Source organism: Microbacterium sp. KUDC0406, from assembly GCF_021582875.1.
Lineage (GTDB): Bacteria > Actinomycetota > Actinomycetes > Actinomycetales > Microbacteriaceae > Microbacterium.
Window position 1 is genome coordinate 3,462,314 of sequence record NZ_CP091138.1, and the last position, 56,885, is coordinate 3,519,198.

Genomic DNA, 56,885 nt, shown 5'->3' on the forward strand with positions numbered 1-56,885 from the left:
GAGCGCCGAGCAGTTCGAGCAGCAGCGACGACGCCATCACGCCGGCGGCGATGCCGGTGGTCGCGACGATCGCCTCCATCAGGCGTGCGAGGCCGGTGAGATAGTCGCCGGTGAGGATGTCCTGTACTCCGCCGAGCACGGTCACGCCGGCGAGCAGCACGATCACCGTCGAGACCACGACCAGGGTCGCCGAGGCGCTCGGATCGATGATCCGCACGACCACGGCGGCGACCGGGCCGATCACCCCGCCCAAGAACGTGCGGAACATCAGCGGGACGCCGCGCCTCTCCAAGGCATCGATGACCACATCGAGCAGCAGTGCGGCGAGGAAGGCGACCACGGCGACGAGTGCTCCGCCGCCGAGCAGCACGGCCGCGCCGCCGCCGACGACGGCCCACCCCAGCCGTCTCACGACTGCGGGGGTGAGCGGCTTCGCGACGCGGATGCGTGCGAGCTGTCGTGCGGCATCCTCGAGTTCGATCCTCCGAGCGACGATCCTGCCGTGCAGTGCGGCCGCGGCGGTCAGCCGGGTGTAGTCCAGCCGCCGTGACGGCAGGTTGTGCCGGCGCGAGATCGATTCGTCCGTGCTGGCATTGGTCCAGGTGAGGGCGACTGTGCCCGGGCTGACATCCGCGTCGATGTGGCGCAGTCCGTACGCCCGCGTGATCGCGAGCATCGCCTCGGTGGTCTCCTGCGCACCCGCACCGGAGCGCCACATCACCATGGCGAGGCGGATCGCGAGATCGAGGATCGCACGGATCCGCGCCGAGGTGTCGGGGGCACTGCGCGGTGTTCGCATCGGTCCCATTGTGGCCTCACCGCGGACTCGCGCGCGATGCCATCCCGAGCACCTGGGATACTGGTAGCACCGCGATGATGCGGTGGAGGGAGCATCCATGACCGAGTACGAGACGATCCTCGTGGACCAGCGAGGACGGGTGGGCTGGATCACCCTCAACAGGCCGCAGGCGTTGAACGCCCTGAACAGCAGAGTGGCCGAGGAGGTCGCCGCGGCGGCACTCGCCTTCGACGCGGATGCCGGGGTCGGGGCGATCGTCGTCACCGGATCCGAGAAGGCGTTCGCAGCCGGCGCCGACATCAAGGAGATGGCGGGCATGACCTCCGCCGACATGCTCGGCACCGATCACTTCGGCGCGTGGCGCGACTTCGCCGCCGTGCGCACCCCGTCATCGCCGCCGGTCGCGGGCTACGCCCTGGGCGGCGGCTGCGAGCTGGCGATGATGTGCGACATCATCCTCGCCGCCGACAGCGCGGTGTTCGGCCAGCCCGAGATCAACCTCGGCGTGATCCCCGGGATGGGCGGAACGCAGCGTCTGATCCGTGCGGTGGGCTACTACAAGGCCGCCGAGCTCGTGCTGTCCGGCCGCCTGGTGAAGGCCGAGGAGGCCGAGCGCATCGGCCTGGTCTCGCGCGTCGTGCCGGCATCCGACCTGCTCGACGAGGCGACGACTCTGGCCGACACGATCGCCTCGAAGTCGCTGCCGTCGGTGTACGCCGCGAAGGCGACGCTGGACGCCGCGATGGAGACGCCGCTCGCCGAGGGACTCGAGGTCGAGCGGCAGCAGTTCGCCGCGCTGTTCGACACCGCGGATCAGAAGGAGGGCATGGCCGCCTTCCGCGAGAAGCGCGACCCGGACTTCGTGCACCGATGAGCGGCATCGACGAGGTGGAGCCCGAAGCCCGCAGTACCCCGGACGACGCCGATCTGACGCTGTCCGAGGCGGACCGCCGGGAACTCGTGGCGTGGACGCTGGCGTGCGCCGAGCGGATGCTGCCGCTGTTCCTCGCGGAGCATCCGGAGGACGCGCGCCCGCGCGCCGCGCTGGACGCCGCGCATGCGTTCCTGCGCGGCGAGATGGACATCGACGACGTGCGCGGCTGGGCGTTCGCGTGCCATGCCGCGGCGCGCGAGGCGACGGATGCTGCGGCCGTGGCCGCTGCACGCGTGTGCGGGCAGGCGGCGGGCGTGGCGCACATGGCCGCGCACGCCCGGCAGGTGCCGCGGCACACCGCGAAGGCGTTCCCCGGTGACCGTGAGCGGCGTGACGAGGAGCTGGCCTGGCAGCGCGCGCAGATCCCGCCGCGCTTCGACCACTACGTCTACGACGGCGACTGAGCCCGCGCGCGAGGCATCCGGTCGGTGCGTGAGCCACCCGGTCGGTGCGTGAGCCACCCGGTGCAGCATGAGCCGCACGCTGCACGGCGGGGGTTGATGCAGAATCGGGTGGTTCGCGGCCTCCCGGCCTCGCGGCCCTCGTCGCGCCCGGTCGGGCGTGGGCCACCCGTCTGCGCGCGAGGCATCCGGTCGGTGCGTGAGCCACCCGGTGCAGCACGAACCGCACGCCGCACGCCGGGGGGATCATGCAGAAGCGGGTGGTCGGCGCGGGAGCGGTCGAGTCAGCCGCGCAGTTCGTCGAGCGCCTTCTGCAGTCGGCGCTCGCGGGTGGCCTCCTGCTTCGCCTCGGCGATCGAGCGCGCCATCTCCTTGCGGCGCGAGAACGACAGGTTCTCGAACTCGGCGCGGATGGCGGGGTCGGATGCCAGGGCGTCGGCGAGCTCCTGAGGGATCTCGACCGTGCGCTCCGCGGTGTCCGGCGCGATGACGACGTCGAACTCGTCGCCGAGTTCGACGCCCATGTCCGCGCGGACGGCCTTGCTGAACCCGATGAGGTTCCGGCCGCCCATCCGGGAGAGGCGCAGCCGCGCGGTGCGGTCGGCGATGGTCACCGCGACGGGGAACGCCTTCGCGCTGCTCAGCGCGGCGACCTGATCGTCGTCGAGCACGATCGCGCCGGCGGGCCCCATCGGCTGGAGCGTGGTGTGCAGTCTCAACTCGGACATGCCGCCAGCCTAGGTGCGCGCGCGGGTTAGGTGAAGTGCCTGCTGATGCCGTCGTTGCGCTCCGTGATCACGCGGATGAGGTGCCGGCGCATCACCAGGGCATCGACGACGCGACCGACGATCCAGAACGGGGAGCGGAACACGATCTCGTCGCGCATGAGGGTGCCGCCGTCGATTGCCGTGAACTCGTGCGTGTGCTGGAACTCGGCGAACGGGCCCCGCACCTGCCGGTCGCGGAACCGGTGCGGTCGGTTCACGTCGTAGACGAGCGAGGTCATCCGGAAGCGCACGCCGAAGTGCCGTGCACTCCAGGTGATCCGGTCGCCCTCGGCGAGCATCCCCGACGCGGGTCCGTCCGCGACGCGCTCGTCGTGGGCGCTCTGCGAACTGACGTGCAGCCCGACGTCAAGGGAGAGGTCGAAGACCTCGGCCGGCGCCGCGGGCACGACCCGTTCCAGTACGAACGAGGCCATCACGCCTCCGAGAGAAACGCCAGAGGGCGTGAGAAACACCTGCGTGCCACATTTCTCGCACCGCGACGCGTTTCTCGCAAGGCAGGAGGCGCCATCAGAGCGGGTCGGGCACCGGCCGCGGATCGGCGAAGTCGCCGGCGTTCTTGCGCAGCCGGGCCACGATCGAGACGAGGTCGGAGGCGTCCTGCGATGTCAGGCCGGGGTGCGAGAACACCTCGCTGTTCAGGGCGTCGGTCGCTCGGGCGACCAGTTCGCGACCGGCCTCCGTCAGCGAGAGCAGGGCGGCCCTGCCGTCGTGCGGATGCGGCTCGCGCAGCGCCAGCCCGTCGCGCACCAGCCGCTCGGCGGTGCTGGACAGGCTCGTCGGGTGCACCTGAAGGCGCGCGACGATGCTCGACAGAGGCATCGATCCGGTGCGGGTGAAGGCCAGCAGGCGCAGCACCTCGTACCGGGCGAACGTGAGCCGGAAGGGCTTGAGCGCGGCATCCACCCGGGCCAGCAGCAGCTGCTGCGCGCGCATGACTGAGGTGACGACGGCCATGCCGTCGGCGGCCTCCGTCCAGCCGTGCGCGAGCCATTGCCGCCTCGCCTCGGCGAGGGGGTCGATCGGCAGGGGGCGGTTCGCCATGCATCTACGGTACTGGGTGCTCACGATTGGAACTCGATTTCACGGCAGATGGAATTCGATTTCATTCCGTCGCCCGGTAGGATCGTGTCAGGCGTGAGGAGGTTCGATGAAGATCTACGTTCTGGTGAAGGAAGTCCCCGACACCTACGGTGACCGCAAGCTCGATCTGGAGACCGGGCTCGCCGACCGGGGCGGAGACATGGTGCTCGACGAGATCACCGAGCGTGCGCTCGAGGTCGCCCTCGCGTACGCCGACAAGAACGCCGGCACGGAGGTGGTCGCCCTGTCGATGTCACCCGAGTCCTCGACGGCCTCCGTGCGCCGCGCGCTGGCGATCGGTGCGGCATCCGCCGTGCACGTCGTCGACGAGGAGCTCCGAGGCGCCGACCTGACGCTGACCGCCGAGGCGCTCGCCGCCGCCGTCCGGCGCGGCGAGCCCGACCTGGTGATCACCGGGAATCTGTCCACAGACGGGTCCGGCGGAGTCATCCCCGCGATGCTCGCCGAGCACCTCGGGTTCGCGCAGGCGACCGCGCTCAGCGCCGTCGAGATCGGCGCCGACCAGGTCAGCGGCACGCGCGCAGCGGATGCCGGCAACCAGCAGGTCACCGCGTCGCTTCCTGCCGTGATCTCGATCACCGAGGCGCTGCCGGATGCCCGGTTCCCCAACTTCAAGGGGATCATGGCCGCGAAGAAGAAGCCTCTCGAGGTGCTGTCGCTCGCCGACCTCGGCGTCTCCGCCGATCCGGCCGCGGCGCCCCGCGCGATCATGACCACGGTGGCTGAGAAGCCCCGCGGGCAGCGGGCGTGAAGATCGTCGATGAGGGCGATGCCGGCACGCAGCTGGCGGAGTTCCTCGTGCAGAACAGGCTGGTGTGATCATGGCTTACCCCGCGAACCCGATCCTGGTGCTCGCCGACGTCGAACCGTCCGGCGATCTCGCCGGTAGCACCGCCGGCCTCGTCGGCGCCGCCGCGCAGATCGGCGCGCCGGTCGTGCTCGTCGTCGGAGGCACGCCTGCGGCGGCTGAGGCTGCGGCGACGATGGGCGCGCAGGCGGTGCTCACCGCCGAGGGCGACGCCGCCGCGCTGACCGTCCCGGTCGTCGACGCGCTGCAGGCCGCCTATGCACAGGTGCAGCCCGATGCCGTGCTGATCTCGAACTCGATCGCCGGGCGCGACGTCGCCGGCCGCCTCGCGGTGCGCGAGAGGCTCGCGCTCTCGGTCGACGCCGTCGGCGTCTCCCGAGACGATGAGGGCGTCGTCGCGCACCACTCCGTGTTCGGCGGATCGTTCCTCACCCAGTCCGCTCCGACGTTCGGCGCACCGGTCATCACGGTGCGGCTCGGCGCGGTGGATGCCCGTGCCGATGCCGCCTCGGCGACGGCGGAGGCGCTCGAGGTCACGCCGTCCGGCGCTGCGGCGGCTTCCGCCGGTGCCGTCGACGCCGTCGAGCAGACCTCGTCCCGCCCCGATCTGCGCGGGGCGGCGAAGGTCGTCTCGGGTGGACGCGGACTGGGATCGAAGGAGCAGTTCGCGCTCGTCGAGCAGCTCGCCGATGCGCTGGGTGCAGCGATCGGCGCCTCCCGTGCCGCCGTGGACGCGGGCTACATCCCCTATGCGCACCAGGTCGGTCAGACCGGTGTCTCGGTCTCACCGCAGCTCTACGTGGCCCTCGGCATCTCGGGCGCGATCCAGCACCGCGCCGGCATGCAGACCGCCAAGACCATCGTCGCCATCAACAAGGACGGCGAGGCGCCGATCTTCGACATCGCCGACTTCGGCGTCGTGGGCGACGTCTTCACCGTCGTCCCGCAGTTGATCGAGGCGCTCGAAGCGCGGAAGAAGTAGTCGCGATGGCCACGGTCCCTGAGCCTGTCGAAGGGCGGATGCTGCGCCGCGGGCTCCCGCGGGTCACGGGCGGCGAGCCCTGGCCTCCTGCCCCGACCGTCGAGGTCGCGGCCGTCTCCCTCGCCTCCTCGGTCGCCCCGCGAGCGACGGAGGAGCGAGACGAAACGCCCTCAGCCGCTGAGGTCGTCTCCACCGTGACAGCGGATGCATCGGCTCACGACGTCTCGTCTGCGCGTCCGGAGGGCACTCAGCTCAACGACCAGGGCGCGGGCGCAACTCTGCGCCGCGGGCTGCCGCGCGTCGCGGGCGGCGACCCCTGGCCCCCGGCTGTGGTGGCTGCGGTCGCGACGCCTCCGGTCGCCCCGCGAGCGACGGAGGAGCGAGACGAGACGCTGTCCGTCATTGCCGGGGCTGCAGCCACGGCGGCAGCCGCCGCATCGGTTCCCGACGTCTCGTCCGCACCCCCGGCGGGCGCTCCGCTCAACGACCAGCGGGCGGGCGCGACTCTGCGCCGCGGGCTGCCGCGCGTCGCGGGCGGCGATCCGTGGCCGCCGGAAGGCACGGTCGCAACGCCTGCGGTCGCCCCGCGAGCGACGGAGGAGCGAGACGAGACGCCGTCCGTCGTTGCCGGGGCTGCGGCGGGTGCATCGGCTCAGGACTTTTCGTCTGCGCGCCCGGGGGCGCTTCGCTCAACGACCAGGGAGCGGGCGCAGCTCCCGCAGCGGCAGCTTCCGCCGCGACGGCACCGTCTGCGGTGGCGCCGGCCGTCGAGGCTCCGATCGTCGACGATGCGCCCCTCGTGGCCTTCGCGCCCGCTGCATCCGCTGTCGACGTCTCCACGCCGCTGCCGTTCACGCGCACGGTGTGGGCGGGCGTCGCTCCGCGGCGCGCGCCCGAGCCGGCCGCCGAGGCATCCCGGCGCCCGACCTGGACCCAGGTCATCGCCGGTCTGTTCGGCGCCGCCGGCCTCGGGCTGGTGGCGATCGCCGGCATCTTCCTGGTGCGCGCGTTCCTCAGCCTGCCGTTCATGCAGGACTTCCTCGCGGCGTTCCCGGGGAGTACCACACCGAGGCCGCCCCCGGCATCCCCGGATGGGTCGGCTGGCAGCACTTCTTCAACATGTTCCTGATGCTGCTGATCATCCGCTCCGGTCTGCGGGTGCGTACGGAGAAGCGGCCAGAAGCCTTCTGGACTCCGCGCAACGATCCGAAGGGAAAGACCAGTCTGACGATCTGGTTCCATCAGGCGCTCGACGTGCTGTGGATGCTGAACGGTGTCGTCTTCGTCGTGCTGCTGTTCGTCAGCGGGCACTGGATGCGGATCGTGCCGACCAGCTGGGAGGTGTTCCCCAACGCGCTGTCGGCGCTGCTGCAGTACGTCTCGTTCGACTGGCCGTCCGAGAACGGCTGGATGAACTACAACAGTCTGCAGGTGCTGGCCTACTTCACCACGGTGTTCATCGCGGCACCGCTGGCTGCGATCACCGGATTCCGGATGTCGGGGTTCTGGCCGAAGAAGGCCGAGGGGCTCTCGAAGGCCTACAGGATCGAGTGGGCGCGCAAGCTGCACTTCCCGATCATGCTGTACTTCGTGGCCTTCATCGTCGTGCATGTCGCACTGGTGTTCCTCACCGGGTTCCAGGCCAACCTCAACCACATGTTCGCGTCGAGCGACAGCACGACCTCCTGGGCCGGCTTCTGGTTCTTCGTCCTGGCAGTCGTGGTCATGGCCGGTGGCTGGATCGCCGCCCGCCCGCTGGTGATCGCCCCGATCGCCCGCCTGTTCGGAACCGTCTCCGGGCGCTGACCCCTCGCACGGATGCCCGCCCTCGCATCGGCGCGGGCGGGCCAGCCGGGGTGCAGATCTGGGCGCCTACTCACTGCGCGCTCACGCTTTGATGCTCCCAGCGGATCAAAGCGTGAGCACGTTGGCCGGTGGTGCACTCACGCTTTGATGCTCCCAGCGGATCAAAGCGTGAGCGACGCGGGGATTGACGCGGTGAAGCGACATGTGCGATCGGGGCGGATGCAGCGAACGGGGCCCCTCCGCAGGAAGGACCCCGTTCGTGAAAACCGGAGATCAGCGCACGAAACGCACCTCGGTGAGCGTCTCACCGAGGAACGGCTCGGTGTGGCTGGCGCCGTCGAGCGCGAACCCGTTGCGCACGTAGAAACGGTGCGCACGGGGGTTGTCGTCGGCCACCCAGAGGTAGACCTCTTCGCCTTCGTCGACGGCGGCGTCGAACAGGCGCTGGCCGAGGCCGGTGCCGTGCCACTTGTCGAGCAGGTAGATGAAGTAGAGCTCGCGGTTGCGCGGGGCATCCTTGTCGCGGGCCGGACCCGATCCGACGAAGCCGACGATCTCGCCGTCGACGAGCGCGGCGCTCATGCGGAAGTCTTCGCCCTGACGGGCCCAGTTGACCCAGAGCTCGGCGAGGCGCTTGGGCGACACCTTCTCCAGTGCGGCCTTGCTGATGAGGTGATCGTAGGTCTCGTGCCAGGTCTGTGCGTGCACACGGCCGAGTGCTTCCGCATCCGCATCGCGGACCGGTCGGACGATGGTCTCGGGCTGGGCTTCGGCGCTCATGCCGCGACTCTACGCGCGGTCGCCGTAGAGGTGAAATCGACCAGGACACACGGATGATGCATGTCAGAGTTCTACAACCGCTTTGCGGGTCGCGTTGCCGATAGCTACTGTCGAACTTCGTGAACGTGATCTGGCGCACCCTCCTCGTCATCCTGCAGGCCCGGCGCCGGGTGCGTCGCGGTGCGAACCTCGAGCCGGCGGAGGTCGGCAGGATCCGGCTCACGACGCTCCCCACCGACCTCGACATCCTGCGGCACATGAACAACGGCCGGTACCTGTCGCTGTTCGATCTCGGTCGCTGGGACCTGCTGATCCGCACCGGGCTGTTCGATGAGATGAAGCGCCGCGGCTGGTACGCGGTCGTCTCCAGCGAGACCGTCACGTTCCGCAAGTCTCTCGAGCTGTGGCAGCGCTTCGACGTCGAGTCCCGTCTGATCGGCCACGACGACAAGGCCATCTTCCTCGAGCACCGTGCGGTGATCGACGGGGAGGTCTACGCGCGCGTGATCGTGCGGGCGCGGATGCTGCGCCGCAGCGGCGGCACCGTGCCCCACGATGAGCTGTTCGCCGCGGTCGGCCACCCCGAGGGCGTGCCGGGCGTCGACGAGTGGATCCATGACTGGGCCGGCGCGTCGGCGCTGCCGCCGACCAAGGCCCCTGCGCCGAGCATCTGGCACTGACCGTTTGCAGATCGCGTAAGTTTCTCTCTTCTTTCTCCGTCATCCGTGGCGGAATGCGCGCTGGCGATGACACCCGTCAGTAATCTGAGCACACCCCCGACACCGCCATCGGCGGCGGTTCCCCGATGCTGCGTGCTGCGCGCAGCCGGGGGTGACGGAAGGAACACTGTGGTTCAAGACCAGGTGACACAACAGCGTGTGGCACAGCTCGGAATCGTGCACGAAGCGGGCGGTGAGGCGCGCGTCGCCGCGACTCCCGCCACGGTGCGCATCCTGCAGGAGCTCGGCTATCGGATCGTCGTGGAGAAGGATGCCGGCGCCGCTGCCTCGTATCCCGATGGGGCCTACACCGAGGCCGGCGCGACGATCGTCGATCGCGAGACGGCGTGGGGGAGCGAGGTGGTGCTCGGCATCGACGCCCCCGAACCCGAGGAGATCGCGCTGCTCGCCGAGGGGTCGACCGTGATCGCCCTGCTGTCGCCGGCACTGCGCCGATCTCGTCGAGGCGCTCGCCCAGCGCGGCATCACGGCCGTCGCCCTCGACGCGGTGCCACGGATCTCGCGCGCCCAGTCCATGGACGTGCTGAGCTCGATGGCGAACATCGCGGGTTACCGCGCGGTGGTCGAGGCCGCCCACGAGTTCGGCCGCTTCTTCACCGGACAGGTCACCGCCGCGGGCAAGGTGCCCCCGGCCAAGGTGCTTGTCGCCGGCGCCGGTGTCGCCGGGCTCGCGGCGATCGGTGCGGCATCCAGCCTCGGCGCGATCGTGCGCGCGACCGACCCGCGTCCGGAGGTGGCCGACCAGGTCACCTCGATCGGCGGCACCTATCTGCCCGTCGACGTCGAGGTCGCGGCATCCACCGACGGCTACGCCAAGGCGACAAGCGCCGACTACGACCGCCGCGCCGCCGAGATCTACACCGAGCAGGCGGCGGACGTCGACATCATCGTCACCACCGCGCTCATCCCGGGCCGGGCGGCGCCTCGCCTGATCACCGCGTCGGATGTCGCGCTGATGAAGCCCGGCAGCGTGATCGTCGACATGGCGGCCGCCCAGGGCGGCAACGTCGAGGGCTCGGTCGCGGGGGAGCGGATCGTCACCGCGAACGGCGTGATCATCCTCGGCTACACCGACCTGGCCTCGCGCCTGGCCGCGCAGGCATCCCAGCTGTACGGCACGAACGTGGCCAACCTCGTCGCCCTGCTCACACCAGGCAAGGACGGCATGCTCGCGATCGACTTCGACGACGTCGTGCAGCGCTCGGTCACCGTCGTGCGCGACGGCGAGATCACCTGGCCGCCGCCCGCGGTGCAGGTCGCCGCCGGCTCCGGCGAAACCGGCGCCGGAGAAGGATGCCGCGCCTGCGGCCCCCGAGAAGAAGCCGATGACCACCGGCCGCAAAGCGCTGCTGATCGGCATCGGCATCGTCGCGCTGTTCCTCGTGAACCTGTTCGCGCCGCCGCCGCTGCCGCAGCACTTCACCGTGCTCATGCTCGCCGTCGTGATCGGGTTCTACGTGATCGGCAAGGTGCACCACGCGCTGCACACGCCGCTGATGTCGGTGACGAACGCCATCTCGGGCGTGATCGTCGTCGGCGCGATGCTGCAGGTCACTGCTCCCAACCCCGTCGTGCAGGTGCTCGCCGCGATCGCCATCCTGCTCGCCAGCATCAACATCTTCGGCGGCTTCGCGGTGACCCGCCGAATGCTCGCCATGTTCACCCTCGGCAAATCAGCAGAGGGAGCCGGCAAATGACCGTCGACGCCCTCGCCGGCGCGGCCTACATCGTCGCGGCGCTGCTGTTCATCCTGAGCCTCGCGGGGCTCAGCCGCCACGAGTCGGCCCGCGCCGGGGTGGTCTACGGCATCGCGGGCATGGCGATCGCCCTGCTCGCGACCCTCGCCCTGACGATCGCCGACGCGTGGGGAGGCTCCGGATCCACCCTCGGGCTGATCCTGCTCGTCGTCGCCGTCATCGTCGGCGGCGCGATCGGCCTGTGGCGCGCCCGCGTCGTGCAGATGACCGGGATGCCCGAGCTCATCGCCCTGCTGCACAGCTTCGTCGGTCTGGCCGCGGTGCTGGTCGGCTGGAACGGCTACCTCGCGCATGAGCCGATCGCGGCCGAACTGATCGGCATCCACAACGCCGAGGTGTTCATCGGCATCTTCATCGGCGGCGTGACCTTCACCGGATCGATCGTGGCCTACCTGAAGCTGTCTGCGAAGATGTCGTCCCGCCCGCTGATGCTGCCGGGCAAGAACGTGCTGAACATCGGCGCCCTGGCCGTCTTCCTGGCGCTGACCGTCTGGTTCGTCGCAGACCAGCAGCTCTGGCTGCTGTTCGCGGTGACCGCGCTGTCGTTCGCACTCGGCTGGCACCTGGTGGCCTCGATCGGGGGCGGCGACATGCCGGTGGTCGTGTCGATGCTGAACAGCTACTCCGGCTGGGCGGCGGCCGCGGCGGGCTTCCTGCTGAACAACGACCTGCTCATCGTCACCGGCGCGCTGGTCGGCTCCTCCGGTGCGTACCTGTCGTACATCATGTGCAAGGCGATGAACCGGTCGTTCCTGTCGGTGATCGCCGGAGGGTTCGGCATCGTGGCATCCAGCTCAGGTGACGAGGACTACGGCGAGCATCGCGAGATCACCGCCGACGCGGCCGCCGGCATGCTCTCCACCGCGCAGAGCGTCGTGATCACGCCCGGCTACGGCATGGCGGTCGCAAAGGCGCAGTACCCGGTGGCCGACCTGGTCGCGAAGCTGCGCGAGCGGGGCGTCGACGTACGGTTCGGCATCCACCCGGTCGCGGGGCGTCTGCCGGGGCACATGAACGTGCTGCTCGCCGAGGCGAAGGTTCCGTACGACATCGTGCTCGGCATGGACGAGATCAACGACGACCTCGCGAAGACATCGGTCGTCCTCGTGATCGGTGCGAACGACACCGTGAACCCCGCGGCCGCTGAGGACCCCGGCAGCCCGATCGCCGGCATGCCGGTGCTGCGGGTGTGGGAGGCCGAGAACGTGATCGTGTTCAAGCGCTCGATGGCCGCCGGCTACGCGGGCGTGCAGAACCCGCTGTTCTTCCGCGACAACGCGCAGATGCTCTTCGGTGACGCCAAGGAGCGGGTGGAGGACATCATCCGGGCGCTGTAGCCGGTGCGAGGATGGCCGGCACGGTAGCTTGTTCTCGTGCTGGCCATCCTCTCCTCCACCGGGCGCGTGCTCTGGTGGCATTGGCCTGCCCTGCTGGCGTGGTACCTGGGCGGCATCCTGGTGCACTACTGGGTGACCGTGCTGGCCGGTTTCGTCGGCGCGTACAACTCGACGATCGCCCTGCTCATCCTGCCGGTGGCGGTGCTGGCCCGGCTGGTCAGCATGGTCGGAATGCTTCTGGTGCTGCGCGACGGCCTGCGATCGCTGCAGGCGGTGGCCCCGCTGCCCGAGTCGGCGGCCGAACGACGTCGTACCTTCCTGACCGCACTGCTGGCGAGCATCCTGCCGTTCTTCGCGGTGTACTCGGCGCAGGGGATGCTGCGCGATGATGTGCAGTCGTATGCGAGCCTGGCGCTGGCGAGGAACACCGAGGAGATCCAGTCCACCTTGATGACCGACAGGGTGTTCGATCCGGGCGATAACGTGCTCGATTTGTCGTTCAGTGTGTGGACGGTGTCGATCATCGTCGTCGCCTTCGCAGCGCGCTGGGCGTGGGGCCGGTGGTCTGGACGCCTGCCGAAGATGCTCTCGCTGCTCGCGGTGTACTGCGAAGTGGTGTGGGTCTTCTTCTCACTGATCCTGCTCGGCGACTTCATGGACTCGGTGAACGGCTGGGTCGACACCCGCGTGGCGATGGCCTGGGTGGCCGACGCCAGGGAGACGATCTCGGGCTGGTTCGCCCCGTTCGTGTGGCTGGGCGACGGCATCGGCTGGCTGCTCTCACAGGTGGGTCCGGTGCTGCTCGCTCCGCTGGCGTGGCTGACTGTCGCCGGTGTCGTCTACGGGCAGGCGATCGTCGCCGAGAAGCTCAGCATCCAGCACAAGCTGGTCGCGGAGATGCGCGAGCGCGCGGCCCGGGTGCCGAACCCGGTGATGCGCCGGCTGCGCGACCTCGGCACCGAACTCGGCTCGCGCTTCCTGCCGATCTGGCGGGCGATCCTGCTGATGTGGCGCGCCGGGCCGGTGATCATCGCCTCATACGCGCTGCTGTACACCGTGGTCATCGTGGCGGAGTCCTGGCTGCGGTACGGCGAGAGCCGCCTGATCGGACCGCACGATCTCAACCTGTTCTGGTCGGTGTACTGGCCGGTGATCTATCTGCTGCCGCCACTGATCATCGAGCCGATCCGGATCTCGCTCATCGCAGGCGCCTACGACACGACGTTCGGGATGCTGCGCCGCGCTCAGGACGCACGTACCGACGTGGATGCGCCGACCACGTCGGAGGAGGCGGATGCTGCGGCGATCACCGCCGCCGCGGGTGCGCTGCCGACGGCATCGCTGCCTGCAGGCGCACGGGTGCCGGCTGCCGCGCCGCCCGCGTGAGAGATCACGGGTCGATACTGAACCGCACGAACTTCGACTTCGCATACAGAGGCTCGATCACGACCCAGTACGGGCCCTTCGCGTTCTCCGGCACGACGAAGGGCAGAACCAGCTGGTACGGCTCCGCCGTCTCGCCCTCCAGCGTGGGGACGCAGGTGTCCGGCTCGTCCGAGTTCGAGAGAACACCGAGCTCGTAGCGGGCCGGTTGCCACGTGCGTCCACTGCGCTGCTCGACCAGCGTGGGCGTCATGCAGGTGGGCGCCTTCTTCGCGTGCGGCGTCACGTCGACGCCGACCAGGATGACCGTGGCCTCCGGGGGAATGTCGAGGCCCGTCGTGTCGGTGAGCGCCTTGGATTTCACCGGACCCCACGTCGCGCCTCTCAGATCGACGGTGCCGGCCTTGCTCGTCGGCTCCACAGCCCAGAGGGGCTGGCCGGAGTCGGGGAACGTGTGCTTCCAGCCCCACCACGCCGTGCCGAGGATCACGGCCGGCAACAGCACGGCCAGGGCGGCGAGCGCGAGGGCGTTGCTGCGCCACCAGGCCCGTAGACGCGGTTCCGCGCTCAGCCGTTGCTCCGCCGGCTGCTGATCCGTCATCGCGCCCACGCGATCTCGTCGAGGGTGACCTCATACTGCATCGGCACGTCGTCGAGGTCGACGGCAACTTCGATCACACCGTCGGCGGTGTGATCGCTCTGCCACGACAGTACGACGGTTGCGTCGCCCTTCACCTGCCCTTCGGGCAGTTCGAAGACGAGGCTGCCGTGCCGCGGAACGCCGGTGATGAGACTCATGTTCCGGCCGGTCTCGCCGCGTTCCGTCGCCTGGTAGATGCGGTCGCCGATACGCAGCTCTCCGTGCAGCTGCGACGCGAACTCGGTCTGCAGAGTGGCGGCATCGACGCCTACGACCAGCCAGGTGCCCTCCGCGCTCCAGCGCTTGCCGTCCGACACGGAGCGGCCGGCGCGGACGTCCGTCACCGTCGCGGACAGGTTGCGGGCGGCAGCGTACTCACCGACCGTGGTCTTCGTGACGAAACTGTCGTAGACGGCGTCATCGGGCTTCTGCAGCTGCAGCAGGAACCAGGCCGCCACGACCATCGCGATCGACAGTGTCCAGGGGACTGCGGCGCGCAGGAAGCGGCGGCCGTGCGAGCGCTTCACGGCTGCGGTCGGATCGGCTCCGGGTGCAGCGGTCGCCGGTGGAGGGGCGGGGATCGTCATGGCAGTTCCTCCGCGGGCCGCTCTTCCACGTGCACGCTCACGTAGGCGCCGGGGCGGATGTCGTCCCAGTAGGTTCCGCGCGTGACGAACGACCCCTGAAATCGCGTCGATTGGGGCAGGACGACGCGGATCTCGTCGCCCGCGGTCACATCGCCCTCGTCGATCACCCAGGTCAGTCGCACGCGCGTGGGCACGTCAGGCTGGAAGTAGAGGACGTTCGAGCCGTCCGACACGCGCTCGACCTCGACGCCGTCGAGCCTGACACCTTCGATCCCGACACCGCCCATCGTGTGGGGAGAGCGGCCCAGTCGCGGCTCGGTGTACGCGTTCGTCACGTCCATGACGACCTCGAGCGAGCGCAGCCCGTCGTCGGGGTCATTGATCGGGCCGCCCACCGCGGCGCTCACCACGGACATGTCCAGATCGGACCCGATGTAGTGCTCTCCCACGGAGATCTCGGCGGGTGTCGGCTCAGGCTGCGGGAGAGGCCGCCGAAGGCGGCCGTCGCGCCGAGCAGGATCGCACCGGCGCCGGTGATGATCCAGGCCGTTGGGACCTTGTCCGCGGTCTTCCGGGCCCAGGAGGTCAGGCGCGCCTCGGACTCCGCGCGCCTGGTCGCGTCGGCATCCGCCTCGTCGTTCTCCCCCACGGGCGCCCCTCCTTCGGCACAAGCATAAGGTTCGCGGACGCTGCGGAACCCAGGTCATAGGCTGGAGGCATGCCAGAGCCGTCTTCGCAGGAAAGGACGCGGCTCGCCGACGCCGCGGTGGAACTCGCCCGCCGCTGGGTGGCGGAGGAGGCCGCCGAGCAGGTCGACCCCGCCGCCGCGCGCCTCGCCGGAGTGCTGCAGGACCGCAACGGGCTGCCGTTCACGCTCGGCTTCGTCGACGGCGTGATGCGTCCGGAGAGCCTCGGCGCCGCAGCATCCACCCTGCACCGGGTCGCGCCGCTGGCGCCCGAATTCCTGCCGTGGTATCTGCGCGGCGCGGTACGCGTCGGCGGAGCCGTCGCGCCGGTGCTGCCCCTGCCGACGGTGCCGATCGCGCGACGGGTGCTGCGCGAGATGGTCGGCCACCTCATCGTCGACGCCCGACCCGAGAAGCTCGGGCCGGCGATCGAGAAGCTGCGCGATCCTTCGACAGGCTCAGGGACCCAGCCACGTCTGAACCTCAACCTGCTCGGCGAGGCCGTGCTCGGCGAGGCCGAGGCCAAGCGACGGCTCGACGGCATCCACGATCTCATCCGGCGGCCGGACGTCGACTACGTCTCGGTGAAGGTGTCGGCGGTGACCAGCCGCATCTCGATGTGGGCCTTCGACCAGGTCGTCGCGGAGACGGCGAAGCGCCTCCTGCCGCTCTACCTGACCGCTGCCTACGACACCGCCGGCCCTTCGACAGGCTCAGGGACCCAGTGGACCCAGACCTTCATTAACCTCGACATGGAGGAGTACCGCGACCTCGACCTGACCATCGCGGTGTTCACCCGCATCCTCGAGGATCCCCGGCTGCGCGACCTCGAAGCCGGGATCGTGCTGCAGGCGTACCTGCCGGACGCGCTCCCCGCGCTGCGCGAGCTGACCGCCTGGGCACGAGAACGCGTCGAGCGCGGCGGCGCGCGCATCAAGGTGCGGCTCGTCAAGGGCGCGAACCTGGCGATGGAGCACGTCGACGCCGTCATGCACGGGTGGACGCCCGCTCCCTACGACACCAAGCTCGACACCGACGGGAACTACCTGCGCTGTCTCGACGAGGCCCTGCAGCCGAAGAACACCGCCGCGGTGCGGATCGGCGTCGCCGGGCACAACCTGTTCGACATCGCCTACGCCTGGCTTCTGGCCAGGGAAGAGGCGTGGCGGGCCCTTCGACAGGCTCAGGCACCCAGGATGTCGAGTTCGAGATGCTGCTCGGAATGGCGCAGGGTCAGGTCAAGGCGGTCTCCCGCGAGGTCGGGAACGTGCTGCTGTACGTGCCCGTGGTCGCGCCTGCCGAGTTCGACGTCGCGATCAGCTACCTGGTGCGCCGGCTCGAGGAGAACGCGTCGCCGCAGAACTTCCTCTCCGCCGCCCTCGAACTCGGCACCGATCCTCGGCTGTTCGAACGGGAGCGGATGCGGTTCCTCGACTCGGTCACCCGCTCCGGCGACCGCTCACTGCGCGTCGGTCCGCGTCGCATCCAGAACAGGACGGCGCCGGCGCACGAGTCGGTGCGCCCGGCATCCGCGGCTCCGGCCGGCGATGTCGATCTGACCGGCGTCGTGCTGGGCATCGCGCGCGGCACCGGGCCGGATACCGTGGAGGATGACTTCCTCCAGACCGCGGTGTACGCCCGGCAGGAGGCCGCCAGGGCGCAGACCACCGGATCGCCGGACGGCATCCGGCGCGGCCGAAGCGCCGCCGCGCAGAGCGAAGGCGCCCCCGGATTCGAGAACACCGTCGACAGCGACCCGTCGCTCCCCGCCAACCGGGAGTGGGCGCGCGGCGTGTTCGAGCGCATCACGGCTGCGGGACTGTCGCAGCTGGGGCTCTCCACAGTCGCCGCCGCGCGGATCGACGACGCGGACATGCTCGCCCGAACCGTCGGACGGGTGCGGGATGCCGCAGCATCCTGGGGCTCCCGCCCCGCCGCGGAGCGCTCCGAGATCCTGCTGCGCGCGGCCGCCGCGCTCGAGGCCCGCCGCGCCGAGCTGATCGAGGTCGCGGCGATCGAGACCGGCAAGGTCTTCTCCGAGGCCGATATCGAGGTCAGCGAAGCCGTGGACTTCGCGCGGTACTACGCGGCGACCGCCCGTGAACTCGACGCGATCGCAGGTGCCGCGTTCACTCCGGCGCGCGTGACCGTCGTCACACCGCCGTGGAACTTCCCGCTCGCGATCCCGTCCGGCGGCGTGCTTGCGGCGCTCGCCGCAGGTTCCGGCGTGGTCTTCAAGCCCGCCCATCAGGCCCGGCGCTGCGCCGCTGTCATCGCGGAGTGCCTCTGGCAGGCCGGCGTGCCGCGCGACGTGCTGACCCTGGTCGACATCTCGGAGTCCGGACTGGGCAAGCAGCTCATCACGCACCCCGACGTCGACCGGGTGATCCTGACCGGATCGTGGGACACGGCCGCGCTGTTCCGATCGTGGCGTCCGGATCTGCCGCTGCTCGCCGAGACCAGCGGCAAGAACGCCATCATCATCGCCCCGACGGCCGACCTCGATCTGGCCGTCGCCGACCTGGTCAGGAGCGCGTTCGGTCATGCCGGGCAGAAGTGCTCTGCGGCCTCGCTCGCGATCCTGGTCGGACCGGTCGGCCACTCGAAGCGCTTCGCCCGCCAGCTGGTCGACGCCGTGCGATCGCTGCACGTCGCCTGGCCGTCGGATCCCGAGGCCGAGATGGGACCGGTCATCGAGAAGCCGCAGGGCAAGCTCGAATGGGCGCTCACCACGCTCGAGGGCGACGAGAAGTGGCTGATCCAGCCGAAACCCGTGCCAGGGGACGAGAGCGGCCGGCTCTGGACCCCCGGCATCCGCACCGGTGTGCGCCCGGGCTCGCGCACGCACCTGGAGGAGTTCTTCGGGCCGATGCTCGGGATCATGCACGCGCACACCCTGTCGCAGGCGATCACCCTGCAGAACCAGGTGGCGTACGGCTTGACCGCTGGACTGCACACACAGGACCCCGACGATCTGGCGGTCTGGCTCGACCGGGTGCAGGCGGGGAACCTCTACGTGAATCGCGGCATCACCGGCGCGATCGTGCAGCGCCAGCCCTTCGGCGGGTGGAAGCGGTCGTCGGTCGGCGCGGGTGCGAAGGCCGGCGGGCCGAACTACCTCATCGGACTGGGCTCCTGGCGCGCGCAGTCCGGCGGCAAGACGTCGAGCACGCTGCACCTGCGCGGTCTCGACAGCCGGATCACCGATGTGATCGAGTCGGCTCAGCCCTCGCTGGAGTTCGAGCAGTTCGAGCGCCTGCGCCAGGCCGCGCTGTCGGACGCCGTCGCGTGGGATCGCGAGTTCGGGCAGGTGCGCGACGTGTCGCGGCTGATCGTGGAGCGCAACCTGTTCCGGTACCGTCCGGTGCCGGTCGCGGTGCGCGCGACGGCGGATGCCGGGCTCGCCGACGTGCTGCGCGTGGTGATCGCCGGCATCCGCGCCGGATCCCCGTTCCTGCTCTCCGTTCCCGACGGCCTTCCTGCGGCGGTGCGCCGCACCCTCGGCATCCTCGATCTGCCGATCTCGGTCGAGACCGACGCGGAGTGGATCGATCGCATGCGGGGAGCGGATGCCGCGGACGAGGAGGGCGTCGAGGCCGTGATCGACCGCTCGCCGATGCCCGGCCGGGTGCGCCTGGTCGGCGGGCGGGAGGCGGTCGCGCAGCTGCACCGGGCGATGGCCGTCGGGGTCGGCGGCGACCCGGACATCGCGGTGTACGCCGGAGAGGTCACCACGGCGGGCCGCATCGAACTGCTGCCGTTCGTGCACGAGCAGGCCATCTCGATCACCGCGCACCGCTTCGGCAACCTCGACGACTGGAGCGCCGGCATCATCTGACGATCGGTCCGGCGTTGGCGTGCGGAGCATCCGGCGTGCGAAAATGAGGCATGGCGTGCCCTCGCGCATCTTCCCCGGCTCTGAGTCGAGTGCGGGTCGAACTTCCGCCGGGCCCCTGGACAGCGTCCGCCGCATCCTGATCTCAAGGAGCATCCATGTCGACGCCTGAGACCGCGACCGCCGTCGCACCGGCCCGCATCGCCCATCACCGCCGCTACCTGATGTGCCGCCCCGAGCACTTCACGGTGAACTACTCGATCAACCCGTGGATGGAGCCGGCGAACCCCACGGACACCGCCCGGGCGCTCGAGCAGTGGCAGAAGCTGTACGACCTGTACCTCGAGCTGGGCCACGAGGTCGAGCTCATCGAGCCGCTCGCCGCGTACCCCGACATGGTCTACACGGCCAACGGCGGCTTCGTCATCGACGGCCGCGCATACGTGCCGTCGTTCTACTACGAGGAGCGCAAGGGCGAGGCACCGGCGTTCGCCGAATGGTTCCGTGCCAACGGCTTCGACACCGTCCTCCCGAAGGAGATCAATGAGGGCGAGGGAGACTTCCTGCTCGCGGGTGACGTGATCCTCGCCGGCACCGGCTTCCGCTCCGCCGGCGACAGCCACCGCGAAGTGCACGAGGTCTTCGACCGCGAGGTCGTCACGCTCACCCTCGTCGACGCGCGCTTCTACCACCTCGACACCGCGCTGACCGTGCTCGACCCGGTCGTCGAGCCCGGGCAGACCGCCGGCATCGCCTACCTGCCGCACGCCTTCGACGAGGCATCCCAGAAGATCCTCGCCGAGCGCTTCCCCGACGCGATCCTGGTCGCCGACGAGGACGGTGCCGTCTTCGGCCTGAACTCCGCGAGCGACGGCTACAACGTCATCATCTCGCCGCGCGCCACCGGCTTCGAGAAGCAGCTGCGCGAGCGCGGCTACAACCCGCTCACGGTCGACCTGTCCGAGCTGCTGCTCGGCGGCGGCGGCATCAAGTGCTGCACGCTCGAACTGCGGGGTGCCTGACATGGGCGCTTCGACAGGCTCTGCGACCCAGGTGCTCGGCACGGCTCTCGAGCCCCACGTCGCCACGAACTACGCACCGCTGCCGGTCGTCATCGCGCGCGCCGAGGGCGCGTGGGTGACGGATGTCGAGGGCAAGCGCTACCTCGACCTGCTGGCCGCCTACTCGGCCGTGAACTTCGGTCACCAGCACCCGGCCGTCGTCGCCGCGCTCACCGAGCAGCTCGGCCGCGTAGCGCTGACCAGCCGCGCGTTCATGAACGACCGTCTCGAGCCGTTCGCCGAGGCCCTGTCCCGGCTGTGCGGCAAGGAGATCGTGCTGCCGATGAACACCGGCGCCGAGGCCGTCGAGACCGGCATCAAGGTCGCGCGCGCCTGGGGCTACCGGGTGAAGGGTGTCGAGAACGGCAAGGCCCGTGTGGTCGTCGCCAGGGGCAACTTCCACGGCCGCACCACCACGATCGTCAGCTTCAGCGACGACGAGGAGGCGCGCGCGCCGTTCGGCCCGTTCACGCCCGGTTTCGACCAGGTTCCGTACGGAGACGCGGATGCCATCGCCGCCGCCATCACCGATGACACGGTCGCGGTGCTCGTCGAGCCGATCCAGGGCGAGGCCGGCGTCATCATCCCGCCGGAGGGCTACCTTCGCCGCATCCGGGAGATCTGCGACGAGCGGAACGTGCTGTTCATCGCCGACGAGATCCAGTCCGGCCTCGGCCGGGTGGGCGAGACCTTCGCCTGCGACCGCGAGGGAGTCGTGCCCGACCTGTACCTGCTGGGCAAGGCGCTCGGCGGCGGCATCCTGCCGGTGTCGGCCGTCGTCGGCGACCGCGACGTGCTCGGCGTCATCCGCCCCGGCGAGCACGGCTCGACCTTCGGCGGCAACCCGCTGTCGGCGGCCGTCGGCCTGCGCGTCGTCGAGATGCTCGAGACCGGTGAGTTCCAGGAGCGCGCCCGCACGCTCGGCGAGCACCTCGCCGGCGCCCTCGAACCGCTGATCGGACACGGTGTGACCGCGGTGCGCATCGCAGGCCTGTGGGCCGGCGTCGACATCGATCCGGCGCTCGGCACCGGACGGGAGGTCGCCGAGAAGCTCATGGAGCGCGGCGTGCTCGTCAAGGACACGCATGGTCAGACCATCCGCATCGCGCCGCCGCTGGTGGTGCGTGCGATCGAGCTGGACTGGGCCGTCGAACAGCTCCGGCTGGTGCTCGAGGTCTGAACTCCCGGCTCCTCGTGAAGTGGGGCCCGCGGACTCTGGGGAAGTCCGCGGGCCTTGGGTACCCGCGGACTCTGGGGAAGCCCGCGGGGCTGGAGGGGCGTCAGGCCGGGGTGTCGTCGGGGTCGAGACTCTTCAGCGCATCGGCTTCGACGGCGGTATCGGCCTCGAGCTGGTCCTCGGTGTTCGCGTCACCGCCGAGCGGTGCGTCCTGCCCGCCGCTGTATCGTCCGTCCGGGGCGGTGTTGTGCGCCGGGTTGTCCTCCGGAAGGCCGGTGTGCCCGCCGGGCAGCCGGGGCTCGCCGCTGCCCGCCGGATCCTGGCCCGGAGTGTGCGGGTACTGCCCGGCATGCTGATGGCTCTCGTTCTGCGGATCGCTCATGCCGGCAGGGTAGCGTGCCGGCATGAGCGATCGCACAGGGCATTGACAGCGGTCATTCCTTGAGGAAGGGCCCGGTGTCCTGCTGAGGCACGGTCGGATCGTCGAGGCCGGCCAGCTCGTCCTCGCCGACCAGCTCGTCGATGTCGAGCGTCGAGGGGGACGCGTCGCCGCGGTTCTCCAGGGACAGGGCACCGGGAGTGATGCGGATCGGCTCCGTCGGCGCCACAGGCAGGCCGAAGCGGCGCTGGATCTTGCGCATCCAGCGCGGCTGCGCACCCAGCAGACCGGTCTCGTCGTGCGATTCGACCTCGAGGCCGTAGTACTCGCCGATCCGGTCGATGAACTGGGCGCGTTCGGCCTTCGCGTACGCCCGCCGCTCGCGGGTGAACGCCACGACGGTCGACCAGCACATCAGCAGCATCACCACCGAGAACGGCAGGGCGATCGTGATCGCCGCGGTCTGCAGCGCCGTGAGGCCGCCCGACAGCAGCAGCGAGATCGCCAGCAGCGCGGTGATCACGACGAAGAACGTGCGGATCCAGCGCTTCGGCTCCGGCTTGCCGCCGGTGGCGATCATGCCCATCACCAGTGCGCCGGAGTCCGCCGAGGTGACGAAGAAGATCGCGAGCAGCACGATGGCGCCGATACTGACGATCGCCGACCCCGGCACGTGCTGCAGCATCTCGAACAGCGCCCCCTGCAGGTCGACCTCGCCGTCGGGGCCGGTCAGGGTGCCCGGGTTCGCCAGCTCCATCGCCAGTGCGGAGCCGCCGAGCACCGAGAACCAGAGGATGCCGAGCAGGGTCGGGACCAGGATCACGCCGATCACGAACTCGCGCACCGTGCGGCCCTTCGAGACGCGGGCGATGAAGATGCCCACGAACGGCGCCCACGAGATCCACCAGCCCCAGTAGAACGACGTCCAGGACGCTTGCCACTGCTCTCCGGCCTCGCCCTGGAACGCGCTGACGTTGAACGAGAGCCCGACGAAGTTCTGGATGTAGTAGCCGATCGACTGCACGAAGTCGCGCAGCAGGAACTCGGTGGGCCCGACGGCCAGCAGGTACAGCACGAGCAGCCCCGCGAGCACGAGGTTGGCGTTCGACAGCCACTTCATGCCCTTGGTCACGCCGGAAAGCACCGACATCAGCACGAACACCGAGATGATCAGGATGAGGATGATCTGCGTGGTCTCGTCGGGATCGGCGATGCCGGCCGTGTGCAGCCCCGAGCTCATCTGCAGCACGCCGAGACCGAGCGAGGTCGCCACGCCGAACAGGGTGCCGACGAGGGCGATGACATCGATCGCGTGCCCCCAGCCGCCCTCGACCCGCTTGCCGAGCAGCGGCTCGAGGGTCCAGCGGATCGACACCGGACGGCGGCGGCGGTGGATGGCGTATGCCAGAGCCAGGCCGATCACCACGTAGATCGACCAGGCGTGCACGCCCCAGTGCAGGTACGTCTGCCCGAGCGCGGCCTGCGCCAGCTGCTCCGGCGTGCCGGTGACGCCCGGGCGCGGATTCGTGAAGTGGCTGAGCGGCTCGCTCACTCCGTAGAAGACCAGGCCGATGCCCATGCCCGCTGCGAACAGCAGCGAGAACCAGCTCATCAGCGAGAACTCCGGCTCCTCGTCGTCGCGTCCGAGTTTGATGTCGCCGAACCGGCTGAAGCCGAGGAACAGGCAGAACGCGACGAAGAACGCCGCGATCAGCACGTAGTACCAGTTGAAGGCGTTGACGATCGTGGTCTGGATCGTCTGGAACAGCGCCTCGGCGACGGCCGGCGCCAGCAGCGCGAACAGCACGAACAGCACGACGATCGCCGCGGAGGGCCAGAACACCCACCTCAGCACCTGTGGTTCCCGGCGCTTCGCTTCCGGCCTCGTTCTCTGCGCCGTCTGCGTCGGATCAGCCCCGCCCTTGTCTCCGGTCATGCGTACACGCTATCCGCGGGCTCTTCCCGGCGACAGGGTATGCAGGGCGCGTCGGATCAGTCGGCCAGGAGCTGCTCGGCGCGCTGCGTCTCCCACTCGTCGATCAGCTGCGGCATCCGCCGCGCCATGAACCGGAAGAACTCGGCCATCTCCCCGGCGCGCACCGTGGCCGCGTGATCCGCCGAATGCGCGGCGCCGATCTCGTCGATGTAGCCGGCGAGGCGCTCATAGACCGGGGAGTTGCTCGCCATCATCCCGTACCAGGCATCCGAGATGATCTCGTAGCGGGCGAGGCGCTGATCGGGGCGGGAGACCCGGCGGATGATGTGCAGGGTCTGCAGGTAGCGGACCGCGCCCGACACGGCGGCAGCGCTCACGCCGAGGCGATCGCCGAGCTCGCCCGCGGTGTAGCCGCCGGAGGGCGCGGCGATCAGCGCCATCATCACGCGTGCCGGCATCCTCGGAAAGCCGACCGCGGTGATCACCGCGGCCGCGCCCTCCGGCGGCATCCACGCCGAGGTGCGCGATGCTGTCGTCCTCGCCCGTCATGGTCCCATCCTTTCACCCGGGGACGGTCAGGCCACCGGATGCAGCTCGCGCCGGCGCATCAGCGACAGGGATGCCACGGCACCGACGACGACCGCGAGCACGAGCCACCACAGGCCGCGCAGATCGACATCGCCGTTCGCGACGATCGGCGAGACCGCGAACGGCGAGAACCTGGTGGTCCACTCCGGCAGCCCGAACAGCGGTCCGAACATCCCGAACACCGTCGCGAGCAGCACCGCCGCCCATGCCAGAGGGATGGTCGCCCTCGGGATCAGCACGAACAGGACGGCGGCGATCAGGATGAACACGCAGGCGGCGAGGGCCTGCCCGAGTCCCACCACGGTGACCACGCGGAACAGTTCGGCCTCGCCCTCGTTCGCGACCAGGCCCAGGTAGGCCGCGCCCATCGCGGCGCCGGCGATGATGAGCACCGCGACGGTGGCCACGAGCACGTAGTCGGCGAGCCATCGGACACGGCCCACGGGCTGTGCGAGCACGTTCTCGGCGGTGCCGTGCGCCTCCTCCTGCCGCGCGCGGACCACGATCTGCACGGCGGCGCAGGCGGCGAGCACTCCCAGCATCGTGAAGAACACCGTGATCAGAGTCTCGTCGATCGACCCGGCCTGCGCGATCTTGTTCAGAATGTCCTCGACGGCGGGGTTGGAACCGGAGATCTCGCCGGCGAGCCCGCTCAGGGTCGTGGCCAGGATGCCGAGCAGCGCGCCACCGACGGCCCAGCCGATGATGCCGCTGTAGGTGAGGCGCCACACCAGGGCATGCGGGCTGGCGAGGGTGCCGCGGGCGTACCGGCGTCCGACGCGCGCGGGGACGAACCCCTCGCCCATGTCGCGCACGGACTGCAGGGCGATCGCGACCGCCGCCAGTACCAGCCCGAACGCGAGACCGAACAGGGCCGGCCACCAGTCGTTCGCATCGTACGGCCGGGCCTGCTCCGCCCAGCCGAACGGCGACAGCCACACCGGCCACGCGCTCTCGATGCTGGTCAGATCGTCGCTGGGCGTGCCCGCGACGTTGCCGATGCCGTTCACCAGGAACGTGGCGACGAGGATCCAGACGGTGAGGGCGTTCGCCCCGCGCGAGGTGCGCATCAGCTGTGCGGCCATCAGCCCGATGCCGAGGAACGCGATGCCCGTCGTGGCCGTTACCGCGCCGGTCAGCCAGGAGCCCTCTGCGTCGACACCGGATCCGATGAGGGATGCTGCGACCAGCAGTCCGAGCACGAGGTTCGCCGCCAGCCCGAGGATGAGCGTCGCCACGGTCGGCCTGAAGCGCCCGGCCGGGGTGGCGGCGACGAGTTCGGAGCGTCCAGCCTCCTCGTCGCCGCGGGTGTGCCGCACCGCGAGGAAGGTACTCATGAGTGCGGCGAGCATGGTCAGCCAGGGCAGGATCTCGAAGGAGAGGAACGCGCCCTCCGACGCCCCGGAGGGCAGCCCGCGGAACATCATGATGACCGGGTTGGCCATCACCGCGGCGAGCACATCGACGCGGTCGGCGTGCGTGGAGTACGACTGGGTGACCCCGGCGAAGCCGGCGGCGGCCATCAGCACGGTGGCGAGGATCCAGAGCAGCAGCTGCAGCCAGTCCCGGCGCAGACGCTGCTTCAGCAGAGTGATCATCGCGACACCTTCTCGTGGGCGCGGCGCGACCTTCGCGGGTGGGTCCCTGAGCCTGTCGAAGGGTCCTCGGCGGCGCGGAGGGCGGCGAGATCGTCGCCGTAGTGCCGCAGGAACAGCTCCTCGAGGGAGGGCGGCTCGATCCGCAGGCCAGGGACGGCGCGCTGCGAGAGCACCGGAAGCACGGCGGGGATGGCATCGCTGTCGACGGTGAACCGGGCGCGACCCTCTCCGACGGCGCCGTCGTGCGCCTCGGGGAGGCCGGCGAGGGCGGAGGCATCCGTCGCCTCGAACGACACCTCGGTGCGCGTCAGGTGGCGCAGCTCGGAGAGCGTGCCGCTCTCGACGATCCTGCCGGCACGGATGATGCTGACGCGGTCGCAGAGCAGCTCGACCTCGGAGAGGATGTGGCTGGACAGCAGCACGGTCGCACCGGCGTCGTGCAGCCGGTGCATCTCGTCGCGGAAGACGACCTCCATCAGCGGGTCCAGCCCGCTGGTCGGCTCGTCGAGGATGTAAAGCTCGGCGGGCACGGCGAACGCGGCGATGAGTGCGACCTTCTGCCGGTTGCCCTTCGAGTAGGCGCGCCCCTTCTTGCGGGGGTCGAACTGGAAGGCGGCCATCAGCCGCTCCCGTTCGGCGCGGTAGTCACGGTCCTTGGTGTTCGCCCCGCGCAGGCGGGCGAGGAAGTCGATCGCCTCACCGCCGAAGAGGTTCGGCCATACGCTGACGTCGCCCGGCACGTAGGCGATGCGCCGGTGCAGGCGGGACGCCGCGTGCCACGGCTCTTCACCGAACACGGAGGCCTCCCCGCCGGAGCGGCGGGCGAGGCCCAGCAGGATGCGGATCGTGGTGGACTTGCCTGCGCCGTTCGGGCCGAGGAAGCCGTGCACCTGACCGGCTTCCACCTCGAGGTCGAGTCCGTCGAGCGCGTGCACGCGACCGTAGGTCTTGGTCAGACCGCGCGTGCTGATGATGGTGTTCATGAGAGGCGACGGTACACCTATTTCATGAATTCGTGAACTACGTGAATGCGATCCTGACGAAACCCTCGCGAAACCCTCGCCGATGCCGTTCGCCGATGCCGTTCGCCTGCCAGTTCCGGTCTCACTCGTTGTGGGTGCTCCGGCCGAACACCCACAACGAGTGAGACCGGAGCCAGGGGGGCATCAGCCGACCGAGACGGCCACCGTGTGCCAGCCCGTCGCGCCGTCCGGTGCCGGGGGAGCGGATGCCCCGGTCTGGGCCTCTCCGTCGGAACCGATCGCGCGGCAGCGGAGCTCGTGCTCGCCGGCATCCGCCTGCCAGGGCAGCACCCACTGCACCCAGGTGTCGTCCGAGATCGCGCTGGCCAGCTCCGCGCGCTGCCAGGGGCCGTCGTCGATCTGCACCTCGACACCGGAGACGCCGGCGTGTGGCTGCCACGCGACGCCGGCGATCATGGTGTCGCCGGACGGGATCGGGGTGCGGGCGCGCGGCACGTCGATGCGGGACTGCAGCTTGATCGGCCCCTTCGCGGACCAGCCGCGGTCGGTCCAGTAGGCCGTCGCGCGGTCGAACCGGGTCACCTCGAGATCGGTGACCCATTTCGTCGCCGACACGTAGCCGTACAGCCCCGGTACGACCATCCGCACCGGGAATCCGTGTTCGAGCGGCAACGGCTCGCCGTTCATGCCAATGGCGAGCAGCGCGTCGCGGTCGTCGGTGAGCGCCTCGAGCGGAGTGCCGGCGGTGAACCCGTCGACCGAGGTGGAGAGCACCATGTCGGCGTCGGCATCGGGCTGCGCCCGCTTCAGCAGTTCACGGATCGGGTAGCCGAGCCACACCGCGTTGCCGACCAGGTCTCCGCCGACGGTGTTCGACACGCACGACAGGGTGACGGCCGTCTCCTGGAGGGGCAGTGCGAGCAGCTCGTCCCAGGTCAGTGTCACCTCGTGGGCGACCAGACCGTGGATGCGCAGTCGCCAATCGACGGGATCCACCGAGGGCACGACGAGGGCAGTGTCGATGCGGTAGAAGTCCTGGTTCGGCGTGATCAGCGGGGTGAGTCCGGGGGTGCCGAGTTCGGCATCCGCCGGGGTCGCCGGGGCGGGGGAGGCCGCGCGGGGCAGGCGGATGGCTTCGCGGACCGCGGTGACGGCCGTCGAGCCGGCACGGGCCAGCGAGCCGGCTGCGGCGAGGACGGCTCCGGCCACCGCGGTGCCGGTGGCCCAGGCGAGGAACCTGCGGCGGGACACGGTGCCGGTTCCCGATACGGATGCAGGCACGCTGTCGCGTTCGTCGGCGGACACGCCGGGCATCGTGCCTGCAGGTGTGCTTCCTGCCTGCATCCGTTGCGCGGCGACGGGGACGAGGCGCATGAGCAGGCGCAGGGCGACCGCGGCCGCAGTGCCGGCGAGCACCGACGGGACCCAGGCGGTGAATCCGGCATCCGGTCTGGTGAGGGCGAGGATGCCGACGCCGACCCCGAGAACGGCGAACGCGATGACTCCGGACCTCGGCCAGCGGGCCTCGCAGAGGCCGGCGACGGCCGATGCTGCGAGCAGCACGATGCCGATCCCCACCAGCAGTGCGATCTTGTCGTTCGTGCCGAACCACGCGATCGCGGTGTCCTTCGCCCAGGCGGGTGCGGCGTCGATCAGCGCACCGCCGACGACCGCGAACGGACTCGACGTCGGGGCGAACAGCGCGGCGACCAGCTCTCCGGCCCCCGCGCCGAGGAGCGCCGCTGCGACTCCCGCCGCTGCGGCTGCCCACCGTGCCGACCCGCCCATGTTCTCAGGGTACGAGCGCCGGGGCGCAGGCGTCCCGATTCTCACCGACTCGTAAGATCCCGGCATCCGCCGTCCTCGGATCGCGCGAACGGCTGCATCCGGGCAGCAGAGAGGATCAGTCGCGCGAATCGGATGCCGCGCCCGAGCGGCGGGTCAGCAGGGTCAGCACCAGTGCGGCGGCGAGGGCCGCCACCATCGTCGCACCCAGCAATGTCGCCGAGACGCCGAACGACGACACCAGCGGCGGCACGAGGGCCCCGACCAGCAGGGTCATCGTGCCCAGCACGGCCGATGCCGAACCGGCACCGCGCGTGATGCGCCCGAGCGCCAGCGCGGTCAGCGCCGGGTTGTTCACCCCGTGCGTCGACACCGCGACGAACAACGGCGCGAGCAGCCAGGGCAGAGCCGACGACGTCACCGCGGCCAGGAGCATCGCGATCGCGGCGGCGAGTCCGACGGTGAGTGCCAGGCGCACCATCCGTTCGCCGGGCACCCGTCCTGCCAGGCGGCGGTTCAGCTGCGCGGCGCCGAGGATGCCGAGCGAGTTCGCCGCGAACACCGCCGCGAAACCCTGTGCGCTCAGTCCGTACTGCGTCTGCAGGACGAACGGCGACAGCTGCAGGTACGTGAACAGCACGATGCCCGCGAGCGAGAGCGTCAGCGCCGTGAGCATGAAGCCGCGGTCGGCGAGGGCCGATCCGATGCCGCGGAAGTCGTTGCGGATGCCGCCGCTCGTGCGGCCGCCGCCGGGCAGCGACTCCGGGACGAACAGCACCGACACCGCCAGCAGCAGAGCGCCGATGATGGCGAGGGCCACGAACACGCCCCGCCAGTCGCTGAAGGTCACGACCGCACCGCCGATGAGGGGCGCGAGCACCGGCGCCACGCCCATCACCGCGGCGAGCGTCGAGAATGCGGCCATGGCCTCGGCGCCGGAGAACAGGTCGTGCACCACCGCCCTCGCGATCACCATGCCGCCGGCACCGCACAGCCCTTGCACCAGCCGGATCGCGATCAGCACGCCGATCGTCGGCGCGAGCGCGCACAGCACCGAGGTGATCACGAATCCCCCGACTGCGATGATCAGCGGCATCCGCCGGCCGTATCGGTCGCTGATCGGTCCCCACAGCAGCTGCCCCACGGCGAGACCGATCATGCAGGCGCTCATCGTGAACTGGGTGAGCGACTCGGATGCCCCGAGGTCGGTCCCCAGCTGCGGCAGCGAGGGCAGGTACACATCGAGAGAGATCGGACCGAAGGCGGTCAGTGCGCCCAGCGCCAGCATGAGGGAGCGCGGATGCCGTGTCGCCATGCTCACGCGCCGGTCGGCTCGGGGTCGGGCTTCGTCGCGCGTCCCGCGTCGGCGTCCGGCAGGCGGATCGGGGTGGCCGAGGCCGCCGGGTCGCTGTACGACGTCGGCTCCATCGCCCGCACCACCGACACCGGCCGGGTCTCATCGAGGGTGAGCAGGAACCGCGCGTCCTCCCGGCGATGCAGCCGGCCCGACCACATCATCCAGCTCACGCCGATCGCGCAGGCGAGCAGGCCCGCCACACCGCCCACCACGATCGCGGTGCGGGCCGAGAACGTGTCGACGATCCAGCCGGCGATCGGCGCGCCGATCGGGGTCGACCCCATCACGACGGCCATGTACAGTGCGAGCACGCGTCCGCGCAGCGCGGGATCGGTCGTGGTCTGCACGTACCCGTTCGCCGTGGTCAGCATGGTCACCGTCGAGAATCCGACGAAGGTGAGGACGACGGCGTACGCCGCGTACACGGGCATCGCCGCCGAGACGATGGATGCTGCACCGAACCCGCCCGCGGCGATCACCAGCACGCGCACCCGGGCGCGGTCGCGCCGTGCGGCGAGCAGAGCGCCGGCCAGCGAGCCGATCGCGAGCACCGAGCTGAGCAGTCCGTAGCCGTCGGCTCCCCGGCCGAACTCCAGCGCCATGGTCGACGCGAAGATCGGGAAGTTCATGCCGAACGCGCCGATCAGGAAGACCATCACGAACACGACCTTCAGGTCGCCGCGCCCCATGACGTAGCGGAATCCGGCGGCCAGTCCGCCCCCGCCGCGCCTGTTCTTGGCCCGCGGGATGAGCTCGCCCTTGCGGATCAGCAGCAGCGCGACGAGCATCGCCAGGAAGGTGACCGCGTTGGCGATGAACACCCAGCCCGAGCCGATCGCGACGATGAGCACACCGCCGACCGCAGGCCCGATCAGGCGCGCCATGTTGAACGACGCCGAGTTCAGGGCGACGGCGTTCGAGGTGTCCTCCAGGCTCACCATGTCGGAGACGAACGCCTGCCTGGCCGGGGCGTCGAAGGCGTTGGTGATGCCGAAGCACAGCGCGAACAGCCACATCAGCGGCAGCGTCATCACGTCGGTCAGCAGCAGCACGGCGACCGCGACAGCGAGAGTCATCAGGGTGGACTGCGTCGCCAGCAGCACCTTCCGGCGGTCGAAGCGATCGGCCACCCAGCCGGTCAGGCTCACCAGCACGAGCGGCGGGCCGAACTGCAGCGCCATGGTGACGCCCATCGCGGTGGCGTCGTTGTCGGTGAGCTCGGTGAGCACCACCCAGTCCTGTGCGGTGGCCTGCATCCAGCCGCCGATGTTCGAGATGACGGCGCCGAAGAACCAGGTGCGGTAGTTGAAGGTCGCGAACGACCGGAACATCTGGCTCACCGCTCGGCCACCTTCCGCATCAGGGCGCTGGCCTCGCGCAGGGTCTGCAGCTCGTCCTCGGTGAAGTCGAGTCCGGCGAGGGCGACCGCGAGCGCGGTGTCGCGCTTGCTGATCGTGTCGGCGACGATGGCATTGCCCTCGGGAGTGATGTCGATCTGCACGCGGCGGCGGTCGTCCTCGTCGGGGACGCGGACGATCAGGCCTGACTCCTCGAGGCAGTTCACCGTGCGGTTCATCGACGGCGCGGAGACGTGCTCGCGTTCGGCGAGCGACCCGAGCGTCGCCCTGCCATGGGCGCGGAGGGTGGCGAGCACGGCGAACTGCGCATCGCTCATCGAGTCCACGGCGCGCTCGCGCCGCAGCCGCCTGGCCAGGCGGAAGGTCGCGAGCCGAAGGTCGACGGCGGCGGCGTGCAGGGATTCGTCGGAAGCAGTCACTATCTAGCTAGTCTAACTAAATTCTTTTCGGAAAGCGATGTCCGATCCGGATCGGCGCGATGCCAGTGAGGTTCCGCGGTTCGTGTGGCACGGGCCAGAATGGACTCCGTGACCATCGCGCTCGAACTCGCTGTTCAGGACACCGCCGGAGTACGCATCGCCCGGGAGATCGGCGCGGCGCGCGTCGAGCTCACCCAGGCCCTCGCGCTGGGCGGGCTGACGCCCTCGCCGGCGACGCTCGACCGTGCGGTCGAGGCCTCGGCCGGAGAGGTCGAGGTGCACGTGCTGGTGCGGCCCCGCGCGGGCGGGTTCCGCTACGACCGCGACGAGGTCGCCCTGATGGAGCACGACATCCGGCTCGCGCTCGAGGCCGGTGCGGCAGGCGTCGTGATCGGATGCCAGGGCGCGGACCGGTCGCTGGACCGCGACGCGATGGCCCGGCTGGTGGATGCCGCGGGCGGAGCATCCGTCACGCTTCATCGCGTGATCGACGTGACGCCGGACCCGCTGGCGAGCCTGCGCATCGCGCGGGAGCTCGGGGTGCGGCGCGTGCTCACCTCCGGGGGCCGGTCGTCCGCGATCGACGGCGTGGACCTGCTCGGCGACCTGGTCGCCGAGGCGGCCGGCGGCATCCAGATCATGGCCGGCGGCGGCATCGACGCCTCCAACGTCGCCGAGATCGCCAGGGTCGGCGTGGACGCGGTGCACTTCTCGGCCAAGCGGATGGTGTTCGCCGACGGCGATGTGAAGATGGGATCGGCGGCCGACGGCGGACACGAGGTCACCGACCCGCAGGCCGCGCTCGCCATCGTCCGCGCGCTCGGGCTCTGACGCATCCCGGCCGAGACCCCCGTCTGGTTGTCGAGGCACCGTCTGGTCGTCGAGGCACCGTCTGGTTCGCCGCCGTTCAGGCGGGGTCTCGGCACATCCGTAGACTCGAGCGCATGGCTGCTGAGGCGAGGACGACGGAGTTCATCGACGGCGAGGGCATCGCGATCGTCTACGACGTGTATCAGGCGCAGGGCGAGGCGAGGGGCGTCGTGCAGCTGCTGCACGGGGTCGGCGAGCACGCCGGGCGCTACGGTGCGCTGATCGATGCGCTCACCGCCGCCGGATTCCACGTCTACGCCGACGACCACCGCGGGCACGGGCGCACCGGCATCCGGCAGTGGGACGACCCCGCCAAGCTGGGGCGTCTCGGCAGGGGCGGCATCCGCGCCACGACCGACGCGCTCTGGCAGCTCACCGGCATCATCAAGTCCGAGCATCCGGGACTGCCTCTCGTGCTCCTCGGGCACTCGTGGGGATCGTTCCTGTCGCAGAAGCTGCTGAATGCGCACCCCGAGGCATATGACGCGGTGATCCTCAGCGGATCCGCGCACCTCACCCCGCTCGACCTGAACGCCCTGCCGCTGAACGCCAAGTGGAAGGGGCCTGACGCCGACGGACTGGAGTGGCTCTCGCGCGACCCGCAGGTGTGGCAGGACTTCCACGACGACCCGCTCACGACCGAGGTGCCGCTGCTGCAGCTGTTCGGGTTCGTCGAAGCGGCGCGACTGTACGGCCGGCCGCGCAAGGACCTCGGGCACGACGTGCCGGTGCTGCTCCTGGTCGGCCGCGACGATCCGGTCGGCGGGCCGCACAGCGTGCACAAGCTGGCCGACGGCTACCGCAAGCGCGCCGGCCTCACGGATGTCACGACGCTGGTCTACCCGGACGCTCGGCACGAGATCTTCAACGATCTCGATCAGCAGCAGGTCCGCGCCGACGTGCTCGCCTGGCTGGACAAGCACGTCCCGGCATCACCCCCTGGTCGTTGAGCGAGCGACGAAGGAGCGAGCGCCGTACTGAGCGAGCGGAGCGAGTCGAAGTGACGAAACGCTTTCAGATGAGCGGGGGCGCTTCGCCTCGGTCACAGGCTCGCTCGCTCGACGACCGGGGCGTGCGGTCGCTCAGTAGGCTGGATCCATGCACGGTGAGTACAAGGTCCCCGGGGGAAGCTGGTCGTCGTCGACCTCGAGGTGCACGGCGACGTGATCAGCGACTTCCGCCTCGCCGGCGACTTCTTCCTCGAGCCCGACGCCGCTCTCGACGACATCAACGCCGCCGTCGAGGGGATGCCGGTCGAGGCCGACGCCTCGACGATCGCCGCCGCGGTCCGCGGCGCCCTGCCCGACGGCGCCCAGCTGCTGGGCTTCTCTCCCGAGGCGGTCGGCACCGCGGTGCGCCGGGCCCTCGTGACCGCGCCGGGCTGGCGCGACTTCGACTGGGAGATCGTGCACGAGAAGGCCGTGTCGCCACGGATGAACCTCGCGCTCGACGAGGTGCTCACCGGCCGGGTCGGCGAGGGCCGTCGCAAGCCGACGCTGCGCATCTGGGAGTGGGACGAGTCGGCCGTCGTGATCGGGTCGTTCCAGTCGTACCGCAACGAGGTCGATCCCGAGGGTGCCGCTCGGCACGGGTTCGACGTCGTGCGACGGATCTCCGGCGGCGGGGCGATGCTCATGGCCGCTGGGCAGATCATCACGTATTCGCTGTACGTCCCCGCATCCCTCGTGCAGGGGATGACCTTCGCCGACTCGTACGCGTTCCTCGACGACTGGGTGCTGCAGGCGCTGCGCTCGCTCGGGATAGACGCGACCTATCAGCCGCTGAACGACATCGCCTCGCCGACCGGGAAGATCGGCGGTGCCGCGCAGAAGCGCCTCGCCAACGGCGGAGTGCTGCACCACGCCACGCTGTCGTACGACATCGACGGGCAGATGATGACCGAGGTGCTGCGCATCGGCCGCGAGAAGCTCAGCGACAAGGGCACCACCTCGGCGGCCAAGCGGGTCGATCCGCTGCGCAGCCAGACCGGCCTGCCGCGCGCCGAGATCATCGAGCGCTTCAAGTCCACGTTCCGCTCGCTCGCCGGCGCCGAGGACGGCGGCATCACCCCCGACGAGTACGCCGACGCCGAGGCGCTCGTCGAGTCGAAGTTCGCCACCGAGGCGTGGCTGCACCGTGTTCCCTGAGTGCGGGAAGCCGTGACCGAGCCCGATCCCGCGGGAGGGCCCGGGCACGCCGCGCGGAGAAGTGCGCCTCCCGCGGATGGATCCGGGACGCCGGGCCGCGGGAAGCGCACAAGTCCGCGCGAAGCGCCCGCGGAGTCAGGCGCCGCGCCCGAGCCCGTCGCCGGGACGGTCGAGATCATCGAGGGCGACAATCTCGCGGTCGCCGAGACCCTGGCATCCGGCTCGTTCACGCTGATCTACCTCGACCCGCCGTTCAACACCGGCAGGCCGCAGACGCGCGAGCGCGTCGTCGCGACCCGGTCGGATGCGGATGCCGCGGATGCGACGGATGCCGCATCCGCTGCGCGCGGCGAGACCAGCCAGGGGTTCCACGGCCACCGCTACGAGCGGGTGCGCAGCATGCTGCACACCTACGACGACCGGTTCGACGACTACGGCGACTTCCTGATGCCTCGACTCGAGCAGGCGTGGCGGCTGCTCGCCGACGACGGCACGCTCTACCTGCATCTGGACTACCGTGAGGCGCACTACGCGAAGGTCATGCTCGACGCCGCATTCGGACGCGACGCCTTTCTGAACGAGCTGATCTGGGCATACGACTACGGCGCCAAGTCGCGGCGACGATGGCCCACGAAGCACGACACGATCCTGGTGTACGTCAAGACGCCCGGCGCGCACTTCTTCGACTCGGATGCCGTGGATCGCGAGCCGTACATGGCGCCGGGGCTCGTCACACCCGAGAAGGCCGCCCGGGGAAAGCTGCCGACGGATGTCTGGTGGCACACGATCGTGCCGACCACGGGGCGGGAGAAGACCGGATACCCGACGCAGAAGCCCGAGGGCGTGCTGCGGCGCATCGTGCAGGCGTCGAGCCGGCCCGGGGATCGGGTGCTCGACCTCTTCGCCGGGTCGGGGACGACCGGCGCCGTGGCATCCGCCCTGGGACGCGACGCCGTGCTCGTGGACTCGAACCCCGAGGCGATCCGCGTGATGCGCGATCGGATGCCGCACGCCGAGGTCCGGACCCTCCCCGGCGCCTGACGTCGTCCTCTTCCGGGCCGCCCCGCGAGCGACGGAGGAGCGAGCCGAAACGTCGCGGGCTGTGTGGCGGACGATGGGGCGTTTCGTCTCGCTTCGCTCGCGGGGCGACCGGAGGCGGGTCACCCGCGACGTGGGGCGTTTCGTCTCGCTCGTTCCTCGCTCGCTCAACGACCGGAGGGTCAGCGACCGGGGTGTCACTCAACGACCGGAGGGTCAGCGACCGGGGTGTCGCTCAACGACCGGAGGGTCAGCGACCGGGGTGTCGCTCAACGACCGGAGGGTCAGCGACCGGGGTGTCGCTCAACGACCGGAGGGTCAGCGACCGGGGTGTCACTCAACGACCGCGGGTGGCGAACGCCTCGGCGAGGGCGTCGCGGACGGCACGGATGCGGTCGTCGTCGCGCGCGGCGGTGCGCACCGCGGTGAACACCTCACGCACCGGATGCCCCGGCAGATCGGCCAGGGTGGTCGTCGGCTGCGACGACCCCCAGATGAGATCGGGGATCATCGCCACCGCGTGTCCCGCCTCGACCAGCCGCACGTGAGCGGTGAGGTCGTCTGCTTCGAACCGGACATCGGGCTCGAAGCCCGCCGCCCGGCACTGCTGCACGGCCCACTGCCGAACGGCCGTGCCTGCCGGCTCCATCACCCAGGCGCGATCGCGCAGCGCGTGCAGCGGCGCGGGCTTCTCCGTCGGCGGCAGGGCGATGCGGATCGGGTCCTCGCCGAGCAGGTCATGATCGACACCGTCGTGGCGTTCGCGGGTGTGCCCGGGATACTGCTCGGCGATCACCAGGTCGAAGCGACGGGCGGCCAGTTCGAACAGGCTCTCCTCCGGCGGCAGCTCGGCGAGCTCGACGCGCAACCGCGGCATCCGCTCGGCGAGGATCGTGAGCGCCGCGGGCACGATCGTCTCGGCGGCGGTCGGCATGGCGGCGATCCGCGCCGGTTCGAGGGCGCTCAGGTCGGTGGTCAGGGCGGCGCGGGCCGCCTCATCGAGCTCCAGTGCCCGGGCGGCGTGCTCGGCGAGAATCCGTCCTGCCGGTGTCAGTCGCACCCGCCGGCCGTCCGGTTCGAGCAGGGCGACGCCGGCCTCGCGCTCCAGCAGCGACAGCTGCTGCGACACGGTCGAGGGGCTGTAGGAGAGGGATGCGGCGACCTCTGCGATCGTTCCGCGCAGCGCCAGCTCGTGCAGCATCCGCAGCCTGCGCAGCTCGAACATCCGGCTCCTTCGGGAATTGGCGCGTTTCGTCTCGGTCGCTGGCGCTCCCTCGCTCAACGACCGGGGCCAGACCGGTCGTTGAGCGAGCGGAGCGAGACGAAACGCGCTGAATCAACTGATTAGGTATTCCGAACATTATCCATCGAGAACGGTCGCTTTTCACAGAGGGTCGCAGCGCGCACACTGAGATCATGACCACCCCTGTGCCCGCTGCCGAAACATCCGTCTCCGACCTCGCGGACCTCGCCGACGACGCCGTCGCACTGGTGCGCCAGTGGCTCGTCGAGAGTCGCGAGGTGCCGGTGGATGCCGCCGGTGAGCGCCTCGCCGGCGTGCTGCGCGACCCGAACGGCCTCGACTTCACCGTCGGCTTCGTCGACGGCGTCGTGCGCCCGGAGGACACCCGGGTCGCCGCGCAGAAGCTCAAGGAGCTCGTGCCGCTGACCCCGAAGTTCCTGCCCGGCGTGATGCGCGGCGCGATCGGCCTGGGCGGCGCGACCGCCACCATGCTGCCCGGCATCGTCGTCCCCTCGGCCCGTGCCGTGCTGCGCCAGATGGTGCGCCACCTCATCGTCGATGCCCGCGACGAGAAGCTCGGCGCCGCGATCAAGCACATCCGCGAGACGCAGGGCGTGAAGCTCAACATCAACCTGCTCGGCGAGGCCATCCTCGGCCGCGACGAGGCCGCGCGGCGTCTGGAGGGCACCCGCCGCCTGCTGCAGCGCGACGACGTCGACTACGTCTCGATCAAAGTCTCCTCCACGGTCGCCCCGCACAGCCCGTGGGCGTTCGACGCCGCCGTCGCCGACGCCGCCGAGGCGCTGCTGCCGCTGTACGACATCGCCGTCAAGGGCGACAAGTTCATCAACCTCGACATGGAGGAGTACAAGGACCTCGATCTGACGATCGCGGTCTTCACCGGCATCCTCGACCGCCCCGAGTTCAAGAACCTCGAGGCCGGCATCGTGCTGCAGGCCTACCTGCCCGACGCCCTCGGCGCCATGATGCGCCTGCAGGAGTGGGCGGCCGCCCGCGTCGCGGACGGCGGAGCGCCGATCAAGGTGCGCGTCGTGAAGGGCGCCAACCTGCCGATGGAGACCGTCGACGCCGAGTCGCACGGCTGGGAGCTGGCGACCTGGTCGACCAAGCAGCAGTCGGATGCCTCGTACAAGGCGGTGCTGGAGTACGCGCTGCGCCCCGACCACGTCGGCAACGTCCGCATCGGCGTCGCCGGCCACAACCTGTTCGACATCGCCCTGGCCTGGCTGCTCGCGAAGCGCCGTGGCGTCGAGAACGGCATCGAGTTCGAGATGCTGCTCGGTATGGCCACCGCGCAGGCGCAGGTCATCAAGCGCACCGTCGGCTCGCTGCTGCTCTACACCCCGGTCGTGCACCCCGACGAGTTCGACGTCGCGATCGCCTACCTGATCCGTCGTCTCGAAGAGGGTGCGAGCCAGGAGAACTTCATGTCGGCGGTCTTCGACCTCGATGACGACCCGAAGCTCTTCGACCGCGAGAAGGAGCGCTTCCTGGCCTCCATCCGCGACGTGCCGACCGAGGTTCCCGGCCCGAACCGCGTGCAGAACCGCCAGCTGGCGGCCGCACCGGCGCCGACCGACGGCTTCGTGAACACTCCTGACACCGACCCCTCGCTCGCCGCCAACCGGGAGTGGGCCGACGGCATCCGTGCGCGCATGGCCGAGTCGGAGCTCGGCAACGCGGCCGTCGCGGCGAACACGCTGTCCACCGCCGACGAGGTCTCCGCGCGCATCCAGGCGGCCGTCGCCGCCGGCGAGGCATGGCGGGCACTCGGTGCCGAGGGTCGCGCGGCGATCCTGCACAAGGCGGGCGAGGTCCTCGAGGCGCGTCGCGCCGACCTGCTCGAGGTGATGGGCTCCGAGGCCGGCAAGGTCATCGAGCAGGGTGACCCCGAGGTGTCCGAGGCGATCGACTTCGCGCACTACTACGCCGAGAGCGCTCGCAAGCTGGCGCAGGTCGACGGCGCCGAGATGCACGCGGTCGGCCTGACCGTGGTCACCCCGCCGTGGAACTTCCCGGTCGCGATCCCCGCCGGCTCCACGCTGTCGGCGCTGGCCACCGGCTCCCCGGTGATCATCAAGCCCGCCCGCCAGGCCCGCCGCTCCGGCGCGGTCATGATCGAGGCGCTCTGGGAGGCCGGCGTGCCGCGCGACGTGCTGCAGTACGTTCAGCTCGACGGTCGCGAGCTCGGTACCCAGCTGGTCAGCGACCCTGCCGTCGGCCGTGTCATCCTCACCGGCGGCTTCGAGACCGCCGAGCTGTTCCGCGGCTTCCGTCAGGACCTGCCGCTGCTCGCCGAAACCAGCGGCAAGAACGCGATCATCGTCACCCCGTCGGCCGACCTCGACCTGGCCGCGAAGGACGTCGCCTACTCGGCGTTCGGCCACGCCGGCCAGAAGTGCTCGGCCGCCTCGCTGGTCGTGCTGGTCGGCTCCGCCGCGAAGTCCGAGCGGTTCCGCCGTCAGCTCGTCGACGCGGTGCGCTCCTACGACGTGGGTTCGCCGGTGGACGGCTCGAACCGCATCGGACCGCTGATCGGCCCGGCCGAGGGCAAGCTGCTGGGCGCTCTCACCACGCTGCACGCGGGCGAGTCCTGGATGCTCAAGCCCGAGAAGCTCGACGAGGACGGGCAGCTCTGGCGTCCCGGCATCCGTGACGGGGTGAAGCGCGGATCGGAGTTCCATCGCGTGGAGTACTTCGGCCCGGTGCTCGGCATCATGACCGCCGACACCCTCGACGAGGCGATCGACATCGTCAACGACATCGACTACGGCCTGACCAGCGGCATCCACTCGCTCGACGAGGACGAGATCCAGCAGTGGCTGGCGCGCATCGAGGCCGGCAACGTCTACGTCAACCGCGGCACCACGGGCGCGATCGTGCAGCGCCAGCCGTTCGGCGGCTGGAAGAAGGCCGCCGTCGGCGCCGGCTCAAAGGCCGGCGGCCCGAACTACCTGGTCGGCCTGTCCGAGTGGACGGATGCTCCGGTGGCCTCCGCCACCGCACTCGACGAGCTGGGCTCGTCGGCCGTCACCCTCGTCGAGGGTGCGGACGCGGAGTGGCTGCGCGGGGCGATCGCCACCGACATCGACGCCTGGGCGTCGGAGTTCGGCGTGGTGCGAGATGCCACCGGCCTGACCACCGAGCAGAACCTGCTGCGCTACCAGGCCGTGCCGGTCACGGTGCGCTACGAGGGGGAGCGCGTCGCCGAGCTGCTCCGCGTCGCCGCCGCCGGTCGCCGCGCGGGTTCGCGAGTGACCGTGAGCACCGCCTCGGTGCTGCCGGCCGCCGTGGCCACCTGGCTCGGCTCGCACGACGTGGTCGTCGCCTATGAGGACGGCACCGCCTGGGCCACGCACGCGCAGCGCCTCGCCGCCACCGACGGCCGGGTGCGCCTGATCGGGGCATCCGCTCTCGAGACGGCGGCCGCCGTCAACGGCGCGCCGAGCCTCGCGCTGTACGCGAACCCGGTCGTCGCCGCAGGTCGGGTGGAGCTGCTCACGTTCCTGCGCGAGCAGGCCGTGTCGATCACCTCGCACCGCTTCGGCACCCCGCACCGCTACGAGGTGCCGGTGCTGCAGCCCGTGCGCTGACCCGCCCATATCCCCGAGGGGTCAGAATCTGCCGCATCCCGCCCTGTGGATGCCGCAGATTCCGACCCCTCACCCGGGTCACGAGTGCAGCGAGAACTCCAGCGTCTCGCCGGCGGTGCCGGACACATCGATCGTGAGGCGCACGCCGTCACGGCGCTGCGACACCGAGACGCGGCGGGCATCCGTGCCTTTCGCGCGCCGCACGCGGGTGTCCGCGAGTTCGATCACCAGGCGCGACGCCGACTGAGTCGGATCGCTCACCGACATCCGCACCATGCCCGGGGTCTTGCGGGCGATGACGCAGGCGGTCCGGTCGACCGAGATGTCGTCGACTCTGCCCGCCTTCCAGAACGCGACGGCGGTCACATGTCGGGAGTGCCTGATCGCCTGGGCCGTCTCGTCGTTGCGCAGCACCTCCGCCTTGGGCGACCGGGCCGCGGCGGCCGTCCTCTTCGCATCCGCTCCCGGCAGCACGAGGTAGGCGTATCCACCGCCCGCTCTCGAGCCGGTTCCATGCGACAGGGCGAGAGTGCCGTACATCCGCCGATGAACGACCTCGGTGCCCGCCGCCGTTCCGGTGTTGATGCCCTGCCAACTCCCCTCCCGGGCAGCGACGCCCGCGATGACCCGCGCGGCGCGGTCCAGGAACACGTATCCGCCCACGCCGTCCAGGTGCGCCCATCGGGCTCGGGGGAGCGTCCGCTCCACTGTCACCGGGCGGCCGTCCACGACGAGTCGTCGAGCGTCCTCGCCGAGGTTGCGGTGCTCGACGATCGTGCGCAGTTCCCCGTCGCTGCCGGTCGAGATCCCGGTTCCCAGCGCGACGATCCCGTCGGGCAGCGTGAACCAGGCCTTCCTGGCGACCAGACCGGTGCCACCGGGGGCCACCAGGTGCATCGCCGCGAGCGCGGTGTCCTCGAAGGTCACACCGCCGGTCCACTCGTTCTGCGGCGTCTCCTCGCCCCACTCGCCCTCCGGGTTGCGGGGCAGCGGAGTGAGGTCGACCGTGGTGCCGGCAGGGGCAGCCAGGTCGGAGGTCGGCCAGAACTCGTCGTCGAAGTGGTCGTCGTCCTCGCGCAGGTACAGGTACGTCATGCCCTGGCTGGTCTTCACTCCCGTGAAGTTCTCCGCCTCGGTGCCCTCGTGCCAGGCGATGCGGTTCGAGCACATCGCCACGCACAGCGCCCAGGCGCCGTCGGCGGAACGGTGCACGAGCCGGTCCATCGCGGGGAAGAACCGCGGGCCCGTCGGGTCGGCGACAGGGGCGACGTCGGATCCGAGCAGCTCGGTCACCAGCGACAGCCGCACGATGCTCGTGGTCGCGGTGATGTTCGCGGCGGTGTTGCCCTCGATCCACTGCCGGCACAGACCGCGCCAGCGCGCCGCCGTCTTCGCATCCGCGGACTGCGCAAGGCGCAGGGTGTGCTCGATGAGGTCGTTCCCGTCGGTGATGCTGCGTTCGGCGAAGCGGGAGACCGCACGGCCGCGGACGGAGTCCATCATCTGGCCGCGGAACATGAGGGGCGCGAACGAGCTCTCGACCACCTTGGTGATGTTGCTTCGGCTGGGATCGGTGATGTCGAACGAGCTGCCCGCCAGCAGCGAGAACAGCTTCGCCAGTCCGCCGAGCAGCACCAGACCGTAGGTGCCGGTGTAGCCGATCGTGGAGTGCTGGACGAAGGAGCCGTCGCGGAAGAACCCGTTGCCCGAGGTCACGTACTGCCAGGTGTCGCTCAGTGCCGAGACCGCACTGCGGAGCAGCTCGGCGTCGGGCTGCACGATGGAGCGGACGATGATCGACTGGCAGATGTCGACCCGATTGGCGCCGTCCGAGAACTGCGGGCCGCTGGGATGCTGCTGCTTGCGCGGATCGCGCTCGGGCAGGAAGTGATCGATCGCAGCGCAGTAGGCGTCGATCTCGGACTGCTGCAGCCGGTCGTGCAGGATCGCCATCGCGTTCGCGAGCGGCTGCGCTGCGCCGATGTTCCATGACCACCAGTTGCCCCACCACGAGGTGCTCGTGTTGTAGATCTTCTCGTGCATGTGCGCGAGCCCGCGAAGAGCGGTGTCGAGCACCGCCTGGGAGCCCTCGTGCTTCGAGCCGGGCGTGGCCCACGACACCGCCAATGAGAGGATTCCGACGTAATTCATCCTCATCGAGTTCGACTTCGCGATGTCGGTGGCGCCGATCGCCCAGTCCTGATCGGAGAAGAACCGGGTCGCGGTGGGGCTCACCTTGGCGAGCAGTGTGTCGGTCGCCTTGTCCTGCTTCGCGATGGCGGCGGCGAAAGCGGTGGGGTTCGCGGCGATGATGCCGCGGCCGGTGAGCGTCTCGACCCAGCGCAGGCGCAGGGTCTCGAGTTCGGGCACGCCGACGGCGAGCGGACGGACGGATGCGGATACGGCGAGCGGGCCGGTCTGGGCGAACAGGACGGCGGCCGCGGCCAGGCCGCCGAGCTGCAGCACGTTCCTGCGGGAGGGGGTGAGCATACGATCTCCTTCGGTCGATGCCAGCGACGCTAGGAGCAGGAGAGACGAGGAATCAATGTTGATTCCTCGTCTCGTGCGTCGGTTGACTGGGCGGATGAGTGCGAGACCCGACATCCTCGTCGTGATGGCCGACCAGTTCCGGGCCGCGGCGATCGAGCCGGGCGGCGACCCGGTCGCCACCCCGCATCTGGACCGGCTCGCGGCCCAGGGATGCCTCGCCCGCCAGGCCGTCAGTTCGTACCCGGTGTGCAGCCCGCACCGGGCGATGTTCCTCACCGGGCGCCGTCCCGCCGAGAACGGGGTCACGCTCAACGTGCACTCCGAGTCGGCGCAGGACGGCGTCGGCCTGCGCGACGGGCTGCCCACCTGGGCGAGTGCGCTCCGCGACCAGGGGTACCGCACCGGCTACATCGGCAAGTGGCACCTCGAGCCGCCGGCGGCCGATGATGAGCGCTTCGGTGAGGGGCGTCGCGATGACGGCAAGGTGTGGGATGCCTGGTCGCCGAAGAATCGCCGGTTCGGCTTCGACTTCTGGTACTCGTACGGGGCCGCCGATCGTCACCTCGCCCCGCACTACTGGACCACGGACGCAGGACGGGACGCCCGCGTCGACGTGGATGCCTGGTCGGCTGAGCACGAGGTCGACGTCGCGCTGGAGTTCCTGGCGGCGGCCGACGGGCCGTACGCGCTGATGGTGTCGCTGAACCCGCCGCATCAGCCCTTCGAGCAGGTGCCTGAGCGCTATCGGCGGCTCTACGCCGACCGCACGGAAGAGGAACTGCTGGTGCGTCCGAACGTGCCGCGCGGCACGCCCGCCGCCGAGGAGGCGGCCGAGGTCGCCCGCGACTACTTCGCCGCGATCACCGGCGTCGACGAGCAGCTCGGCCGGTTGGTGGCCGCCGTCGAGGCATCCGGCCGGCCGACGGTGCTGCTGTTCACCGCCGACCACGGGATGCAGCTGGGCAGTCACGGCCTGCTCTACAAGAACGTCGCCTACGAGGAGTCGATGCGGCTGCCGCTGATCGTGCACGCCCCCGGCCTGGTGTCGCCTGGGACCTGCGACGCGACCATTTCGTCGCTCGACTTCGCCCCGACGATCCTGGGCCTGGCGGGTCTGCACGCCGGGGCGTTCGAGGGGCACGACCGTTCTCCTCAGTTGCGCGGGGAAGCCGGCGGCGGGACGGACCCCGTGGTCTATTACCGCTACGCGTCGCGCAGCGACCCGTCCAGCGCCCGAGGGCTGCGCACGCCGCACGAGAAGCTCGTCGCCACCTGGCATCCTGAGAGCGGGCTGCAGATCGAGTTCTTCGCGCTGAACGCCGACCCTTACGAGCAGGGCAGTCGGCCGGATGCTCCGGGCGCCGCGCGCCTCGCCGGGATGTTGCTCGCCGGGCTCGCTGCTGACGGAGATGCTTGGGCGGGGCGCGACGCGCTCGCGGCAGCGATGCTCACCTGAGTATTACCGGTCATACTGGAATCCATGAAGACCGCGATCTCCGTACCCGATCCCGATTTCGAGCGTTTCGAACGGGTCGCTGAGCAGCACGGCATGAACCGCTCCGAGTTCTATCGCCGCGCCGGCGAGCGTTTCGCGGACGCGCTGGAAGGCGGCTCGGAGTTGACCCGCATCGCTGACAGCGTGCTCGCTCGGGCGGCCCACTCCGACGAAGACCTCTTCGTACGGGAGAACGAGCGCATCCAGCGCGAGGGCGCGGACTGGTGATCTCGCGCGGCGACATCGTCTGGGTGGACTTCGGCGTTCCGCGCGGTTCGGAACCAGCGAAGGTGCGACCGGCCGTCGTGCTGCAGGCGGAATGGCTGCTCGAATCGAGCATCGACACGGTGCTCGTCGTGCCCTTGAACTCCAACGTCGCGCTGGAGGCCTTTCCCGGCAACGTGCTTGTGCCCGCCGAGGCGTCGGGACTGGACCGGGACTCCGTGGCGAATGTCACGCAGGTCGGCCCGGTGAGCAGGGAGTTCCTCGACCCCTGCCCGGCCGGGACCGTGCCCGCGTATCTGCTCGGGCAGATCGCGGCGGGCATCCGCCTGGTGATCGGGATCTAGGCGATCCCCACGTCCGCGCGCCAACGGTCGTGAGCCGCCCGCAGCTCGCGCACGAGCTCGGGTCGGCCCTCCGCGAGGTTCTCCGCCTCGCCGCGGTCGGAGGAGAGGTCGGTGAGGAACAGGCCGTTCCCCGTCACGGTGTGCTCGGTGCGCGCGACGTACTCCGCGGTCGGGTCGTCGCCCGACACCGACAGCAGCTTCCAACTGCCGCGGCGCACCGCCCACTGCCATCCGCAGTCCCAGTGCAGCTCTCGAGCGGCGTCGCCGGTGGCATCCGCCAGCGAGCGGCGCAGGTCGACGCCGTCGCCCGTGTGCTCGGTCCCGGCGGCGGCCGCGAACGTCGCGGCGAGATCGAGCGCGCTGACCGGCTCGGCGACGACGGAGCCGGGTGCGGTCACCCCGGGCCAGCGCACCAGGAAGGGCACCCGGATGCCGCCCTCCCAGAGCGTGTACTTGGTGCCGCGCAGGTCGCCGTTGTCGCCGTAGTTGCACTGCGAGCCGCCGTTGTCGGTGAGGTAAACGACGATCGTGTCCTGTCCGTCCACCGCGTCCAGCAGCCGGCCGATCGCGCGGTCCATCAGCTCGAGCTGGGCCAGGTAGTAGGCGCGCCCGTCGGGCAGGTTCGGGCTGATCGCGCCGTCGTACCAGTCCAGATACTCGGATGCCCCGGGGTGCCAGTCCTCGAAGCCCTGCAGCCCGCGGGCCTCGAGCTCGTCGTCGGGCAGCTGCCAGCAGAAGTTGTGCACGGCGTTGAAGGCGACCATCGCGAAGTACGGCTCCTCGGCGGCACGCCGTCCGATGAAGTCGATCGCGCGGTCCGCGATCTCGTCTGTGGTGAAGCCGTCGAACTCGGCCGGCTCCTCGCCCGACCAGAACGGCTGCACGCCCATCGGGCGGGCGGCGTCACCGTACTCCTCGACGGCCGCGACGGAGTGATGCCGGTAGTGCAGCCGGCCCATCGACTGCCCGGCCAGCCCGTAGAACGACTCGTCGAAGCCGTGGTGCGGCGGCGCGCCACGGTCGGCGGAGGTCTCGTCGCCGTAGTGCACCTTGCCGAAGTATCCGGTGGCGTACCCGGCGGTGCGCAGCGTCTCGGCGATGGTCGGCGCGGTGCCGATGTGCGCCGAGTCGAACCACAGGCCGCCCCAGCGCTGCTGGTACTGCCCGGTGATCATGCCGGCTCGCGACGGCGAGCAGATCGGTGCGGTCACATATGCGTCGGTGCAGGTGGCGCCCTCTGCGGCCAGCCGGTCGAGTGCCGGCGTGTTCACGCCGGGAGTGCCGTGAGCGGAACGATCGGCATAGCCGTGGTCGTCAGAGACGATCAGCAGGATGTTCGGGCGGGTCACAGTGCCTCCGGTGATGTGGACGATTCGTCTCAGCGTACGGCGGGGTCCCATCCGGGCGGTGCGAAGGCGCCGGCCGGGTCGTCGCCCAGCGGTGTCAGCTGGCCTGCGCCCCAGACGGGCAGCGCCGATCCGTCGAACTCCCGCGTCGCGTGCTCGGCGAACCAGCCGTGCATCCGCCGGCGCAGGTCCGCGAGCTCGGCGGCGCGAGCCGGATGGTCGATGAGGTTCGCGCGTTCGCCGGGGTCGGCCTCGAGGTCGTAGAGCTCGTGCGGTCCGTACGGGTAGCGGTGCACGTACTTGTGCCGCCGCGTGCGGATCATCCGCACCGGCCCGTACTCGCTGTGCACCACCACGACGCGATCGTCGTCGGCTGCCTCGTCGGCCCCGTCCGCGAGGAGCGCCGCGAAGCTGCGCCCCGGTCCCGCTTCGAACGCGTCGCCGTCGACACCCGCCAGCTCCAGCAGCGTCGCGGGGAAGTCGTAGGCGCTGAGCAGCTCGTCGACCACCCGTCCCTGCGCCACCCGTCCCGGAGCGGCGACGATGAACGGCACCATCACCGACTCGTCGTACATGTTCATCGGGAAGGTGCCGTTGCCCTTGCCCCAGATGCCGTGCTGACCGCAGTTGAATCCGTTGTCGCTGAGGAAGACGACGATCGTGTCCTGCTCCAGATCGTGCGCGCGCAGGCTCTCGAGCACGCGTCCGATCGCGGCATCCATCGCCGTCACGGCGGCGAAGTACCCGATCAGCGCTTCGCGGGCGTCTGGCTCACCGCCGATGGGACCGCCGCCGAGCGTCTGCAGCCAGGGGTGCGGCTCCTCCTGCGGGCAGCTCTCGAAGGCGCAGTCCCGGTACAGGTCGGTGAACTCGTCCGGATGCTGCCCCGCGAAGGGCTTGTGCGGAGCGGTGAAGTTCACGGCTAGGAAGAACGGCGCGTCCTGCTGGGCCTCCTCTTCGAGGAACGCGATGGCGTCGTCGGCGATGGCATCGGTGAGGTAGCCCTCCGCGATCTCCGGTTCCGCACCGCGCAGCATCGGGGCGGCGTGGTACGGACTGCCGCCGCCCTGCAGGGCGTACCAGTGCACGAAGCCGCGCCGGGGCACGTCGCTCGCCCCGAGATGCCACTTGCCGCTCAGTCCGAGCCGGTACCCGGCATCCGCCAGCGCATCCGTGTACGCCGGCATCCCGGCGAGGAGGTCGACGCTGTCCGGGCCGGTGTGCGGGCCGTCCAGGTAGTCGTGCACGCCGTGTGCGGACGGGATTCGGCCGGTGAGCAGACTGGCACGGGCGGGCGAGCACACCGGCGATGTGCAGAAGAACCGGTCCAGCCGGGTGCCGCGGGCGGCGAGTCCGTCGAGCACGGGCGTGCGGATCTCGGCGTTGCCCGCCGCGCCGAGTGCCCATGGCCCCTGGTCGTCGCTGAGGAAGACGATGATGTTCGGGCGGTCGCTCATGCGGGCACTCGCCCGAGGACGCTCGTGGTGCCGGTCTCCGCCGAACGGTAGCTCGCCAGGATCAGCTCGACGACGTGCCGGGCGTGCTCCAGGGGCACCGCCGCAGCGCCGCCCTCGACGACCTGCAGGAAGTCCGCGAGCTGCGCGGTGAACCCGGTCTGGATGTCGTGCTCGGTCGGCTCGTGCAGTACTCGGGTGCGGCCGTCGATCCGCACTGTGGTGCCGGCGCGCGGGTCGGCCTCGACGACGCCGCGCTCGCACACCACGGTCAGGCTGTCGCTGCGCGTCGGCGGGTCGCTCACCACGGTGACCGACACGCCGACCCCGTTCTCGAGCCGCAGCCGCAGGATGCCGTCGGTCTCCACAGGAGACCCGAACCGGTTCGCCACGGATGCGGAGATCTCGGCCGCCGTCGCACCGCCGAACCACAGCGAGCGATCCAGGCAGTGCGCGCCGATGTTGAAGAGGGCGCCGCCGCCGGCCACCTCCCGCGAGAAGAACCAGGGCGACCGCGTGCCCGGTCGGTAGTCGGTGCTGCGGTTGTCGCGGATCAGCTGCACGGCGCCGAGCTCACCGGAGGCGATCATCGCGTGTGCGGCGGTCTTGTCGGGGAGGAAGTGCTGGATGTGGCCCACAGTCAGGGCGACGTCGGCGGCGACGGCCGCCTCGGCGATGCGGTCGCAGTCCGCAACGGAGGTGGCCATCGGCTTCTCGACCAGGATGTGCTTCCCAGCCTGCGCGGCCTCCACGGAGATCGGCACGTGCAGCGCATGCGGGGTGTTCACGATCACCGCATCCACGACGTCTTCCTCGAGCATCCGGCGGTGGTCCGTGAAGACCCGGGCGCCGGGCGCGAGGTGTGCGGCACGTCGTGCCGCGTCCTCGTCGATGTCGCAGACCGCCGTGAGCTCCGCTCCGGCGAGCACCGCTGCCGCGCGCACGTGGAACGGCGCCACGGCTCCCGCTCCGATGAGACCGATGCGCATGTTTCTCCTTGTTCCGTCGTCCTGCATCTCAGGCATCCCGTGCGCCGCACGAGCGGCGGATCACGATGCGGGGCCGGAGCCTGATCTGATGCAGCGGGCAGTCGTCGCCCTCGATGAGTCGCCGCAGCAGCACATCGGCCGCCATCCGCCCGATGCGGTACTTCGGCGGGGCGACCGCTGTCAGCGGCACCTCGGCGAGGTCGGCGACCTCGTCGTCGTAGGAGACCAGGGCGATGTCGTCGGGCACGCTCCGGCCGTCGCGCCGGATCGCGCCCTCGAGCAGCGTCGCCTCACGATCGCCGAACACCAGCGCTGCGGTGGCCTCGAAGTCGCGGACGCGGCGGTACGCCGACTCCGCGGAGTCGGCGACCCAGTCGGCCTTCGACTGCGCGAACTCCAGCGAGCCCGCCAGACCGAGATCGGCGACGGCGTGGCGGTAGCCGCGCACGACCCCGGCCTCCGTGGGCGTGCGCTCGCGGGTGAGCAGAGCGATGCGGGTGTGACCGAGGGCGGCGAGGTGCCGCACCGCATCGTAGGCCCCGCCGCGGTGGTCCGAGCAGACGTGCTCGGTGGTGTCGGCGGGGCCGAGGTCGGGCAGGCTGCGCTCCACCAGCACGACCGGCACGGGCAGCCGCATCAGCTCACGAGCCCTGGCACCCGGATCGTCGATGCCGGTGAGAGTGGGGGCGATGAGCAGTCCGTCGATGTCGGCGTCGAGAAGAGAGGCGATCGCGGAGTCCTCGCGCTCGGGCTCGTACCGGTAGGTGGACAGCTGCAGGGTGGCGCCCGCCGCCGACAGCGACTCGTCGATGCCCTGCAGCACGCGCGGGTAGTAGAGCTGGGTGTCCGGCAGCAGCACGCCGATGCGCCGCCTGGCCTTCTCGTCGCGAGGACGGATGTGCGCCACGAAACTGCCCGCGCCCTGCCGTCGCACGACGATGCGCTCGGCGACGAGCTCGTCGAAGGCTCTGCGCACGGTGGTGAGGGAGAGGCCGGTCTCGGAGGCGAGCTGCTGCTCGGTGGGCAGCTTCTCGCCGGCGGTCCAGGTGCCGGCGAGAATGCCGCGCCGCAGCTGGTCGGCGAGCATCTCGAACTTCAGGCCCTTGGCATCGGCGTCGCGCACCACGGATCCTCGTCGATCGGTCATGGTGCCTCCTCTCGTGGCAGTCCTCTCATTCTTCTGCCGCTGGAGAGAGGAATAAAGAGGGATTCTGCGATCTGCTCGGGATTCCTCTGCTGATATCGCGGTCCGATCTGCCTGCTCCGCTGAAAGGAGGGGAGGATTCTTGGCAATACTCATTGATTGCTCCTTTCTCGACGGGTGATAGTCGTGCTCGGAGCGGCGACGTGGCCCTCCCGAATGAAAGGAAACCCGATGGCGAAGATCCGAAAGCTCTCCGCACTCGTCGTTGTCGGCGCGCTGGCGCTGACCGCCGCGGGCTGCGCATCCACCCAGGGCGGCGACTCGAGCGAGGGTGGCACTCTCACCTACTGGTCGATGTGGAAGGAGGGCGAGGCGCAGCAGAAGGTCCTCGCCTCCGCCATCGACGACTTCGAGAAGGAGACCGGCATCACGATCGACGTGCAGTGGCAGGGGCGCGACAACACGAAGAAGGTCGTCCCCACCCTGAACACCAACAAGGTGCCCGACCTCATCGACGGCTCGTTCGCCAAGCTCGCACCCGTGCTCGCCGAGAGCGGCCAGGCGAAGGCCCTCGCCGACGCCTACGCCACCGAGGTCGAGGGCACGAAGGCCGGCGATCTCATCCCGAAGGCGTACCTGGCCGGCGACGTGCTCACGCGCAAGGGCGAGGACGCGCCGTGGATGCTGCCCTACTCGCTCACCAGCGATGCGATCTGGTTCAACGCCGCGAGCCACCCCGACCTCGTCTCCGCGCCGCCCGCGGACTGGGACGCGTTCATCGCGGAGCTCGACAAGCTCAAGGCGGCGAACGAGGTGCCCATCGCCATCGACGGTGACGTCTCCGGCTACAACGCCTACTGGTACACGGCCGCGATCGTGCACATCGCCGGCCCCGGCGCCCTGAACAAGATCGCCGCCGACAAGTCCGGCGAGGCGTGGGATGCCCCCGAGGCGCTCGCGGCCGCGGAGATGGTGCAGCAGCTCGTCGACGGCGGCTACTTCATCCCCGGCTACAACGCCAGCAAGTGGCCCGCCCAGCAGCAGGCTTGGGCGGGCGACAAGGCCGCTCTGCTGTTCAACGGCACCTGGATCCCCACCGAGACCGGGACCTACGCGGCGGACGGCTTCGAGTACTCCTCGTTCCCGTTCCCGACGGTCGACGGCGGTGACAAGGTCGCACGCGCCGACTTCGTCGGCTTCTCGGTGCCCGCCAGGGCGAAGAACTCCGAGAACGCCCAGAAGTTCGCGACGTTCTTCCTGCAGAAGAAGTACCAGGACGCACTGGGAACCGATGCGAAGATCCTGCCCGTCCGCCAGGACGCCGCGACCAGCCCTGAGATGGAGACCGTGAAGGCGGCGCTCGACTCCGCCGACGCGTTCTACCAGCAGAACGACGGCATCAGCTACCCCGGCTACTCGGAGAAGCTGTTCTGGCCGGCATCCGATCAGCTGGTCCTCGGGAAGATCTCCGCGAAGGAGTTCATCGCGAACATGAAGTCGGGTCAGATCGACTACTGGAAGCAGAACTCATGACCCAGACGGCAGCGATGCCCGGTGTCGCCGGACGGGGTGCCTCACGGGCATCCCGCTCCGGCGGCAACGCCATCGAGAGGGCGCGCAAGCGGCTGTTCGTCCCCTTCGTCGGGCCGGCCCTGCTGCTCTACTCGGTGCTGTTCGTCGGCCCCGCGGTCTATGCGATCTGGATCAGCTTCAACAAGTGGTCCGGAGCCGGCCCGATGGAGTTCGTGGGTCTCGGCAACTACATCCGGCTGTTCTCGGACAAGCTGTTCCTGAAGTCGTTCGGCAACACCCTGCTCCTGCTGTTCGTGGTGGGAGCCGCGATCTTCATCGTCTCCTTCGGCCTGACGCTGGTGCTGCGCGACATGGCCGGCCGCAAGATCGCCCGCTCGGTGATCTTCTTCCCGCATCTGGTCAACGCCATGATCTTCGGCGTGCTGGCAGGATTCGTGCTCAACCCGGGCGGGCTCGTCAACACACTGCTCGGCTGGCTCGGCGTGACCGATCCGCCCGCCTGGCTCGCGCAGGACAACCTGTTCCCGCTGATCATGGTGATGCTCACCTGGATCACCACCGGCTACTACACCACCATCCTCATGGCCGGTGTCGACCGCATCCCGCCGTACTACTACGAGGACTGCGCCCTGGCCGGCGCGAACGCCTGGCAGCGACTGCGCTACGTGATCCTCCCGCTCACCTGGGACGTCTTCGGAACCTGCGCGGTGCTGTGGACCATCTCCTCGGTGAAGATCTTCGAGATCATCTGGATCTTCGGCGGCTCCACCGGCCAGGGCATCCCGCCCACCCAGACCTGGAGCACGGCCGTGTACACGTACGTCACGGCGTTCTCGGGCGAGTCCATCCCGGCGTACGGCATGGCCAGCGCATCCGCGATCCTCTCGCTGGCGCTCGTGTCCGTGCTCGTCGTCCTGCTCCGTCGCGTGATGAAGCGCGACGCGATCGAGTTCTAGGAGTGGCCATGACCTCTGCAGACGTGCTTCCCGAAGAGATCACGACCCGTGCGCTGGTGACACCGCCCGCACGTCGCCCCCGCCGGCGCGGAGCCGCGATCGGACACGACCGCAGCATCGTCCGCGGCATCGGGCTGGTGCTGCTCTGGGCCTTCGTCGTGCTCAACGTCGCATGGATGGTCTGGATGGTGATCCAGGCGTTCCGCGACACCCGCTCGATCCTGAACGACCCGTGGGGCCTGCCGACCTCGCTCGACCCGGCGAACTTCGTGACGGCGTGGACGGTCGGCGACTTCGCCACGGCGACTCTGAACAGCGTCGTGACGACCGGAGTCTCGTCGTTCCTCACCGTCGCGATCGCGGCTCCCGCCGCCTACTACCTCGGGCGGGTGGAGAACCGGTTCACGAGCTCGCTGACCCTGTACTTCGTGCTCGGCCTCGGCATCCCGGCGCAGGTGATCCTCATCCCGCTGTTCGTGATGCTGAACGAGGTGTACCTGACCGACAGCCTGATCGGCCTCAACCTCGTCTACATCGGCGTCTCGATGCCGTTCACGGTCTTCCTGCTGATCGCGTTCTTCCGATCGCTCCCCGCGGAGCTCGAGGAGGCCGCCGCGCTCGACGGCACCACCGCGTTCGGCACGTTCTGGCGCATCACGCTGCCGCTCGCCAAGGGCGGCATCCTGACCGCCTTCGTGCTGCAGGTGATCTCGCACTGGAACGAGACGCTGCTCGCCCTGACCCTGCTGCAGTCCACCGACAAGTACACCCTTCCGGTGGCGCTGATCTCGTTCATCCAGCAGCAGACGTACTCGGGCGCGGACTGGGGCGGGCTGTTCGCCGGCCTCTGCATCGTCGTGCTCCCGATGCTCGCCATCTATCTCTGGCTGGGGCGCCGCCTGACCGAGGGGCTCACCCTGGGCATGGGCAAGTGACCGCCGCGCCGCAGCCGAACCTCCTGGTGGTGATGGCCGACCAGCTCGGCGCCCACGTCATCGACCGGGACGAGGGATGGGTCGACACGCCCCACCTCGATCGGCTGCGCGCGCAGGGCGCCGAGTTCGAGCGGGCGTACGTCACGTTCCCGCTCTGCGTGCCGTCACGCGCGTCGTTCCTGACCGGACGGATGCCGCACGAGCTGGGCATCGGCGGCAATCGGCGTGCGGAACTCCCGCTCGAGGAACCGGGGACGCGCGCGGACAGCCTCGGTCATCTTCTGAGCGCGGCCGGCTACGACTGCGCGTACGCGGGCAAGTGGCACGCGACCGCCGCCAGCGCCCCGCCGGACGCCGGATTCGAGGTGGTGCGGCCGTTCGGCGACCGCGGGCTGGCCGAGGCCTGCGCCGAGTGGATGCGCGGGCGCCGGGAGGCGGAGCGCCCGTTCCTGCTGATCACATCGTTCGACGACCCGCACACGATCTGCGAGTATGCCCGGCGGCAGCCGATGCCCTACGGTGACGTCGACCCGGGTGAGGTGCGGGATGCGCCACCGCTGCCGCCCAACTTCCTGCCGGCACCGTTCGAGTCGGAGGCCGTGCGCCACGAGAAGCACGCGGCCCAGCAGGTGTACGGCACGGGGGCCTACACCTGCGACGACTGGCGCGCCTACCGCGCTGCCTACCGTCGGCTCGTGGAACGCGCCGACGAGTACCTCGGACGGCTGCTGACCGCACTGGATGAGGCGGGCCTGACGGATTCCACGATCGTCGTTTTCACCAGCGATCACGGCGACGGCGACGCGGCCCACCGGTGGAACCAGAAGACGGCGCTGTTCGAGGAGTGCACGCGGGTGCCGCTCATCGTGAGCGGGCCCGGTGTGGTCGCGGGCACCAGGCCGCACCTGGCCTCGGCCGGCCTCGATCTGCTGCCGACCCTGCTGCGCGCGGCAGGGGCAGCAGCACCGGACGGGCTGCACGGCATGCCTCTTGCGCTGGACGGGGAGAGGGGCCGACCGATCGCGTGATCGGCGCCGAGACGCGCTTCGAGCGCGCGGATCCGCCGCTCACCCGCGGACGGGCGATCTGGTGCGGGGATCACAAGTACGCGGTGTACAGCTGGGGCCGGTATCGCGAGCAGCTGTTCGACCTGCGGAACGACCCCGGCGAGCAGCGCAATCTCGCGCTCGAGTCCCGCTTCGATCGGCTGCGCGACGAGCTGCGGGCGAGGCTGCTGCTCTGGTGCCGGCAGACCGGTGACGAGGAGTTCCTCAAGTTCGTCCCGCTGCCCGCGGATGCTCCGGCCGGGACGCGCGAGGAGATCTTCGCGGTCCCGTACTGAGCGGCCGCTCAGGCCAGTGGCAGTGCATCGTCGTAGGCCGAACGTGAGATCGGCGGCACATCGCCGAACACCCGGGTGGTCCCCGGCTCGGTGCGCCACGCGGGCCAGCCGGGGTCGCCGTCGGTGATGAAGGCGACCGCGGCGGCGTGCATGTCTTCCGCGAGCCCCTGCGGCGGAGAGTCCCCGGCCAGCGCGGAGACCCGCTCGGCGCCCAGGCAGTCCCACCAGAACGGCACGTCGAGGCAGTGACTCGACCAGCCGGTCTTCGATGAGGTCCACGCGAACCGGTACGCCCAGGTGGCGGCATCCGCCCGTGACTCGGCCACCCGCACCACCAGCGCACGGAACACGGTGTCGGTGACGAACCGGCCGAACGTCGCCGCGGTGCCCTTGCGGCGCTGCGGGCGGTTCGCCGCCAGCCAGGAGCGGCGCGCGGCCCGCGCCGGCCGCAAGAGCCTCAGCGCGACAGAAGCCGGCACGAACCGCAGGGCTCGCGGCGCGGCATCCATCGCCGGGGTGAACTCGTCGTCGGTCGCACCCAGCAGCAGCGGCTTGCCGGCGCCGACGCCGGCTGCGAGAGAGTCGACGGTCGGACGCTCGATGAGCTCACCGTCGATCACCGGCCCCCAGGGCAACCCGTCGGACAGCACGGCCGTGGTCGCCTGGAGGCCGGTCTTGCCGAGCAGCGACGCCTCGTACTGCTTGCGGGTGAGCGCCCTCTCGGTCGTCGAGCGGAATCCGTCGAGCGTGGGCTCGACGCCGACCGTCTCGGCCAGCAGCGCGCTGCGCCGCTCGACCGTGTCGCGAGGCAGGTCGCCGAGCGCACCCGAGATCGAGATCGCGGAACGGAACAGGTGCTGCGCGGCGGACATGCCCAGCAGCGTGAGCACGGCGCCGCCGCCGGCGGACTGCCCGGCGATCGTGACTCTGGTCGGGTCGCCGCCGAAGGCCGCGATGTTGCGCTGCACCCATTCCAGCGCCGCCAGCCAGTCGCGCACGCCGCGGTTGTCAGGGGCGCCGTCGATCACGCCGAAGCCGTCGAAGCCGAGCCGGTACGACACGGTCACGGTCACCACGCCGTCGCGGGCGAAGGTGCCCCCGTCGTACCAGGGGCTCGCCGGGGAGCCCGAGGAGTAGCCGCCGCCGTGGATCCACACCAGTACGGGAGCCGACCCCGAGCCGGGTCCCTGAGCCTGTCGAAGGGCCGGCGAGAACACGTTCACGTTCAGCGTGGAGGAGCCTTTGATCGACGGCTCGGGGATGAGCGCGTTCGGCTCCTCCCGACGCTGCGGCGTCGCGCCGTAGGCGGTCGCGTCGCGCACCTCGGTCCACGGCTCGACCGGTTGAGGGGGCAGGAACCGACGTGCGCCGGTGGGCGGCGCGGCGAACGGGATGCCGAGGAAGGCGGCGTCCCTCTCGCGGCGGATGCCGCGCACGGGCCCGGATTCAGTGTGGACGATCGGTGCTTCGCTCATCGCCTCCAGTATGGTCCTCACCGGTATGACACGAAGTGTCGCGGCATCCGAGACGCTGTGCCAGACTGTTCCGGACGAAACGCGAGGACTCACGTGACCAGACCTCTCGCCGGGCCCCAGACCCTGCTGCGGACGATGAACGCACGAGCGATCCTGGAGGCTCTCGCCCGACGGGGCGCGCTCACCAGGGGCGAGCTGATGAAGGAGACCGGGCTGTCCCGCACCGCCGTCACACAGGTG

At 70.2% G+C, this 56,885-nt stretch carries 48 protein-coding genes and 4 pseudogenes (2 of these 52 running past the window's edge); 27 read left to right on the forward strand and 25 right to left on the reverse strand.

The features are described 5' to 3' along the window. Positions 1-799, reverse strand: the 5' portion of a protein-coding gene (locus tag L2X99_RS17010) for a threonine/serine ThrE exporter family protein (RefSeq protein ID WP_236125717.1). The gene continues 479 nt to the left of window position 1, outside the view; the window shows 799 of its 1,278 coding nt (coding positions 1-799); it begins with the start codon at positions 797-799; the stop codon falls past the left edge of the window. 97 nt (positions 800-896) lie between these two features. On the opposite strand from L2X99_RS17010, the gene L2X99_RS17015 reads away from it, so the two are divergent. Both L2X99_RS17015 and L2X99_RS17020 read left to right on the forward strand, forming a co-directional pair. Further along, positions 897-1,673, forward strand: a complete 777-nt coding sequence (locus L2X99_RS17015; protein WP_236135439.1) for an enoyl-CoA hydratase-related protein — start codon at positions 897-899, stop codon at positions 1,671-1,673. Further along, positions 1,670-2,137, forward strand: a complete 468-nt coding sequence (locus L2X99_RS17020; protein WP_236125716.1) for a putative immunity protein — start codon at positions 1,670-1,672, stop codon at positions 2,135-2,137. The genes L2X99_RS17015 and L2X99_RS17020 overlap by 4 nt, the downstream gene beginning before the upstream one ends. A gap of 281 nt (positions 2,138-2,418) precedes the next feature. Here the strand turns inward: L2X99_RS17020 and L2X99_RS17025 are convergent, their stop codons facing one another. From L2X99_RS17025 to L2X99_RS17035, 3 genes are all read right to left on the reverse strand, one after another. Then, positions 2,419-2,862, reverse strand: coding sequence for a YdeI/OmpD-associated family protein (locus tag L2X99_RS17025; RefSeq protein WP_236125715.1), 444 nt, complete (start codon positions 2,860-2,862; stop codon positions 2,419-2,421). A 26-nt stretch (positions 2,863-2,888) separates the two neighbouring features. Further along, on the reverse strand, positions 2,889-3,335 hold the full coding sequence (locus L2X99_RS17030) for an SRPBCC family protein (protein WP_236135440.1): 447 nt from the start codon (positions 3,333-3,335) through the stop codon (positions 2,889-2,891). 94 nt (positions 3,336-3,429) lie between these two features. Then, a complete protein-coding gene (locus L2X99_RS17035) occupies positions 3,430-3,963 on the reverse strand; it encodes a MarR family winged helix-turn-helix transcriptional regulator (RefSeq protein WP_236125713.1) in 534 nt (177 codons plus the stop codon). 106 nt (positions 3,964-4,069) lie between these two features. On the opposite strand from L2X99_RS17035, the pseudogene L2X99_RS17040 reads away from it, so the two are divergent. The 4 genes and pseudogenes from L2X99_RS17040 to L2X99_RS17055 all read left to right on the forward strand — a co-directional run bounded on the left by L2X99_RS17040 (position 4,070) and on the right by L2X99_RS17055 (position 7,619). Further along, positions 4,070-4,842, forward strand: a pseudogene (locus tag L2X99_RS17040) (electron transfer flavoprotein subunit beta/FixA family protein). Positions 4,843-4,844: 2 nt separating this feature from the next. Further along, on the forward strand, positions 4,845-5,813 hold the full coding sequence (locus L2X99_RS17045; protein WP_236125712.1) for an electron transfer flavoprotein subunit alpha/FixB family protein: 969 nt from the start codon (positions 4,845-4,847) through the stop codon (positions 5,811-5,813). A 754-nt stretch (positions 5,814-6,567) separates the two neighbouring features. After that, positions 6,568-6,942 carry a hypothetical protein gene (locus L2X99_RS17050; RefSeq protein WP_236125711.1) on the forward strand — a complete coding sequence of 125 codons (375 nt, stop codon included), beginning with the start codon at positions 6,568-6,570 and terminating at the stop codon, positions 6,940-6,942. Continuing rightward, entirely contained in the window at positions 6,942-7,619 is a 678-nt protein-coding gene (locus L2X99_RS17055) for a cytochrome b/b6 domain-containing protein (protein WP_236125710.1), read from the forward strand. Before L2X99_RS17050 ends, L2X99_RS17055 begins: the two co-directional genes overlap by 1 nt. Positions 7,620-7,892: 273 nt before the next feature. Here L2X99_RS17055 and L2X99_RS17060 read toward each other — a convergent pair whose 3' ends face one another. Beyond that, positions 7,893-8,399 carry a GNAT family N-acetyltransferase gene (locus tag L2X99_RS17060; protein ID WP_236125709.1) on the reverse strand — a complete coding sequence of 169 codons (507 nt, stop codon included), beginning with the start codon at positions 8,397-8,399 and terminating at the stop codon, positions 7,893-7,895. 119 nt (positions 8,400-8,518) lie between these two features. On the opposite strand from L2X99_RS17060, the gene L2X99_RS17065 reads away from it, so the two are divergent. The 4 genes and pseudogenes from L2X99_RS17065 to L2X99_RS17080 all read left to right on the forward strand — a co-directional run bounded on the left by L2X99_RS17065 (position 8,519) and on the right by L2X99_RS17080 (position 13,619). Beyond that, a complete protein-coding gene (locus L2X99_RS17065; protein WP_236125708.1) occupies positions 8,519-9,079 on the forward strand; it encodes an acyl-CoA thioesterase in 561 nt (186 codons plus the stop codon). A gap of 198 nt (positions 9,080-9,277) precedes the next feature. Further along, positions 9,278-10,836 (forward strand): annotated as a pseudogene (locus tag L2X99_RS17070) (Re/Si-specific NAD(P)(+) transhydrogenase subunit alpha). After that, complete coding sequence (pntB, locus tag L2X99_RS17075) at positions 10,833-12,233, forward strand: Re/Si-specific NAD(P)(+) transhydrogenase subunit beta (RefSeq protein ID WP_236125707.1); 1,401 nt, start codon at positions 10,833-10,835, stop codon at positions 12,231-12,233. The pseudogene L2X99_RS17070 and the gene pntB overlap by 4 nt, the downstream one beginning before the upstream one ends. 36 nt (positions 12,234-12,269) lie before the next feature. After that, on the forward strand, positions 12,270-13,619 hold the full coding sequence (locus L2X99_RS17080; protein WP_236125706.1) for a hypothetical protein: 1,350 nt from the start codon (positions 12,270-12,272) through the stop codon (positions 13,617-13,619). 4 nt (positions 13,620-13,623) lie between these two features. On the opposite strand, the gene L2X99_RS17085 is transcribed toward L2X99_RS17080, so the two are convergent. Genes L2X99_RS17085 through L2X99_RS17100 form a run of 4 tightly spaced genes read right to left on the reverse strand, consistent with a single transcriptional unit; the run spans position 13,624 to position 15,492 of the window. Then, positions 13,624-14,217, reverse strand: coding sequence for a hypothetical protein (locus L2X99_RS17085; protein WP_236125705.1), 594 nt, complete (start codon positions 14,215-14,217; stop codon positions 13,624-13,626). Beyond that, positions 14,214-14,843: a hypothetical protein gene (locus L2X99_RS17090; protein WP_236125704.1), complete on the reverse strand. Its 630-nt coding sequence runs from the start codon at positions 14,841-14,843 to the stop codon at positions 14,214-14,216. Before L2X99_RS17090 ends, L2X99_RS17085 begins: the two co-directional genes overlap by 4 nt. Continuing rightward, a complete protein-coding gene (locus L2X99_RS17095; RefSeq protein ID WP_236135441.1) occupies positions 14,840-15,259 on the reverse strand; it encodes a hypothetical protein in 420 nt (139 codons plus the stop codon). The genes L2X99_RS17090 and L2X99_RS17095 overlap by 4 nt, the downstream gene beginning before the upstream one ends. Then, entirely contained in the window at positions 15,247-15,492 is a 246-nt protein-coding gene (locus L2X99_RS17100; protein ID WP_236135442.1) for a hypothetical protein, read from the reverse strand. The genes L2X99_RS17095 and L2X99_RS17100 overlap by 13 nt, the downstream gene beginning before the upstream one ends. A 69-nt stretch (positions 15,493-15,561) precedes the next feature. Here L2X99_RS17100 and L2X99_RS17105 point away from each other — a divergent pair. From L2X99_RS17105 to rocD, 3 genes and pseudogenes are all read left to right on the forward strand, one after another. Beyond that, positions 15,562-19,367 (forward strand): annotated as a pseudogene (locus tag L2X99_RS17105) (proline dehydrogenase family protein). 155 nt (positions 19,368-19,522) lie between these two features. Next, positions 19,523-20,386: a dimethylargininase gene (gene ddaH, locus L2X99_RS17110; protein WP_236125702.1), complete on the forward strand. Its 864-nt coding sequence runs from the start codon at positions 19,523-19,525 to the stop codon at positions 20,384-20,386. A 1-nt stretch (position 20,387) separates the two neighbouring features. After that, entirely contained in the window at positions 20,388-21,605 is a 1,218-nt protein-coding gene (rocD, locus tag L2X99_RS17115) for an ornithine--oxo-acid transaminase (RefSeq protein WP_236125701.1), read from the forward strand. 100 nt (positions 21,606-21,705) lie between these two features. On the opposite strand, the gene L2X99_RS17120 is transcribed toward rocD, so the two are convergent. The 9 genes from L2X99_RS17120 to L2X99_RS17160 all read right to left on the reverse strand — a co-directional run bounded on the left by L2X99_RS17120 (position 21,706) and on the right by L2X99_RS17160 (position 32,005). Beyond that, positions 21,706-21,984, reverse strand: a complete 279-nt coding sequence (locus tag L2X99_RS17120) for a hypothetical protein (protein ID WP_236135443.1) — start codon at positions 21,982-21,984, stop codon at positions 21,706-21,708. A 52-nt stretch (positions 21,985-22,036) separates the two neighbouring features. Beyond that, complete coding sequence (locus L2X99_RS17125; RefSeq protein ID WP_236135444.1) at positions 22,037-23,917, reverse strand: BCCT family transporter; 1,881 nt, start codon at positions 23,915-23,917, stop codon at positions 22,037-22,039. Between the two features lie 56 nt (positions 23,918-23,973). Next, entirely contained in the window at positions 23,974-24,426 is a 453-nt protein-coding gene (locus L2X99_RS17130) for a GbsR/MarR family transcriptional regulator (RefSeq protein WP_236135445.1), read from the reverse strand. Positions 24,427-24,492: 66 nt separating this feature from the next. Continuing rightward, positions 24,493-26,103, reverse strand: a complete 1,611-nt coding sequence (locus L2X99_RS17135) for an ABC transporter permease (protein ID WP_236125699.1) — start codon at positions 26,101-26,103, stop codon at positions 24,493-24,495. Next, positions 26,100-27,086 (reverse strand): ABC transporter ATP-binding protein, encoded by a 987-nt coding sequence (locus L2X99_RS17140; protein ID WP_236125698.1) that lies wholly within the window; start codon positions 27,084-27,086, stop codon positions 26,100-26,102. The genes L2X99_RS17135 and L2X99_RS17140 overlap by 4 nt, the downstream gene beginning before the upstream one ends. Positions 27,087-27,269: 183 nt before the next feature. Continuing rightward, positions 27,270-28,874, reverse strand: coding sequence for a molybdopterin-dependent oxidoreductase (locus L2X99_RS17145; RefSeq protein WP_236135446.1), 1,605 nt, complete (start codon positions 28,872-28,874; stop codon positions 27,270-27,272). A gap of 115 nt (positions 28,875-28,989) precedes the next feature. Then, on the reverse strand, positions 28,990-30,186 hold the full coding sequence (locus L2X99_RS17150) for a multidrug effflux MFS transporter (RefSeq protein WP_236135943.1): 1,197 nt from the start codon (positions 30,184-30,186) through the stop codon (positions 28,990-28,992). Positions 30,187-30,188: 2 nt separating this feature from the next. Next, complete coding sequence (locus L2X99_RS17155; protein WP_236126790.1) at positions 30,189-31,559, reverse strand: MFS transporter; 1,371 nt, start codon at positions 31,557-31,559, stop codon at positions 30,189-30,191. A gap of 5 nt (positions 31,560-31,564) precedes the next feature. Beyond that, positions 31,565-32,005, reverse strand: coding sequence for a MarR family winged helix-turn-helix transcriptional regulator (locus L2X99_RS17160; protein ID WP_236125695.1), 441 nt, complete (start codon positions 32,003-32,005; stop codon positions 31,565-31,567). A gap of 99 nt (positions 32,006-32,104) precedes the next feature. On the opposite strand from L2X99_RS17160, the gene L2X99_RS17165 reads away from it, so the two are divergent. From L2X99_RS17165 to L2X99_RS17180, 4 genes and pseudogenes are all read left to right on the forward strand, one after another. Beyond that, complete coding sequence (locus L2X99_RS17165) at positions 32,105-32,836, forward strand: copper homeostasis protein CutC (protein ID WP_236125694.1); 732 nt, start codon at positions 32,105-32,107, stop codon at positions 32,834-32,836. A gap of 113 nt (positions 32,837-32,949) precedes the next feature. After that, positions 32,950-33,825 carry an alpha/beta fold hydrolase gene (locus L2X99_RS17170; RefSeq protein ID WP_236135447.1) on the forward strand — a complete coding sequence of 292 codons (876 nt, stop codon included), beginning with the start codon at positions 32,950-32,952 and terminating at the stop codon, positions 33,823-33,825. A gap of 148 nt (positions 33,826-33,973) precedes the next feature. Continuing rightward, positions 33,974-35,022 (forward strand): annotated as a pseudogene (locus tag L2X99_RS17175) (lipoate--protein ligase family protein). Between the two features lie 174 nt (positions 35,023-35,196). After that, a complete protein-coding gene (locus tag L2X99_RS17180; RefSeq protein WP_236135944.1) occupies positions 35,197-36,063 on the forward strand; it encodes a DNA-methyltransferase in 867 nt (288 codons plus the stop codon). Positions 36,064-36,397: 334 nt separating this feature from the next. On the opposite strand, the gene L2X99_RS17185 is transcribed toward L2X99_RS17180, so the two are convergent. Next, positions 36,398-37,285, reverse strand: coding sequence for a LysR substrate-binding domain-containing protein (locus L2X99_RS17185; protein WP_236125693.1), 888 nt, complete (start codon positions 37,283-37,285; stop codon positions 36,398-36,400). A gap of 191 nt (positions 37,286-37,476) precedes the next feature. Between L2X99_RS17185 and L2X99_RS17190 the strand changes: the two genes are divergently transcribed. Then, positions 37,477-40,917: a bifunctional proline dehydrogenase/L-glutamate gamma-semialdehyde dehydrogenase gene (locus L2X99_RS17190; protein ID WP_236125692.1), complete on the forward strand. Its 3,441-nt coding sequence runs from the start codon at positions 37,477-37,479 to the stop codon at positions 40,915-40,917. A gap of 78 nt (positions 40,918-40,995) precedes the next feature. On the opposite strand, the gene L2X99_RS17195 is transcribed toward L2X99_RS17190, so the two are convergent. Further along, the gene (locus L2X99_RS17195; RefSeq protein ID WP_236135448.1) at positions 40,996-43,407 is read right to left on the reverse strand and encodes a polysaccharide lyase 8 family protein; all 2,412 of its coding nucleotides are present in this window, start codon (positions 43,405-43,407) and stop codon (positions 40,996-40,998) included. A gap of 94 nt (positions 43,408-43,501) precedes the next feature. On the opposite strand from L2X99_RS17195, the gene L2X99_RS17200 reads away from it, so the two are divergent. Genes L2X99_RS17200 through L2X99_RS17210 form a run of 3 tightly spaced genes read left to right on the forward strand, consistent with a single transcriptional unit; the run spans position 43,502 to position 45,471 of the window. Next, a complete protein-coding gene (locus L2X99_RS17200; protein WP_236135449.1) occupies positions 43,502-44,863 on the forward strand; it encodes a sulfatase family protein in 1,362 nt (453 codons plus the stop codon). Between the two features lie 24 nt (positions 44,864-44,887). Next, the gene (locus L2X99_RS17205) at positions 44,888-45,130 is read left to right on the forward strand and encodes a CopG family transcriptional regulator (RefSeq protein ID WP_236125690.1); all 243 of its coding nucleotides are present in this window, start codon (positions 44,888-44,890) and stop codon (positions 45,128-45,130) included. Next, the gene (locus L2X99_RS17210) at positions 45,127-45,471 is read left to right on the forward strand and encodes a type II toxin-antitoxin system PemK/MazF family toxin (RefSeq protein WP_236125689.1); all 345 of its coding nucleotides are present in this window, start codon (positions 45,127-45,129) and stop codon (positions 45,469-45,471) included. The genes L2X99_RS17205 and L2X99_RS17210 overlap by 4 nt, the downstream gene beginning before the upstream one ends. Here the strand turns inward: L2X99_RS17210 and L2X99_RS17215 are convergent. The 4 genes from L2X99_RS17215 to L2X99_RS17230 are packed head-to-tail and all read right to left on the reverse strand — an operon-like array spanning position 45,468 to position 50,407. After that, positions 45,468-46,820: a sulfatase family protein gene (locus L2X99_RS17215; RefSeq protein ID WP_236135450.1), complete on the reverse strand. Its 1,353-nt coding sequence runs from the start codon at positions 46,818-46,820 to the stop codon at positions 45,468-45,470. The genes L2X99_RS17210 and L2X99_RS17215 overlap by 4 nt on opposite strands. 29 nt (positions 46,821-46,849) lie before the next feature. Next, positions 46,850-48,274, reverse strand: coding sequence for a sulfatase-like hydrolase/transferase (locus L2X99_RS17220; RefSeq protein WP_236125688.1), 1,425 nt, complete (start codon positions 48,272-48,274; stop codon positions 46,850-46,852). Continuing rightward, positions 48,271-49,260 carry a Gfo/Idh/MocA family protein gene (locus tag L2X99_RS17225; protein ID WP_236125687.1) on the reverse strand — a complete coding sequence of 330 codons (990 nt, stop codon included), beginning with the start codon at positions 49,258-49,260 and terminating at the stop codon, positions 48,271-48,273. The genes L2X99_RS17220 and L2X99_RS17225 overlap by 4 nt, the downstream gene beginning before the upstream one ends. Positions 49,261-49,288: 28 nt before the next feature. Further along, on the reverse strand, positions 49,289-50,407 hold the full coding sequence (locus L2X99_RS17230; RefSeq protein ID WP_236135451.1) for a GntR family transcriptional regulator: 1,119 nt from the start codon (positions 50,405-50,407) through the stop codon (positions 49,289-49,291). A 228-nt stretch (positions 50,408-50,635) separates the two neighbouring features. On the opposite strand from L2X99_RS17230, the gene L2X99_RS17235 reads away from it, so the two are divergent. From L2X99_RS17235 to L2X99_RS17255, 5 genes are read left to right on the forward strand one after another with little or no spacing between them, the layout of a single operon-like run. After that, positions 50,636-51,937: an ABC transporter substrate-binding protein gene (locus tag L2X99_RS17235; protein ID WP_236125685.1), complete on the forward strand. Its 1,302-nt coding sequence runs from the start codon at positions 50,636-50,638 to the stop codon at positions 51,935-51,937. Next, positions 51,934-52,893, forward strand: coding sequence for a carbohydrate ABC transporter permease (locus tag L2X99_RS17240; RefSeq protein ID WP_236125684.1), 960 nt, complete (start codon positions 51,934-51,936; stop codon positions 52,891-52,893). The genes L2X99_RS17235 and L2X99_RS17240 overlap by 4 nt, the downstream gene beginning before the upstream one ends. A gap of 8 nt (positions 52,894-52,901) precedes the next feature. Next, on the forward strand, positions 52,902-53,828 hold the full coding sequence (locus L2X99_RS17245) for a carbohydrate ABC transporter permease (protein WP_236125683.1): 927 nt from the start codon (positions 52,902-52,904) through the stop codon (positions 53,826-53,828). Beyond that, positions 53,825-54,856, forward strand: coding sequence for a sulfatase family protein (locus L2X99_RS17250; protein ID WP_236125682.1), 1,032 nt, complete (start codon positions 53,825-53,827; stop codon positions 54,854-54,856). The genes L2X99_RS17245 and L2X99_RS17250 overlap by 4 nt, the downstream gene beginning before the upstream one ends. Then, entirely contained in the window at positions 54,853-55,170 is a 318-nt protein-coding gene (locus tag L2X99_RS17255; RefSeq protein ID WP_236125681.1) for a hypothetical protein, read from the forward strand. Before L2X99_RS17250 ends, L2X99_RS17255 begins: the two co-directional genes overlap by 4 nt. A gap of 8 nt (positions 55,171-55,178) precedes the next feature. On the opposite strand, the gene L2X99_RS17260 is transcribed toward L2X99_RS17255, so the two are convergent. Then, positions 55,179-56,645: a carboxylesterase/lipase family protein gene (locus tag L2X99_RS17260; RefSeq protein ID WP_236125680.1), complete on the reverse strand. Its 1,467-nt coding sequence runs from the start codon at positions 56,643-56,645 to the stop codon at positions 55,179-55,181. 93 nt (positions 56,646-56,738) lie between these two features. On the opposite strand from L2X99_RS17260, the gene L2X99_RS17265 reads away from it, so the two are divergent. Continuing rightward, positions 56,739-56,885, forward strand: partial view of an ROK family transcriptional regulator gene (locus L2X99_RS17265; protein ID WP_236125679.1) — the 5' portion only. Its footprint extends 990 nt past the window's final position; the window shows 147 of its 1,137 coding nt (coding positions 1-147); the start codon lies at positions 56,739-56,741; its stop codon lies beyond the right edge, outside the window.

Bases quoted from the DNA above. Each gene is read 5' to 3' on its own strand.
- L2X99_RS17260 (WP_236125680.1), bottom strand. From the start codon at position 56,645: ATGAGCGAAGCACCGATCGTCCACACTGAATCCGGGCCCGTGCGCGGC.
- L2X99_RS17045 (WP_236125712.1), top strand. From the start codon at position 4,845: ATGGCTTACCCCGCGAACCCGATCCTGGTGCTCGCCGACGTCGAACCG.
- L2X99_RS17030 (WP_236135440.1), bottom strand. From the start codon at position 3,335: ATGGCCTCGTTCGTACTGGAACGGGTCGTGCCCGCGGCGCCGGCCGAG.
- L2X99_RS17135 (WP_236125699.1), bottom strand. From the start codon at position 26,103: ATGATCACTCTGCTGAAGCAGCGTCTGCGCCGGGACTGGCTGCAGCTG.
- L2X99_RS17245 (WP_236125683.1), top strand. From the start codon at position 52,902: ATGACCTCTGCAGACGTGCTTCCCGAAGAGATCACGACCCGTGCGCTG.
- L2X99_RS17195 (WP_236135448.1), bottom strand. From the start codon at position 43,407: ATGCTCACCCCCTCCCGCAGGAACGTGCTGCAGCTCGGCGGCCTGGCC.
- L2X99_RS17155 (WP_236126790.1), bottom strand. From the start codon at position 31,559: ATGTTCCGGTCGTTCGCGACCTTCAACTACCGCACCTGGTTCTTCGGC.
- L2X99_RS17035 (WP_236125713.1), bottom strand. From the start codon at position 3,963: ATGGCGAACCGCCCCCTGCCGATCGACCCCCTCGCCGAGGCGAGGCGG.
- L2X99_RS17025 (WP_236125715.1), bottom strand. From the start codon at position 2,862: ATGTCCGAGTTGAGACTGCACACCACGCTCCAGCCGATGGGGCCCGCC.
- L2X99_RS17140 (WP_236125698.1), bottom strand. From the start codon at position 27,086: ATGAACACCATCATCAGCACGCGCGGTCTGACCAAGACCTACGGTCGC.
- L2X99_RS17220 (WP_236125688.1), bottom strand. From the start codon at position 48,274: ATGAGCGACCGCCCGAACATCATCGTCTTCCTCAGCGACGACCAGGGG.
- L2X99_RS17120 (WP_236135443.1), bottom strand. From the start codon at position 21,984: ATGAGCGATCCGCAGAACGAGAGCCATCAGCATGCCGGGCAGTACCCG.
- L2X99_RS17240 (WP_236125684.1), top strand. From the start codon at position 51,934: ATGACCCAGACGGCAGCGATGCCCGGTGTCGCCGGACGGGGTGCCTCA.
- L2X99_RS17095 (WP_236135441.1), bottom strand. From the start codon at position 15,259: ATGTCCGTGGTGAGCGCCGCGGTGGGCGGCCCGATCAATGACCCCGAC.
- L2X99_RS17085 (WP_236125705.1), bottom strand. From the start codon at position 14,217: ATGACGGATCAGCAGCCGGCGGAGCAACGGCTGAGCGCGGAACCGCGT.
- L2X99_RS17235 (WP_236125685.1), top strand. From the start codon at position 50,636: ATGGCGAAGATCCGAAAGCTCTCCGCACTCGTCGTTGTCGGCGCGCTG.
- L2X99_RS17130 (WP_236135445.1), bottom strand. From the start codon at position 24,426: ATGCCGCCGGAGGGCGCGGCCGCGGTGATCACCGCGGTCGGCTTTCCG.
- L2X99_RS17125 (WP_236135444.1), bottom strand. From the start codon at position 23,917: ATGACCGGAGACAAGGGCGGGGCTGATCCGACGCAGACGGCGCAGAGA.
- L2X99_RS17165 (WP_236125694.1), top strand. From the start codon at position 32,105: ATGGACTCCGTGACCATCGCGCTCGAACTCGCTGTTCAGGACACCGCC.
- L2X99_RS17150 (WP_236135943.1), bottom strand. From the start codon at position 30,186: ATGGCGACACGGCATCCGCGCTCCCTCATGCTGGCGCTGGGCGCACTG.
- pntB (WP_236125707.1), top strand. From the start codon at position 10,833: ATGACCGTCGACGCCCTCGCCGGCGCGGCCTACATCGTCGCGGCGCTG.
- L2X99_RS17190 (WP_236125692.1), top strand. From the start codon at position 37,477: ATGACCACCCCTGTGCCCGCTGCCGAAACATCCGTCTCCGACCTCGCG.
- L2X99_RS17205 (WP_236125690.1), top strand. From the start codon at position 44,888: ATGAAGACCGCGATCTCCGTACCCGATCCCGATTTCGAGCGTTTCGAA.
- rocD (WP_236125701.1), top strand. From the start codon at position 20,388: ATGGGCGCTTCGACAGGCTCTGCGACCCAGGTGCTCGGCACGGCTCTC.
- L2X99_RS17060 (WP_236125709.1), bottom strand. From the start codon at position 8,399: ATGAGCGCCGAAGCCCAGCCCGAGACCATCGTCCGACCGGTCCGCGAT.
- L2X99_RS17055 (WP_236125710.1), top strand. From the start codon at position 6,942: ATGCTGCTGATCATCCGCTCCGGTCTGCGGGTGCGTACGGAGAAGCGG.
- L2X99_RS17230 (WP_236135451.1), bottom strand. From the start codon at position 50,407: ATGACCGATCGACGAGGATCCGTGGTGCGCGACGCCGATGCCAAGGGC.
- L2X99_RS17145 (WP_236135446.1), bottom strand. From the start codon at position 28,874: ATGGGCGGGTCGGCACGGTGGGCAGCCGCAGCGGCGGGAGTCGCAGCG.
- L2X99_RS17090 (WP_236125704.1), bottom strand. From the start codon at position 14,843: ATGACGATCCCCGCCCCTCCACCGGCGACCGCTGCACCCGGAGCCGAT.
- L2X99_RS17020 (WP_236125716.1), top strand. From the start codon at position 1,670: ATGAGCGGCATCGACGAGGTGGAGCCCGAAGCCCGCAGTACCCCGGAC.
- ddaH (WP_236125702.1), top strand. From the start codon at position 19,523: ATGTCGACGCCTGAGACCGCGACCGCCGTCGCACCGGCCCGCATCGCC.
- L2X99_RS17015 (WP_236135439.1), top strand. From the start codon at position 897: ATGACCGAGTACGAGACGATCCTCGTGGACCAGCGAGGACGGGTGGGC.
- L2X99_RS17185 (WP_236125693.1), bottom strand. From the start codon at position 37,285: ATGTTCGAGCTGCGCAGGCTGCGGATGCTGCACGAGCTGGCGCTGCGC.
- L2X99_RS17170 (WP_236135447.1), top strand. From the start codon at position 32,950: ATGGCTGCTGAGGCGAGGACGACGGAGTTCATCGACGGCGAGGGCATC.
- L2X99_RS17225 (WP_236125687.1), bottom strand. From the start codon at position 49,260: ATGCGCATCGGTCTCATCGGAGCGGGAGCCGTGGCGCCGTTCCACGTG.
- L2X99_RS17200 (WP_236135449.1), top strand. From the start codon at position 43,502: ATGAGTGCGAGACCCGACATCCTCGTCGTGATGGCCGACCAGTTCCGG.